Here is a 57,671-nt window from a genome sequence, read left to right on the forward strand (position 1 = left end):
GCAAAGTTAGAAGAACCACTGTACCGCTAAAAGATGTACTTCGTCGTTAGCTTACCGGAGTTCATCAGTGATCTGTTGAAGCTGTGGTGCGAAGAGCATAACATAGAAATCCTGTTCATCCAACCGGGCAAGCCGGTACAAAATGCATTTATCGAACGCAATAATGGGTCAATCAGAAGAGAACTATTAGATGCCTACCATTTCTTCACTTTACAAGAAGTTCGTATCATGGCTGAGGAATGGCGACAGGATTACAATGCTGAAAGGCCGCATGAAACGCTGGGCAACGTTCCACCACTGGAATACGCACAATCCGTTTCCCAATGAATGCTAAAACATTGAAAATTCTAAACCTCAATGGGCCGAAAATAAGGGGAGCTTACAGTCCTCCGTGTAGGAGGTTTTAAATATTTTGTTCTTTGACTTCACTTCAAAGCTTTCAAACAATACTCCAACCATTCTCGTTGTTTGAAAATTGTTTGAAAATTTTCCATAAACAATAAAGGCCGCCTCTCAGCAGCCTTTATAAATTATTGATTTCCAAGTACCCGGGACGGGGGTCGAACCCGTACAGCCATTGCTGGCCACAGGATTTTAAGTCCTGCGTGTCTACCAATTCCACCACCCGGGTGGACCATCAGAATAATTAAAGATAACTAATCTGAAAGAACTTTAAACAAAAATTCCAAACCACTTGCGCAGTTTGGAATCTCCATCTGAGCGGAAGACCGGGCTCGAACCGGCCACCCCGACCTTGGCAAGGTCGTGCTCTACCAAATGAGCTACTTCCGCAGAGTTTTTAAGAACTGTTTTTTTCGTTGGGATTGCAAAGATAGGTATTGTTTTGAATTTGCCAATTTTTATCCTGCATTTTTTTAGAAAATTTCTCTCATCCTCATCACCAAAACCTCCAACTTTTAACCAACCTCCCAACCGCTAACCTCCAACCAACCTCAAACCTCATACAATAAAAAACCCCGGTGATGTTAATTCACCGGGGCCGTCATTAGTATTCCTTAACCTAGTTTTTAACTTATTTTCCAAATCCATAAGCCACTCTCAGGCCCAGGAAATTGCTGGATTTTCCACCGTCACTCATTTTGGTATAGCCCTCAAATTTAACGCCTGCATCCAGGTAGCTGCCATTACCCAGCGGGAATAAATAACCCACCTGCGGTGAATAAGCAAATACCGCAGATTTATCAGCACCTACATCACTCTTGTTACCAAGAAATGCTGCACCAGCCTGACCCTGTACGTAAAAATTAGATACCGGGTAATATTTCAAACCAGCTTTTACGGGAATGACATGAAGGTCATTTGGACTAAAACCAGCAATATCTTTAGCGAAAAAGTTAGTATATCCGGCGTTTAATGTAACATACAGATCCCTTTTCAGGATAGCATATTCACCCTGTACGGAACCGCCGATAGACCAGTCATATGCATCTTTGAAATCGCCTAATGGAAGGTTCGCTTCAGGGCCTACACTGATCAAATAACGGGGCCTTTCTGTAGCAGTGGCAGGTTTGGTGGGAGTGCCATTGTCCATGCTCTGTGCCTGGGTTGTCAGCGCAAAAGCTGTTAAAAGAGCTAATCCTGCAATGCCTTTCTTAATTGTCTTTTTCATCTTCTGTTGTTTTTAATGCTTACGAAACGATTTAATTAGCTTGCCAAAGAACTAAATTTGTTTGCAGCTGCTATTCTTTGTTTGATGAAGCAAAGGTAGACCACATGTTTACACCGGTAAAGGCCAATTTGGAGGATATTAGAACCAATTTTCCGGTGCGCCATATCAGCAACAGGCAACACGCGTATACTCCGACGGGTTGATCCCCGCAAAATGCTTGAAGAACCGGCTGAAATGAGAGCTGGTATCAAAATTCAGCTTATCTGCTACTTCCTTCACACTGAACTGCGATGTGCCCAGCAAATACTGCGCTTCCAGGAATATTCTCCTGTGAATGATCATCAACGCATTCTCCCCCGTTTCCTGCTTTACCTGCTCACTCAGATGCTTCGCCGATACATGCAGCATCTCTGCATACTGCTGCACGGAATGCATCTCCACAAAATGCTCCTCCACCAGTTTCTTGAATTGTGTTACCAGCTGAAACTTACGCCCCGCGGTTTTTACTGGCTGCAGTTGCGCCCTCTCGTGCGAGCGGTTCACTTCAAACAATAATTCTACCAGCAGCAGGCGTACCATCTGCAGGTAGTAAGGATTGGCCTGCCGGTATTCCCGTTCTATCTTCTCAAACAGTTCCTTTATCACGGTAAACTCCTGCTCATCCAGGTGATAAATGGGTGCCAGCTCTCCCGGCTGCTCCAGCAGCGTTTCCAGGATATGCTCCTTGATAAAGCTTTCCGCAATAAATTCTCTCCTGAACAAAGCCATGTACAGCAGCAGGTCGTCAGATGCGTTTTCGAAAGAATGAAAATCCCGGGGAGAGACGATGTGAATAGAATGGGGAACTACTTCAAATGTATGCGGGCCTACGGTTTTTAAACAACTTCCCTGTACACACAGGATAACCGCAAAATGATCCGTTTTGATGGGCGGTCCGTTCTTAAGGCCGCCTTCGTTACTGAGAATGGCAAAGTGATCCTGTTCCAGTAACTCGCCATACTTGTCTATACCGAAATGTTGTGCCGCTTTCGGTGCAGCGGTGGATAGATAATACTTGATCGTATCGGAAATATCCATTCTGATTGCTTCCTTGTTCATATCTGATGATTCCTTAATCCGGTGCAAATTTAAGCAACTTTGAATAAACACTCCCTTCCTAAAAATAGTTACCTTTATTTAGCTAAGTATCTTATTCCCATGCAAACAGTTACAGCAGAGTGGCTCCAGCGTATAGAAGCCCTGAAGGATGTGCCGGCCGGCCAGCTTCAATGGTTAATAGACAATAGCCGTCATTATGAAATGCCAGCCGGTGAAATGCTCTTTGAGCAGGGGGAGCCGATCGCCGGAACACACATCCTCATCAGCGGCAGGGTCAAAGCCTACCAGGTTCAGCAGAAGGAAGCCCGCGAAATAACAGTATGGGGCCCCAAAGCGATTTTCGGCTACCTGCCCTTCTCCCGGGGTAAAATAGCGATCGCCTTCGGCGAGATCCGGGACGATGCACAGGTCATGACTTTACCCATCAGCAAGATAGAAGAACTGATCCGCAACCATTTTGAGCTCACCCAGGCACTGGTACACATCATGACCAACCGTGTCCGCGATTTCACCTCCTTTCAGCTGCAGAACGAAAAAATGGCCGCATTGGGAAAACTGTCTGCCGGGCTCGCGCATGAACTGAACAATCCCGCCGCCGCCGTAGTGCGCGGGGCAGTCTCCTTAAAACAGCACCTCCAGATGATGCCGGGTACCTTCAAAAAGGTAATGGCCATCCGCATGAGCCCCGAAGAAGTGGATATTATCAACGAAAGACTGTTCAACATCCTCAACCAGCCCAAAGGCCCCGCCCTTTCCATGATGCAGCGTTCAGACCGGGAAGAGGAGCTGATGGACTGGCTGGATGATCATAACATAGAAAATGCGGCAGAACTGGCGGAAAACCTGGTAGACTTCGGATTTACTATCGAACTGCTCAACGATTTCAAGAAAGATATTCCCGAAGCAGACCTGTCGCCCGTTTTTAACTGGATCAACAGCAACCTGGTTACGGAAAAAATGGTCACCGATATCGAGGAAGCGTCCAAACGGATCGCTACCCTGGTGGGCTCCATAAAAACTTTCACGCATATGGACCAGGGACGCGACCGCCAGCTGACAGACATCCACAGGGGTATAGAGAACACGCTCAACATCCTTCAGTACCGCCTGCGCAAAGGCAATGTAGAACTGCAGCAGCATTTTGATCAGAGCCTCCCGCAGATCAAAGTATGCATCGGGGAAATGAACCAGGTATGGACAAACCTCATCGATAACGCGCTCGATGCCATGGAACCTGCAAGAAAAGGTGTACTACAGATACGCACAGAACGCGATCATGATTGTGTACTGGTGTCTGTCATAGATAACGGCCCCGGCATCCCGCCGGAAATGATCAGCAGGGTCTTTGACCCCTTCTTCACCACCAAGGAGGTGGGCAAAGGCACCGGGCTTGGCCTCGACATCGTATGCCAGATCGTGAAACAGCACAGGGGAAATGTAAAAGTAACCTCAGAACCGGGTAATACCCGCTTCATGGTTAGCCTGCCCATGCAGGATAATTAAACGGCTTGCCACCTAATATTTGTATATTCAAACTTTATAAACGGGCGGAAATATGTCAACTCAGGCCGCAGAAAATAATATGGATCTACCTTTAATTCTTTGTATTGACGATGATGCACAGGTACTTCGCGCCATCGTTCGTGATCTTAAGACACAATACCGCAACAGTTACAAAATCATCAGCACCACGGTTGTCAACGAAGCGCTGGACAGCCTCCTGGAACTGAAGAATAAAGGTGAGACCATTGCCATGTTCATCTCCGATCAACGCATGCCCGAAATGGAAGGTGTTGACTTCCTGGAAAAGACCAAACAATTCTACCCCGAAGCCAGGCGCGTACTGCTCACCGCCTACTCTGATACCGACGCCGCTATCAGGGCCATTAACACCGTACAGTTAGACTACTACCTGGTAAAGCCCTGGGGCCCGCCGGAAGAGAAACTGTACCCGGTGATAGACGACCTGCTGGACGACTGGCAGCATATCTACCAGCCTGCATTCAAAGGCATCAAAGTGGTGGGATACCAGTTCTCACAACGCTCACATGCCATCAAGGATTTCCTGGCAGGTAACCTCATCCCTTACCAGTGGCTGGATATACAGACCACGGATGAAGCACGGCGCCTCCTGCAGCTGAACGGCCTGGAGCAGAAAGACCTTCCCCTTGTTTTCTTTGAAGATGGCTCCTACCTGGCAGACCCCTCCATTATGGAGATCGCCGGCAGGGTAGGCCTCAACCCGCATACCAAACATGATGTGTACGATGTGGTGATCATCGGCGCTGGTCCCGCAGGCCTCGCAGCCGGCGTGTACGGCGCCTCTGAAGGATTGAAGACCCTGCTGATCGAAAGACGCGCTCCCGGCGGACAGGCAGGCACCAGTTCCCGTATCGAGAACTACCTGGGCTTTCCCACCGGCTTAAGCGGCGCAGAACTTACCCGCCGCGCCATCGCTCAGGCTACCCGCCTGGGAACGGAATTCATTACCCCGCAATCCGTAAAAGAGATCCGCCAGAAAGACGGCTACAAGAAGATCATCCTGGAAGATGATACCGAAGTGAATACCCGCAGCGTGATCATCACCACCGGCGTGGATTACCGCAAGCTGGAAACAAAAGGTGTGGCAGACTTCACCGGGGCCGGTATCTATTACGGCGCCGCCATGACCGAAGCCACCGCCTGCAAGGATAAGGAAGTGTTCATAGTAGGAGGAGGCAACTCCGCCGGACAGGCAGCCATGTACCTTTCCAAGTTTGCCAGGAATGTATATATACTGATCCGGAAGGAAGACCTCACCAGCACCATGTCGGCCTACCTGATAGAGCAGATCAAAGCTACGCCCAACATCCGGGTAAGACCTAAAACCGAGATAGCAGCCGCCCTGGGCACCGATCGCCTGGAACAACTGGTGATCTCCGATCTGGAAACGGATACCACCACTACCGAAACGGCCAACGCCCTCTATATCTTCATCGGCGCCAAACCCTTTACGGAGTGGATACAGCTGGATATTATCCGGGATGATAAAGGATTTATTGAAACCGGCCGCCAGCTGAAAGCCTACGAGCAGTTCGGTAAAATATGGAAACAGGCGCGGGATCCCTACCTGCTGGAAACGAGCTGTCCGGGCGTATTTGCTGCAGGCGATGTTCGTGCAGGCGCCATGAACCGCGTAGCCGCAGCAGTAGGAGAAGGCTCAATGGCCATCAGCTTTGTTCATAAATATCTTGCAGAAGTAAAATAACACACCATGGAAGAGCAATTCTGTAAACATCTCCAGGATATCCGCGAAGTCAAACTACCCGCTGAAGATGAACATGTGTGCGAAGAATGCATAAAACATAACGGCCGATGGGTGCACCTGCGTACCTGTCAGACCTGCGGCGCTACCCTCTGCTGCGACGCTTCACCGGCACGCCACATGACAGCACACTACCACGCTACCGGCCACCCCGTAGTGGCTTCCGCAGAACCCGGGGAACAATGGCTGTGGTGCTACCCCGACCAACAATTCGCCGACTACTGAATACAAAATTCCAAATACCAAATACCAGGTTCCAAATACCAAATTCCCAAAAACCAATACCACATTTCCCCAATACAGTAAGTTACAAGTACATCACCAAAGCCTGGCTGCCAACCTGTTTTGGAATTTGGAATTTGAATTTTGACTTTGGCCTTTTACTTTGCAGCAAACTGGTATTTGTAGCGCACAATCCCAAGCATCTCTTTCTGCTTGTTATAGCATTCTTCTGTTAACGGAAGCCCCTTCTCATCATACTTATATTTCCAGACAGTATAATCGGAGGTCTCCGCATTCACCGTAGTCAGCTGCGATAAACGTTGCTGGGCGTCGTATTCCAGCATATAGTCCGGTAACATGCGTTTGGCGGCTGCATGATAACGGAGTACATCCGTAAGCAGTCCCTGGCTGTTATAGTTGTAATAGATACGGGGGCTGCGTACGTTCTTGCCGTATTCCTGCTCCTCTGTTACGCGGCCTTCTGCGTCGGTCTTGAACAGTACGGTGGTAGAATCTGCGCCCATGCTTTTCCGGTGGATCATGCTGCTCAGATGCCCCCGCTCATCATACCGGTAATCGCGCGATTCCGTGATCCTGAACTTTTGGCCGCTTGCCTGCGACAATGAAACGGTCTGGATATCCGTTATCCGCCCCGCGCTGTCATAACGGTATTGTATGGTGGTAATACTGCTTTCAGTACTGTCTACGGTTTTGGTGAGCTGTCCCTTAGCCGAAAAAGTAGAGGTCATCACAGACAGCCCCGTAGCCAGCGAGCGAGTGATGGAACGCATCTGGCGGTAATTGGGACTTAACACCCGCTGGCATTTAAAATCATTATCCGTTTCCATATTGGCGTCCAGGCTTTGCACCTCCTGTACCCTTACCTCTTTTTCCTTCAGCAGCGCCAGGTTCCGGCTGGCCTGCCGGGCATTCCAGATATCCTGGTAATAATACTGGGCCATAGAACGGCCCGTAAGCAACAACAGGCAGGCGCCCAGCAAACAGTACTTTTTAGTATTCATAATCACTTTCTGAATAGTATAAACGTTGACAAAAATACTAACGTTCCTTTCATCTGAAAATTTTTGATATATATACATTTATTATTACTGGAAAATTGAAGATACTTTTCCTATTTTTAGGGGCCTAACCTTGCAAATTTGAAAACGCAACCACTGAGGCAGGATAAGCACTGCCTGAACTGCGGAACAGAAGTTCCGGAAAGATACTGTACGCACTGCGGCCAGGAAAATGCCGTGCCGCATGAATCTTTTGGCCACCTGGTTAAGCATTTTGTGGGTGATGTGCTGCATTACGATTCCCAGTTCCTGACAACACTAAAGTACCTTTTATTCAGGCCGGGCCGTCTTACCAAAGAGTATATGGCCGGGAAAAGGGTGTCGTATGTAAACCCCATCAAGCTCTATATCTTCATTTCCTTTATGTTCTTCCTGGTTTTTGCCATGGTAACGCATAAGGAACACAGCAGTGCAGGCGAAGCGGATGAAGAAAGGGAAGAAAGAACGGAGCAAACGGAGGATACAATTCCCTCCGCAGCATCCCTGATCCGAATGGTGAAGGATTCCATTGCTGCCGCGAGCAAGCCGGAAGAAGCGCACCTGGACGCAGATACGGCTACGGGGAACGATACCGTATACCGTTACCGCCCGCTCAGAGCGGAGCCGGCTACCGGGATTGCCGTTGCTAAAAAGGATACCCTTCACAAGGATACCACCCGCAAGAAGAAAATTGTTCTGAGTAAGGAGGATACTGACTACCGCTCACTGGCGGATTATGACTCTGCGCAAGCGGCCTTACCGCCCGATCAGCGTGACCAGGGCTTTAGCCGCTGGATTACCCGGAGGGCGCTCGCTATGGGCGGAAGTAGTAAGCAGGACGCATTCGAGGAAGCCCTGAAGCACAACGCCCCTAAAATGATGTTTGTGCTGCTGCCGCTGTTTGCCTTATGGCTGAAGATCCTCTACAGGAAACGGTATTATGCCGATCATGCTATTTTCGCCCTGCATGTGCACTGCTTTGCTTTTGTGGTGTTGCTGATCACGCTGTTGCTGGACAAACTGCTGCATACGGACCGCGTCACAGCCTGGGGCTTGCTGCTGATCGGTATTTATCTCTGGCTGGCGCTCAAGAACACCTACCAGCAGTCGTACCGGCGTTCATTCATGAAAGCAATACTGTTGCTCAGCGGTTATAGCTTCTCATTCCTCTTTGTGTTCGTGTTTTTTGTGGTCTGGCTATTTGCAGTAATTCTGTAAATTTAGTAATGCAACCGGAATTTATAATCATACACCAGCCGGCGCCCCATGTGGCCCACATCCAATTGAACCGCCCCGAAGCTTTGAATGCCCTGAACCTGCAGCTCATGTCGGAATTAAAGGAGGCCCTGCGGGACCTGGACGCCGATGAACAGGTAAGGGCCATCATTATAAGTGGCAATGAAAAAGCGTTTGCAGCCGGAGCTGACATTACGCAGATGGCGGGTAAAAGCGCCGTTGACATGTACAACATTGACCAGTTCAGTACCTGGGATGCCATTAAAAAGACGAAGAAACCCCTGATCGCAGCCGTTAGCGGTTTCGCATTGGGAGGCGGCTGTGAGCTGGCCATGCTCTGCGACATGATCGTAGCCAGTGAAACGGCCCGCTTCGGGCAGCCGGAAATAAAGCTCGGTGTGATGCCCGGCGCCGGCGGCACCCAGCGGCTTACCAGGGCCGTCGGAAAAGCCCTGGCAATGGAAATGGTGCTCACCGGCCGCTTTATCAGCGCCGCAGAAGCCTTACAGGCAGGCCTTATTAACCGGGTAACACCCGTAGAGCTGTACCTGGAAGAAGCGGTAAAGCTGGCCAGAGAACTGTCTGCCATGAGCCCGCTGGCCGTAAAAATGGCCAAGGAAGCGGTACTGAAAGCTTTCGACAGCAGCCTTGATGAAGGCCTGCATTTTGAACGTAAGAACTTTTACCTCCTGTTTGCCTCGGAAGATCAGAAAGAAGGTATGCAGGCGTTTATAGAGAAACGTCCCCCCGCTTTTAAAGGCAAATAGTTGTTAGTGATCCGGCGTTAGTCATTATACGTTAGTATTTGCAGCGAATAGCTTCGCACTGATCATTAACGGCTACCAAATAGTTTTTGTATAATTTGATGATGAGTATTTCAACCATGACTATGAGAAAGCTTCTGCCTTCAGTAATGGCCATATGGGTACAGGTGTGCGCATGTAAAGAGCCCGTTACCCGGAAGCAGAAGCAACAGCCGAGGGAAACATCCACTACCCCTTCCCCGGACACTATGATACCTGGTAATGATACCATTGTCGCTACCGAGATCACCTCCTGGAGCCGTTTTGAAGACTACACCGGCCGCTATGCCGGAGAGGTGGACCTCCTCGATAAAGAACCTTTGAAGCAACGCTTCAGACAACTGCTGGGCAGAGACACCAGTAGCTTCATGAGGCGCTACCAGGTAGCTCCGCCTATAGAAGTGGATGATGGCATTCTCTATAACGATGGCTGCGAACCGCATAACTGTTCTTCAGACGAAGCCTCCCTGGTCATCGATATGAAACGCGATCTTATCTTCGCCGGTATCGCCGTCAACGGCAGGGTGAAGCTTTACGCAGAAAAGAAGGACACTGCCTATCCCCAGCGGCTGCTGGAATGGAAGGAGAAGTTTGAGAAGTAACCACATCCACTGCGGTCCTGTCTCATTCCTGCCCCGTAACTTCCCGGAAATTTTCCACTATGAAAAAACTACAGCCTATTCTGTTCTGTATAGCCATGGTATTGGCTATCACGGCCGCTTTTGCCGCCAAAAGGGTTACGCTTTACATTTACATCGATCCTGAAAGCGATGGCGTATATATCCGCCAGCCCGGCGCCAGTTACAACCTCAGGTATTGCCAGCCCCATCCGGGCACTTTCTGTTTCTATGGCACCAATAACACCCTGCCCACCACGCTCACCCAGGCGCAGATCAACGACTACATTGCCCGCGGCCTGATGAGCGCTCATTATCCTGACAGACGGTATGAGCCGCTGATTGTTATTGAGTAGATAGGATTGAATGATTGCTTAGAGGCGGCAACGGGTCTTCATTCGCCGTGATTGCGAGGCCCGCAGGGCTTTGCGGGTAGCCGGGCCGAAGCAAACTTTTAACCTTGGCTTTCACAAATAGCAAACGGGTCTCCAGACCCGTTTGCCGTTTAAAAAGATTGCTTCGTCGTGCTCCGCGCTAAGCCCTACACACCTCCTCGCAATGACGGGATTGAAGACCCATATGCCGTTTAAAGACTGCGCCTATCAATTCATTTAATTAAACTTCTTCCGCAGCTCCGCCAGTTTCGCCTGGAAATCATTCAGTGGCGCCTGCTGTTTACCAGCCGGTTTACTACCACTACTAGTCTCCCTTCTCTCTCTGCGTTGACCGCCGCCGCTTTGCGCCGGCGCCTCATTATCCTTCATAGATAAGGATATCCGCTTACGCGCCACGTCCACTTCCAGTACCGTTACCGTTACCTTCTGGTTCAGCTTCACCACTTCATTCGGATTGCTTACAAAACGGTTAGACAAATGCGAGATATGCACCAGGCCATCCTGTTTCACGCCGATATCCACAAAGGCCCCAAACGCCGTGATATTTGTTACTACGCCAGGCAGTGTCATACCAGGCTTCACATCTTCCATGGAGTGTATCCCTTCCGCATACTCGAAGATCGCGATCTCATCGCGCGGGTCGCGGCTGGGTTTATCCAGCTCTTTCATGATATCTTCCAGCGTCAGTAAGCCCACTTCTTCGCTTACATAACTCTTCAGGTTGATCTTCTTACGCAGCTCTTCCTTCGCCATCAGGTCCTGTACGGAGCATTGCTGCTGTGCCGCCATCGCCTCTACCAGGGGGTAACGCTCAGGGTGCACCGCAGAATTATCCAGCGGGTTATCGCCGTTCTCTATACGTAAAAAGCCCGCGCACTGTTCAAAAGCCTTCTCGCCCAGGCGGGGCACTTTCTTCAGCGCCGCACGGTTACGGAATGCGCCGTTCTCCTTGCGAAACTTCACAATATTCTCTGCCAGTGAAGGACCCAGCCCCGATACATACGCCAGCAGGTGTTTGGAAGCCGTATTCAGGTTCACGCCTACGTTGTTCACACAGCTTACCACCACGCGGTCCAGGCTCTGTTTCAGCTGCGACTGGTTCACATCATGCTGATATTGTCCCACGCCGATAGACTTCGGATCGATCTTCACCAGCTCTGCCAGCGGATCTATCAAACGGCGGCCAATGGATACGGCGCCGCGCACGGTCACATCATGATCGGGAAACTCTTCCCTTGCCACTTCGGAAGCAGAGTACACAGAAGCGCCGCTTTCATTCACCATGAACACAATGATCTTGGTGCCGAAATCTATTTTCTTAATAAACTCTTCTGTTTCACGTCCGGCAGTACCATTACCCACCGCAATGGCAGCCGTATTATATTTGCGGACCCAGTTCTTCAGCAGGGCCTCCGCATCATCACGTTTATAGTTCTTTTCCAGGGGGAAGATCACATCATTGTCCAGCATATTGCCCTGCTCATCCAGCGCTACCACTTTACAGCCCGTACGGTAACCAGGGTCTACCGCGATCACCGGCTTGGGTCCCAGGGGCGCCGCCAGCAACAGCTGCCGCAGGTTCTCTGCAAACACCTCTATTGCTTCCGCATCCGCCTTTTCTTTGGCCAGCGCACGGAACTCATTTTCCAGCGAAGGACGCAGCAAACGTTTATACGAGTCCGTGATAGCCTTCTGCATATGTCCGCTGCAGGCGCTGCTACCCGTTACAAACTGGTTGCTGATGATCTCCACTGCTTCTTCCTCTTCCGGCTGTATTGACCCATACAGGATTCCCTCTGCTTCCGCGCGGAATACGGCCAGCACCCTGTGAGAGGGGAGGGAGGTCAGCGGCTCCTTAAAATCAAAGTAGTCCTTGTATTTATTGCCTTCTTCTTCCTTGCCCTCTATCACCTTGGAGCTCAGTACCGCGGTATGTGTGAACAGCTTACGCAGCTTATCACGCACTTCCGCATTCTCATTGATCCATTCTGCAATGATATCGCGCGCTCCCTTCAGGGCCTCATCGGCAGAAGCCACTTTATCATTGATATATTGTGCTGCCAGCGCATCCGGCTCGCCTTCTTTCTGCTCGAATATTGCTTTTGCCAGGGGCTCCAGTCCTTTCTCGATCGCCACCGTTGCCCTCGTTTTACGTTTGGGCTTATACGGCAGATAAATGTCTTCCAGCTCCGCCAGGTTCCAGGTACCTTCCAGTTTCTCCAGCAGCTCCGGCGTCATTTTCTCCTGCTCCGTAATGGTCTTGATAATAAAATCCCTCCGGTCATCCACTTCCTGGTAGCGCTTCTTCAGATCCTCTATCCGGGCAATCTGCACTTCATCCAGGCTTCCTGTCACCTCTTTCCGGTAACGGCTGATAAAAGGTACGGTAGCACCTTCTGACAACAAGTTCATGGTATTTTCCGCCTGCCTGGCCGATATACCTAATTCTGTCGAAATGAGTGCAATGTGTTTGGTATTCATGAATTAACTAATAATGAATAATTAATAAGTCGGGCCCTTTCAAAAGCCGGCCGCAAATGTAATTAAATTGGTTTTTACCACAACGGAAAGTTGTCAACAGTTGATAGTCTGGCCGCCACCCGGCCGAGTGCATTAAAACGGGCCTTGCCTGGCGCCACCGGCCCGGCAAAGTCCCATCAAGGAACCTCCCGCCTTCATGCCCTCCCAAAGTTACATCATCCCCCTCAGGCGCAGCCCGTTTTAATACCTCCGGCAAAGCTTCCAGCTCACCCCAAGCACCTCCCAATCCACATTGGTCAGCCTGTCCTGCACCCCGGCCGTCAAAGAAGCCAGCGCGCTCTTCCCCAACTCAAGCTCCCCAAAATATTTTCCCTATTTTTATCGCATGGAAGAAACGCACACCAACACCTCCTTCGATCAGCTGCTCAGAATCATGGACGAACTCCGTGAAAAATGCCCGTGGGACCGCAAACAAACCCTGCAATCCCTCCGCCAGCTCACCATCGAGGAAATGTACGAGCTCACCGACGCCATTACCGACCAGGACTGGACCTCCATCAAAGAAGAACTCGGCGACATCCTGCTGCATATCGTGTTCTACGCCAAGATCGGCGCAGAACAACAGCAATTCACCATCCAGGACGTGATCTCGGGCATCTGCGCCAAACTCATTCACCGCCATCCCCATATCTATGGCGACGTCCAGGTGGAAAATGAAGACCAGGTAAAACAGAACTGGGAAAAGCTCAAGCTCAAAGAAGGCAAAACATCTATATTAAGCGGCGTGCCCCTGTCACTGCCCGCCCTCGTAAAAGCCATGCGCCTCCAGGAAAAGGCCAAACAGGTAGGTTTCGAGTGGGATAACACCCAACAGGTATACAAGAAGGTACAGGAAGAACTGGCAGAACTGGAAGAAGCCGTGCAGGCCAGCAACCAGGACGGGATCGAAGCCGAATTCGGCGACCTGCTCTTTGCCCTCGTAAACTACTCGCGCTTCCTGAAAGTAGACGCCGAAAACGCCCTCGAACGCACCAACAAGAAATTCATCCGCCGTTTTAAACAAATGGAAGACATCGCCCGCGAACAGGGCCGCCAGCTCGCCGAAATGACGCTGACCGAAATGGACGGCCTCTGGAACCAGGTGAAGCAAACAGAAAATAAATAACGGCATACATCTTGCAGCTTGCCGCTGAAGCTGCTGCTTTTTTAATCATTACCCATTGCTCGACATCAAAGAAATACGGCTTTTCTTCCTGCGACACGGATATCTGCTGATCATTGCCGCATGGCTGTTCACCTTCGCCTTCCTGTTCAGTAACTACTGGTCTTACTACTCCTCCCCGCAGGGCGTTAAACGTAACCTGGAAAAGAGCCTGCATAAACGCGAGCTCTCATTTGAACGCCTGGCGCAGGACGAGCAGCTCATGGACCACCTGTTCAACCGCACCTACAATGAAAAGGAGCTGAAATATATTAACGGGCGCGATTACCACGTATTTGCGTACGATAGCAGCGCCATTGGCCGCTGGCTGCTGTTCTGGAGCACCAACGCCGTACAGCCGGACGACCAGGTGGTGTTTAAATTTAAAGGCGGTTCCGGCTTTGTGAAGCTCAAGAACGGGTATTATGAAGTGATCAACCGGATGATAACTGCGCCGGAGGGACATAAACGCTGGCTCGTAGGTCTCATTCCCGTTAAACTGGAATACAGCATCAATAACGATTACCTGGTAGATCACTTTTACGATAAACCGGCCCTGGGCAGGGAGTACGAGATACACCTGCGCCCACCCGGTATACCGGTGCTGAATAATAAGAACATCATCCTCTTCTACCTGCATTACGATCCGGCGCTGAATGTAAGTCCGCCTAACCTGCTCAGCGTGGCGCTGCGGGTACTGGGGGTGATCTGTGTGCTGATCTTCATCAACCTCTTTGCCACCCTGATAGCCCGGCAGAAGAATCCTTTGATAGGCTTCCTTTTCCTGTTCTTCAAGGTGCTCACGCTGCGGATACTCAGCTACATGTACCCGTTCCCGTTCGATCTGCGGGCCCTCAATATCTTTACCCCCTTTATCTATGCCAAGAACGAAATATTCCCTTCGCTGGGCGACCTGCTGCTGAACGTACTGCTCACCTTCTGGATGCTGCTGTTCTTCCGCGAGCACGTAAAAACCATCAACGCCCCCAAGCTGAAACAGGAATGGCAGCGATGGGCGGTGATCGCCTTATCCAGCCTCGTGGTCTATATCGTAGGGCAGTTCCTTTCAGAACTGATCCAAAGCCTGGTGATCGACTCCAGGATCTCTTTTGACGTAACCAACCCTTTCAGCCTGAACGAATACAGCGTGATCGGGTTTATCATACTGGGATTCATTTCCTTCAGCTTCCTGTTCTTTTCGCAGATCATCAACTACCTGCTGAATGAGCTCACCGGCTTCCGCCTCCGTACCAAGTACATCTTCCTGGCCGCAGTGGGCCTGGTATGGCTGCTGTTCCGCCTCAGGAATCCGGAGCTGCCCTATTTTATCGTGATGGTGGTCTGGCTGCTGCTCTACGTAGCGCTGCTGGATATGTTCACCCACCGTTTTGAAGAAAGCCTGGGCTCCGTATCTTTTGTGTTCTGGCTGGTGCTGCTGACCATCACCACCTCCGCCGTACTGGTATACTACAATAACAAGAAGGAGCTGAGCCTCCGCGAACGCCTGGCATCCGACCTGTCCAAACAGCGGGACCCATACCTGGAAATGCTGCTTAACGATGTAAGCAGTAATATGGAAGATGATGAACGCATACAGATCCTTTTCCAGGATATGCGCAGCGCCAGCCAGCTGCCCAAAGAAATGCTGGTGAACGAGCTGCAGCAGAAATATTTCAAGGGATACCTGAGCCGTTTCAACACTACCTTTTACTTCTTTGACGAGAACGGCTACCCGGTTTTCCCTTCGGATACAACCAGCATCTATTCCCTGAACCCGCGCATCCTGCAGCATTCAGACCAGGTGGGTACTGATAATGAACTGTATTACGATGAACGCAGCTTTAACGATTACAGCTACATCGGCAGGAAAGTGTTCATGCAGGACAGTATCATCATCGGTTCCGTGGTATATGAGCTGACGCCCGCCGTCACCAAATCCCAGAAACTCTATCCGGAGCTGCTGGTGGACGGGGAGATTAATGACCCGGAGAAGGAAAGCTCCGCAGCCTATTCCTACGCCATCTATGATAAAGGCATCCTGGTAAGCAATAACAACGATTTTGCTTTTCCTATAAAGCTGTATGCCAGCGATATCCCCGAGACCGACGTATCTGAGAAGAGGGTCAAAGGCCACTCCATGCTCATTTATAAAGCCTCGAAAGATAAGATCGTGATGGTGGTGAAAGAGAGCCGGAGCTTTATAGAGTTCATCACACTGTTTGCCTACATGTTCTGCCTCTTCCTGCTCATTATCGTGATCTATAAACTCCTGGATCTGCTGATAAAGGCGAGGATGCGTATTGGTCCGCTACGTGCACTGGTAGACGTAAGCATCCGTAAAAAGGTACACGGCACCATCATCTTTGTAGTGGTATTTGCCTTCATCATCCTGGGCGTTACCACGGTATTGTTCTTCATCAACCGCTCCGATGCGGAAAACAGGGAACGCCTCAGCAAAACCATGAGCGAGGTGGCCCACGATGTGGAAAAGGAATTTGACTCCCAGCGGATGTTCGACAACCTGGAAGACATCTACGACCCCATTTTCCAGGCCGGGTTACAGTCTTCCATGAGCGACATTGCCGAAGACCGCTCCCTGGATATCAACATCTTTGACCGGGATGGCAACCTGCAGGTCAGCACCCAGCCCCTGATGACGGAAAAGGGACTGTTGTCCCGCAAAATGCAGCCACAGGCCTATTTCCATATGTTCCGCCTGAACGAGATCCAGTATATACAGAAAGAGGAGATAGGCTCGATGAACTATTTTTCCGGTTATGTACCTTTACGGGATAGCAGCGGGGAAGTATTTGCGTACCTGAACGTACCATATTTCGCTACGCAGACAGAACGTAACCAGCAGATCTCTAACTTCCTCGTGGCGCTGATCAATTTCAATGCCTTCATCTTCCTGATTGCCGGTATGCTGGCCCTGCTGATCACCAACTCCATTACCAGGTCTTTCTCCCTGGTAACGGAAAAGCTGCGTAACGTGAGCCTTGGCCAGCGGAACGATGAGATAGAATGGGATAAAGACGATGAGATAGGCGCCCTGGTAAAAGAGTACAACAAAATGGTGCGCAAGCTGGAAGTAAGCGCCGCCAAGCTGGCCAAAAGCGAAAGGGAAGGGGCCTGGCGGGAGATGGCGCGGCAGGTGGCTCATGAGATCAAAAACCCGCTCACCCCCATGAAGCTGAGCATCCAGTATCTGCAGCGGGCCATCGATAATGACAGCCCTAATGTAAAACAGCTTACCAATAACGTGGCCCATACACTGGTAGAGCAGATAGAGCACCTGTCCAACATAGCATCAGACTTTTCCGCCTTTTCACGCATCGGGGAGGCAGTGAACGAAGTTATGCTGCTGAACGAGGTGCTGCATTCACTCAACGGGCTTTACCAGGGACAGCCCGGCTGCGAGATCCTCTACAATGAGCCGGAGCGTCCCTGCTATGTATATGCCGATAAAACCCAGATGAACCGCCTGTTCACCAACCTGCTGCAGAACGCCATACAGGCCATCCCCGAAAGCCGGGCAGGCCGCATTGTAATGCACATGGAGGCTACCACAGACGACAAATGGGTGGTGGTCAGCGTGCAGGATAACGGCGAAGGCATCTCTCCCGAGATCCAGTCCCGTATCTTTGTACCCAACTTTACTACCAAGAACTCCGGTACGGGCCTTGGTCTTGCCATGTGTAAGAACATTGTGGAACAGGCCAGGGGAGAGATCTGGTTCCTTACCCGTCTGAATGTGGGTACCACCTTTTACGTAAAGCTCCCGCTCGTAGTCAAATAAGCCACATCTTAACATTATTCTGCCTGTATTCGCCGGTATTCCGGTGGATGCAGGCGCTTTTCTTAGTGGGTTCCCGTGGATACCTGCTCTTTTCTGTTGGTAGCAGATAGCTTACATCCTGGATTTAATACGATAAAAGGGGAGGGGGTATAAAAACGAAAAGAGGATGTATCGGCTGATACATCCTCTTTTGTGATGATTTTCAATATTTAGTTCTTGGTTGGCAGCTGTTTACGCTTTTCCGTTGAAGCTCTCTTTAATCTTCTCCAGTAGTTTGCTGGCGATCATCTGTTGCGCCAGCAGGATCATATTCTTGAAAGCGATCCCTTTGGATATGCCGTGTCCGATGATCACCGGCTGGGAAACACCTAATACCGGTGTGCCGCCGTAGCTTTCGAAATCAAACTGTTCCAGGTAGCTGTCGTTGATGTTTCGTTTCACTGCTATATCGTGGAAGGACTCTGCCATTTTCAGTATCACGTTCCCTGTAAAGCCTTCGCATACAATCACATCTGCTTTTGTGGAGAAGATGTCCCTACCTTCTACGTTGCCGATAAAATTGATCTGCGGGTGTTCTTTGAGCAGGGGATACGTAGCCTGGGCCAGGAGGTTGCCTTTGCCTTCCTCTTCGCCAATGTTCAGCAGTCCAACGCTGGGATTGTTGTGTCCGAGGATATACTGTGCGTAGAGGGAGCCCAGTACGGCAAATTGAACAAGGTTTTCGGGCTTGCAGTCAGCATTGATGCCCACATCCAGCAACAGGCCATAGGTGCCGTCCTGCCTGGGTACGGGAGTGCTGATAGTGGGCCTTTGCACGCCTTCTATCGCCTTGATGGAATAAAAGGTGCCGACCATCATGGCGCCTGTGTTGCCGGCGCTGATGAAGGCGTCTATTTTACCATTCTGTAAAAGGTGAAAGCCGATGGCAATGGAAGATTGCTGTTTTTCTTTCAGCGCTTTGGTAGGGTGCTCATGCATGCCAATGACCTGGGATGCGTGAACGATGGTATAGGTGGATGGGTCTATCTGCGCATCTGCCAGCAGCGGTTTTACTGCCTGCTCATCACCGATCAGCACCAGCTGCACATCTTTTGGGGCAGACGCCAGGAATAATTGAACTCCGTTTACAGCTTCCTGGGGAGCAAAATCACCCCCCATCATATCAAGCCCAATTCGCATGTAACTTTAATTTGGTCTTAAGGGTAGTATATAGATACGCTGAATGCCTAATGCTAAACGCCTAACGCTCAAAAATTGTAGCAAGCGTTCAGCATTTAGCGTTCAGCGTTCAGCGTAAATCGTCATTTTATGGAAATGACCTGGCTATTTAGCGGCGCCGGATTGTTTTTCCAGCACAACTTTACCTTTGTAGTATAATTTGTTCTCTACCCAATGAGCGCGATGTCTCAGATGCACTTCGCCGGTTGCAGAATCAGTGCTTAAAGTGTCTGCAACTGCCTTGTAATGCGTTCTTCTCTTCGCTGATCTTTGCTGAGAATGTCTGCGTTTAGGATTTGGCATTGTATTGAATTTTTAATTGTCTCGTTATTAATTAATTTTCTCTGAATTTGTCCAGATCTTTCCAGATCGGGTTTTTTTTCTCACCCGCCTGTTGGTTCATCTTGTCCAGCATTTCCAGCACCTTTGGATCACAACCGCTTTTGCCATCGGCATTATCCGGGTGTATCTTCTGCATCGGAATGCTCAGGTTGATGAATTCGTATATCCATTCTGCCACATTCAGGTGCGACTCTGTCTTTGAAATGTAGCTAACTTCCGGATCCTCATCACTTTGCAATTCTTCCGGGTTCTCTACCAGTTTCACCACCTGATCAAAATCGTCCCATAACTGCAATTCAAAAGGTGCGCCGCATCTATCGCAAATTACAGTAACAGTGCCACCTATCTCGAATTTCAGCAGAAAAAAGCTGGCTTTTTTATCAAACTGCAGCTTTACTGTTGCGTTTGTATTGCTGAAATCCTGCGGACCGTAATTTTCAAAAAAACTATCCGTAATTTGGTACTGAAAGGTATGCACTCCGGGCTTCAGTCCTACAAAGGCTATATCAAATTCACGGAGTGGTTTCATCTGTCAATAAATTTTATGTCAATGGTCCGATGGAACTTGCGCAAAGTTATTTACTTTTATAAAGAAAGCACTAAGGCTAGTTTCATACAATTAGTCCTCCACTTTTAGAGGGATGCAAAGGTAACTAAATTATTGTAAATGTAAAAATTTCCTAAATTTGTTGATTACCAATAGAACGTGGAACGCTTAACGCTCAATGCTTAACGCTGAAAAAGCGTCTGGCGTTGAGCGTTTAGCATTCAGCATCTGAAAACCCCGTTCCGTGAAAATACTATCATGAAGGCCAAAGTTAGAATGGGACACCGGAATACGCCATCTGCCAACGCCAATATGCCAATGTCGGATGTGATGGATGTTTTTTCCCTCCCCCTATCCGTACTGTTGCAAAATTCCAACGCCGGCATCTTCGTGACAGATCCCAAGCATCGGTTCATATGGGCTAACCAGGTGATCGTCAGTGCTTTTGATATGGGGCCCGACGCCTGCCGGGTGGTCAACCAACCTTTTGCCACCGTTATAGAGTTTTTCAGGCCCTATGTAAGCGAGCCGGCCGCCTTTGAAGAGAAGATGAAAGAGCTGCGCAGGCGGAAAAAGACCTTTTTCGGCTGGCCGATCCTTTTTACAGACGGGCACGTCCGGGAGGTGAGCTATATGCCGCTGCTTGACAAAGGCCGTTTCAGGGGCGCCATCTGGCAGGTGGTAGACGTCACCAAGCACCGGGCATCCCAACAGGAGCTGGAACGCGCCCGGCAGGAGGCCGAAGAGGCCCAGCGCGCCCAGAAGGATTTCCTGGCCAATATGAGCCATGAGATCCGCACCCCGCTCAACGCCATCATCGGTATGGCCCACCTGCTGGAAGAAACGCAGCTGGATGAGCGGCAGGACGAATATGTAAAAACACTGAAGCATACCTCCGGCATCCTCCTGGGGCTCATTACCGATATCCTGGACCTTTCCCGGATAGAGGCCGGTGAACTGCAGGTGAACCAGCGGGAGTTTAACCTGGGGGAGCTGATACAGTCCCTCAAGCATACTTTTGAGCTTAAAATGGGCCAGCGGCCCGTGAAAATATCCGCTTCGGTAGATAACCGGCTGGAGCACCTCCTGGTGGGCGATGACCTGCTGCTGAACCAGATACTGATGAACCTCCTGGGAAATGCAGATAAATTTACCAGGGAAGGAGAGATCGCCCTCAGCGCAGAGCTGGAAAGCTGGCAGGAAAATACCCTCTGGGTACGCTTCCGGGTGAGTGATACCGGGATCGGTATCCGGAAGGATAAACTGGAACTGGTTTTTCAGAATTATAAGCAGGCAGAAAAAGAAATTCGCGAAATTTACGGCGGCACAGGCTTAGGCCTGGCTATTGTCAAGCAACTGGTGGAGCGGCAGGGAGGCCATATCCTGGTGGAGGAACATCCTGGTTACCGGACCTGCTTTTCATTCAACCTTCCGTTCATTGATACCAACAAACCGGCAGTATCAGGAGGCATGCTGAGTAAAAGACGCCGGCAGATCGATTTTGGCGGGGCCAGGGTACTGATCATCGAAGACAACCCTATGAACCTGCGGTACATTATCAGCCTGCTGGAAAAATACAACATCCATTGCCAGCTGGCCACCAACTCGCCGGATGCCCTGTTCTTCCTGGATTCCCGGCAATTTGAACTGATACTGATGGATATCCGCATACCGGGAATGGACGGGTTTGAGCTCACAAAAAGGATCAGGGCCGATGAAAAACTACCTAATGTAGCCACCCCTATTGTGGCCACCACCGCCGTAGCAATGGAGAGCACCGCCACCATGGCCCGGAACATAGGCATTACGGATATACTGACAAAACCATATACGCCGGATCAATTACTGCAAATCCTTAATAAATACCTGAACGAAGACGAAACTGCGTTACCAATGGAGGAAGAAGAAGACATCAACGGTTACGAGTTCCATGAAGAACTGAATACAAAGTACCTGCGTGCTTTGTACGAGAATAATATTGCCTATGCGGCCGACCTGTTCGAGATCTTCATTAAAACGATACGGGGCGAAGTACGCAAGCTGGAAAATTTTGTTCAACGGAATGACCTCGAAAACCTCAAGATCCAGGTACATAAACTAAAACCTAACTTCGCCATGGTGGGCCTTACCTGGGTCAGCGATAAAATGCAGGAAATGGAAGATGTGCTGAAAGATGAACAGGAAGCCACCTCCGGCAGGATCAGCTCCCTGTACGACGAGATCGCTGCTGATATGAACCGCTATTTCCCCATCGTAGAAGAAGAATTCTCCCGGATGCTCCGCTTCATGAAAGAGCAGGGGGTTAAAAGATAGTGTAAAAGTCTGAGCATTTGAAAATTTGAAGGTGGCTTAAGTCTCAGGCCACCTTCAAACTTTTACACCTTCCAACCTTTCAGCTGTTTTCGCGTAATATCTCCCTCACATTATCTATATAGCTTCCTCCGAATAACAGTACATGCACCAGCAGCGGGTAGAGCTGGCAGATGCCAATGCGTTGCTGCCAGCCGTTGGCCAGCGGGTAGAGGTGCTGGTAGCTGTAATAAAAGCGGGTGTCAAAGCCGCCGAAAAGCCGGGTCATGGCCAGGTCCATCTCGCGGTGACCATAATATACGGCGGGATCATAGATGCAGGCCCTGCCGTCTGGTCCTACCATGAAGTTGCCGGACCACAGGTCGCCATGGAGCAGGGCGGGCTTCTCTTCCGGGAAGATGGCGGGCAGCCGTTTACAAAGGCCCTCCAGCAGCTGCAGGTCGGCCTTTTCTATGAGGTGCCTGTCATAAGCCTGCCGTCCCAGGGGCATCAGGCGGTTAAAAGCATAGAACACCGCCCAGCTGCTATAGGGAGTGTTATATTGTTTTATGGTACCGATATAGTTTGATTCATTAAAGCCGAAATGCGGTTGTGTATGCTGATGCATTTTGCCGATGGCGGCTGCAAAGCTTTCCCAGAAATCGATTACGGCGCCTCCCTTCTGCATAAAGGTGGTCACCAGGTATGCCTGCCCGTTCTTTGCACCAAAACAGATAGGCTCGGGCAGGGTAATGGCAGCTGTTTTACGCAGGGTGGCCAGGCCGTTGAACTCCCTGGCGAACATATCCGGGTAACGGCGTGCATCATTGACTTTCAGGAAAAAAGGACCTTCATTGGTACTGAGTTTATAGGTTTTGTTTATATCTCCGCCTTGCACACTTTCTGCGTGATTAATTGTTATTTTCACTCCTAATTGTGTAGTAAGTGTGGCAGACAGCTCATACAGTAATATGTCATCGGTCATCGTTGTCACCGGTTATTGATCATTATGGAACAAAAAGCTACAATTAAAAGGACAGGGATTCGTATAATCATAACAGTGCTCAGCCTGTTGCTGTTGAATCTGTTATTCGCGGTAAGTGACGGCTTTGCTTCTTTCTACTTTCATAGGTTTTATGTTTCGATAAGTGCTGTCTTCAGGCGATTAACGGGACTGGTGCCTTTTAGTGTCGGGGACCTAATTTATGCCGCCTGGTTTATAACCGCTATAGTTTTTTTGTTAAAACTATGTTATAAAATGATACGGGGGCGCTGGATGGAGGCAGGCGCCCTGTTCCTGAAAGGTGTGGCGGCCCTGCTTTCGGTGTACCTGGTCTTCCTGCTGCTGTGGGGGTACAACTACCGCAGACACTCGCTGGCGGCGGATATGGGCCTGGATGTTAAGTCGTACAACACCGGGCAGCTGTATAAACTGGCGGACACCCTGCTGCTGCAGGTGAACACCCAGAAAGCTGCCCTGGGCGATACCCTTGGCCTGGTGGCCCCGGATCCAGACAGCGCCATGCTGTTCAGCCGGGTAGAATTTGCCTACAAGCAGGCCACTACACAATGGCCTTCCCTTCGTTACCGCAGCCCCTGCATTAAATCGTCCCTGTATGGCAAATGGCTGAACTATATGGGGGTAACCGGCTACCTTAACCCCTTTACCAATGAGGCCCAGGTAAACACCACCACGCCGCAGTTTATGCAGCCTTTTACCACCTGCCATGAAGTGGCCCATCAGCTGGGTTATGCGCCCGAGGAGTCTGCCAATTTTGTAGGCTACCTCGTAGCAGATAATACCGGCGATCCCCGTTTCCGTTATGCCGCCAATTTTGAAATGTTCCTGTACAGCACCAGCCAGCTGTCCCGCCGCGACACTGCCCTGGCCAAAGAGATCTGGAGCCGGGCGGTACCCGGGGTAAAAGCAGACTATAAAGCGATGGTCAATTTCTATAAGGCTTACCGCGGCCCGCTGGATGATTACTCCGGTATGATATACGATCAGTACCTGAAGGCCAACAAACAGGAAAAAGGTATTTACAGCTATAGTGAAGTGGTGGGTTGGTTAATGGCGTATTTCCGTTTGAACCAGCCATAACCGTCAGACGGCTGTTTAGTTCAGCAGCAGCAGGTTCACACTGCGCTGCAGGATGTTGAACGCTATTTCTGCCATCAGGTTTTCACGGTCCAGGGTGGGGTTTACTTCCGTGATCTCAAAACAGCAGATCTTGCGGTGCTGCATAAATTTGGCGATCAGGTCTTCTGCCTCTCTTTCGCGCAGGCCATTGCTTACCGGTGTACCGGTGCCCCGGGATATGGAAGCATCCAGGCTGTCTACATCAAAAGACACATAGATATATTCGCAGTCGCTCAGGTACCTGAACACCGAGCGGGAAATATTTTCCGGTCCCTTACGGCGTACTTCCCCAGTGGTGATCACCTTCATACCATACTTCTTAATGAGATGCTCTTCTTCCTTCTCATAATCCCGCAGAGAAATGAACACAATGTCTTCGGGCAGCACCTTGGGGGCGATCTTACCTATATTTTTCAGTCCGTTCCAGGCCTTTGCCGTGTTCTCATCCACTTCATGCGCTTTATAATCAAGGTTATCTTCTGCAATAGCCGTGGCCAGGGGCATACCATGCATATTGCCCGATGGGGTGGTGTAGGGGGTATGCAGGTCCGCATGCGCATCTATCCATATCACGCCCAGTTTAGACTTGGGGTGCGCCATTTTTAACCCCGCAATGGTGGCGCCGGCGGTACTGTGATCGCCGGATAGTACTACCGGGAACCAGTTGGATTTAACCGTTTCGTATACACTCTTGCTGATACGTTCGTACAGGTTGGTGATACCTTTTATACGTTTGGCAAAGGGCGATTCTATAGGCTCAAATAGCAGCTTGTTTTCCGTTTCGATCACTTCTGAAGGGAAGTGTACAAAGAAATTGCTCATGAAGTCCAGCGCCGCGATCTTAATAGCATCAATGCCAAGACTTGCTCCCCGGGTACCGGCTCCTATTTCTGACTTAACTTCTATCAGTTTAATGTTCTTCATAACACCAAACTACAGGATTTTTAATTGATCAGCGGGGGCATAGCTTTGTTGGGCTTTACAGCAAGCCCCCTGAAAAACTGAACCAATTCCAATAAGGATTGATTCTTATAAGAATTTCTTTAACGTTTATCAGGGAATGATGGATAACGTTGAATTCTGTGAGACTGATTTTTTTACATCCGCATTAATGTTTAATATGCGGCTACGGGGCCTTATCCCTTTGTTAAAACACGTTATTATGGATTTTCAACTGACCGAAGAACATTTAATGATACAAAAAGCTGCCCGTGATTTTGCAGTGAACGAATTGTTACCCGGTGTAATTGAACGCGATGAGCATCAGCAATTTCCTGTAGAACAGATCCGGAAACTGGGAGAACTGGGTTTCCTGGGGATGATGGTAGATCCTAAATATGGTGGCGCGGGCCTGGATACTATTTCATATGTACTGGCCATGGAAGAGATATCGAAGATAGATGCCTCCACCTCGGTATGTATGAGCGTGAATAATTCGCTGGTATGCTGGGGACTTGAAACCTATGGTTCTGAAGAACAGAAACAGAAATACCTGGTGCCCCTGGCGCAGGGACAGGTAATAGGCGCGTTCCTGCTCAGCGAGCCTGAAGCGGGTTCAGACGCTACCTCCCAGCGCACCACGGCAGAGGATAAAGGCGACTATTACCTGCTGAACGGCACCAAGAACTGGATCACCAACGGGAATTCAGCCAGCACCTACCTGGTGATTGCCCAAACCCATCCTGAAAAGGGCAGTAAAGGTATCAACGCGTTTATTGTTGAGAAAAGCTGGGCCGGTGTAACCATTGGCGCCAAAGAGAATAAGCTGGGCATCCGCGGCAGCGATACCCACAGTATTATGTTCCAGGATGTAAAAGTGCCAAAGGAGAACCGTATAGGCGAAGACGGCTTTGGTTTTAAGTTCGCCATGAAAACACTGGCCGGCGGCCGCATCGGCATCGCCTCCCAGGCGCTGGGTATTGCCAGCGGCGCTTATGAACTGGCCCTGAAATATTCAAAGGAAAGAAAAGCTTTTGGTAAAGAGATCAGCCAGCACCAGGCCATCCAGTTCAAGCTGGCCGATATGGCTACCCGGATAGAAGCCGCCCGCCTGCTGTGCCTGAAAGCCGCCTGGGAAAAAGACCAGCACCTGGACTATACGCTGAGCGGCTCTATGGCAAAGGTATTCGCCTCCGAAACGGCCATGTGGGTCACTACAGAAGCCGTACAGGTACATGGCGGTTACGGCTATGTGAAAGAATACCATGTTGAACGCCTGATGCGTGATGCCAAGATCACCCAGATCTATGAAGGCACTTCCGAAGTACAGCGTATTGTTATCAGCAGGACGATATTGGGCTAGCCGCCAGCGGCGGCTGGCAGCCATCGGCTATTGGCTTTAGCTTTTAGCCGTGGCCTGTCAGCTATAAGTCATTAACTATTATTTGGTAAGTAAAAGTGTTGCTGGTAGCTGGCAGCTCTCCTATTCCCTATCTTTGCCCCCATGTCCATCAACTTACCCGCTTATCAAACGATACAAGAGGCGCTGCGTCCATATGGAGCAAGGCTGGTTGCCGTTTCCAAAATCAAGCCAGCAGCAGATATCCTGGAACTTTATCATGCAGGGCAGCGTATTTTCGGCGAGAATTATGTGCAGGAACTGCTGCAAAAACAGCCCGAACTGCCCGGTGATATTGAATGGCATTTCATTGGCCATCTCCAGAGCAATAAAGTAAAATACATTGCTCCTTTTATTACCATGATCCATGCGGTAGACAGCCTCCGTTTGCTGCAGGAAATCAACAAGCAAGCGGCAAAACACAACCGTATTATCCACTGTCTTTTACAGGTACATATTGCTGAAGAAGAAACCAAGTTCGGCCTGGATGAAGCAGAACTGGAAAGCCTGGTGCAGGCATGGCAACAGGCAGCCGGTGCGCATGTTCGCATAGCCGGCCTGATGGGCATGGCTACCAATACAGACAATGCCGCGCAGGTAGAGAAGGAGTTCAGGCATCTGCAACAGCTTTTCAGCCGGGTAAAGTCCCGCTATTTTCCCGCTGACGATGACTTTCGTGAGCTTTCCATGGGGATGAGCGGCGATTACCAGCTGGCGCTGCAATCAGGCAGTACCCTGGTAAGGATCGGCAGCCTCCTGTTTGGGGCACGTATCAAACCATAAACGCGGGGAACCGGTCATCATACAGTTTGCAGGGTTTCAGGAATATGGGCTATATTTGTCTACTAATTTAGTGGTATAATATCGGAAGAAACTATGAAGCAACTCAGACAGACGATAACAATCCTCGCCCTTACCCTATTGTCAACGCTGCAATCTATTGGACAACAGCAATTTACTGATAATCCGAACATATGGCAAACCCGCCTGCACCGCCAGGATGGGGCGGATATTGTCTTCAATACAGCAGTAGATAATTCCCGCATGGTAATGCATATCCTCAATGCAGGCGAACGTTTGCTGGTGGATGATATCCGCATGGAAGGCGATTCTGTGTTTATTAAGATGCCGTTCTTTGATTCTGAGTTTAAAGGTGTGCTGCAGCCCTCCGGAGAGGTGAAAGGATTATGGATACGCCACCTGGCAGACAGGGATGTAAGTATTCCCTTTACCTCTATTCCTGGTGTGAAAGAACGTTTTACCCAGCATCTGCCTGCGAAGGGTAATGTCAGCGGCCGCTGGGCTACTTACTTTACCGCCCCTGATGGTACCGACAGCTCTTTTGCCGTAGGGGAGTTTAAACAGGATGGCAATCACGTAACAGGCACCTTCCTGACGCCTACGGGAGACTACCGCTTCCTGGAAGGGATACTGGATGGCGATACCCTGAAGCTGTCTACTTTTGATGGTTCTCATGCTTATTATTTTACCGCCCGCCTGACAGCCGATAATACGCTGGAACAGGGTGTTTTTTATGCGGGTATCGGTAATGGCAAAGAGCACTGGACCGCCCGTAAAGATCCGAAAGCGGCTTTGCCCGATGAAACCAAGCTGGCTACGGTAAAACCGGGGCAGGCTAAACTGAACTTCAGCTTCCCAGACCTGGATGGCAAACAGGTGAGCATTAATGATGACCGCTTTAAGAACAAAGTAGTAGTGATCACGCTGATGGGTTCCTGGTGCCCTAACTGTATGGACGAAACCGGGTTCCTGAGCGGCTGGTATAAGCAGAACAGGGAGCGTGGGGTAGAGGTGATCGGCCTTGCTTATGAACGCACCACAGACTTCGAAAGATCTAAAAAAGCCCTTTCCGGGTTCCTCAAACGTTTTGATGTAGATTATCCTGTACTGATCACAGGTGTTACTTCTGCAGATCCGAAGAAAGGGGAGAAGACCCTGCCGCAGCTCACTGCCATCAAGGGATTCCCTACCACCATCTTCGTTGATAAAAAAGGGCTGGTGAGAGAAGTGCATACCGGTTTTTCCGGTCCGGGTACCGGTGAGCACTATGAACATTTCAAGCAGGAGTACAATCAACTCATCGATAAATTGTTGAAAGAGTAGTATTATCTTGTTGATATGAACAGGTTACTATTCCTCACAGGCATCTGTTGCTGCCTGGTATATACTACTTTTGCGCAAACAGCTCCCCGGCAATTTTCAGTTGCGCCATCTCCGCAGGCGGCAGGCTTTTCTGCAGCGCGCCTGCAAAAGGTAGACAGCTTTCTGCAGGCCGCCATTGATAAAGGGCTGGCCCCTAATGCGGTTACCTTTGTGGCGCATAAAGGCCAGATCGTACATTACAAGGCTTTCGGGTACCGGAATAGGGAAAGCCGCACGCCTTTAAAGAAAGATGATATTTTCCGCTGGGCTTCGCAGACAAAACTGATCACCACCATCGCGCTGATGATGTTGTATGAGGAGGGACGCTTCTTCCTGGATGATCCCATCAGCAAATACATCCCGGCTTTCAGGGATGCCAAAGTATTGGTGAAATACGACCGGCAGAAGGGTAGCTATGAAACAAGACCTGCAGCTACGCAACCGACCATACGACAACTGCTGTCACATGCAACGGGTATTCCTTATGATCATCCGCTGGATAGCCTGCTGTTCGGGGGCCATGGTCTGTCTGTATTCCCAACGGGTGAACAAATGAGTTTGGAATCGCTGGTGAATAACATTGCCCGGCGTCCGCTGCTGCATGACCCGGGAACGCAATTCACGTATGGCTTTAACACAGATGTAGCGGGCCGCCTGGTGGAGATCCTCTCCGGTCAGACCCTGGCAGATTTTTTCCGCCAGCGCATCCTGCTGCCCCTGGGTATGCAGGACACCTGGTTTTACCTGCCGCCTGAAAAGCAGCCGCGCCTCGTGGAGTTATATGCTTTACCTGCCCTCGATAGCCCTATCAGGGTTTCTTCCCATACTACCGACCGGCATTTTGCTTTAAGCAATACCAGCACCCTTTATATGGGAGGTTCGGGCCTTACGGGGCCAATAGCAGATTATGCAAAGATCTGCCAGCTGATACTCAATGGCGGCACGTTTAACGGCGTTCGCCTTTTAAGCCGCAAAACAGTAGCGCTGATGACCCGCAACCAGATCGGCGATGCAACGGTGTGGGACCGTAACGATAAATTCGGGCTGGGCCTCCAGATCATCACGGCGGATACGCGTTACGGCGATCCCGCATCTCCCGGTTCACTGACCTGGGGCGGCGCTTACTGTTCTGAATACACGATCGATCCCCGGGAAGAACTGATCCTCCTGGTATACACCAACGCAATGCCCTATGCCTACTACGGCGAATTTGTACGGAAGTTCCGCATCCTGGTGTACCAGGCGATGGATTAGCTGTTAGCTGTTAGCTGGACTGCAGTTGACGGAGGTTAAGCGCCGGCGGCTAGCAGCTAATACATGTTGGCCCCAAATTTGGAACTTCCCAAACTATTCCCCCCAACCAACGGCAGTTCTATTTGTTAAACCTTTAAATTGTTACATATGAGCACCACTAAATTCTTATCAGGAGTGCTGGCCGGAGTAGCAGCTGGAATAGTAGTAGGAATGTTATGTGCACCCGACAGCGGGGAAGCCACCAGGAGAAGGATCCGTTATTCAGCGGGCAATGTTCGTTATAGACTCAGCCGCCTGCTGGGCCGTGGCTCAGATAACCTTGCAGAACTGAAGCATGTGTTTGAGCATGAAGTGACCGGATTGAAAGATGATGTGCGGGAACGTGTGTTGCGCCTGATCGATGAAAGCAGGAACTCTTACGATAAATTCAGGAAAGAGGCATTATCACAGAATAGCTGATCGTGGCAGTACGCTGCTTTTTCCTGTGGTCCAATTTTGGTACACATACAGGAAACAGTAGTGTTATGCAAAACAACAGATCCAACACCGGCAAAACAGGCAACAGGGACAGGAACAGTGATGCCGCGGATAAGCGGCGGCAAGAGCAGACAAACCCTGCTGAACACGACGATCCTACCTCTGCACAGGATGATCCCGATCTTCCTGCACAGGACGCCCTGATACCCAGCCAGGCAGACCTGGAGAACAAGGAAAGTGTGGAATATTTTACGCCTTCAGGGGAATTACCCGATCCGGAAACAGCCGGAGAAATGGAACCTGATGAAGAGGACGCCAGTCCGGAGATCATCATGGGAACCGAAGCAGATGTCACTGCAGAAGACCTCGCTAACCTGGGGCCCCGCGACGAAGATATGGATGAGGGAGAAGATGAATCAGTACGTGCCCGTGATCTGCTGGTGAAACAAACAGATGAGGAGTCTGATGAAGAGCCGCCGGAAGAACTGGATGTACCAGGTGCAGCAGCAGATGATGATGCGGAAAGCCGGGGTATGGAAGATGAAGAAAACAATGAATACAGCCTGGGTGGAGATAAAGACTGATCTCCACCCGGATCTGTTATTTTACCAATCCCTTCACTAAACTTTTCCATTGAGGTTTTGAAAATCCAACAGAGGCGCTGATCGCTACCAGGGTATTCCTGATCTTATCCCATAAACCCGACGGCGCCGTGTTCGGTTTTTCATTTCGCCCGTAAACACTTGCTTTGACACATCTGCCGGAGAGTTCTACCACGAAAGAACTGGTGGCCGAGGGATCATAGAAATGCGCCACTTTTCCGTGCCACTGCTGCGGGTTAACAGAGGGCCTTACGCGAATGGCAGCATAAGCTGTTTTTCCTGATGAGGTAGTTTTGTCTTCAATCTGTTCTATTGCCACCCAGTCATAGCCATCGCCGGTTTTATTACCGGGTCCGGGCAGGTTGATACGGATGTGATCACCTTCCTGTGCGGGGTGGTTTAATGCCCTGCCTGCATCATCCGTCAGCAGAAAGTTGGCTGACAGCGGGCCTGCAAAGTCGTGCCAGTGGTTCACATCCAGCAGGCGGGCTTTAGCCTGCTCATAGCGCTCCCTGCTTTCTTTCAGAGAGGGCAGCGTCACAGAAAAGACGGTGTTGGTCGCAGCGCCGGTATATTGCTGCGGAACAGTTTTTTGCGTTGAGGCTACATGATTATTTTTATTGTCCATCTTCAATTATTTAACTTTCTTCTTTTTCATTGTCCACGATCAGTTCCCCGGATTCGAGGTAATCTTTAACGCGGGTGATATCATCTTCGATCATCCGCTCAAATGCTACGTTCAGCAGCCAGGCCAACCCCGAGCCAACATGTCCGGCAGGCGGGCGGTAAGTGATCATAACCTCTACAAAGGTGCCCCCGTTGGCAGCGTCTTCAAACGTTACGCGGCCTGCGGTAGCGATCATAGAGTTGGCTACGGAACGCCATCCCAGTAATCGGCCGGGTTCTTCCTTCATGATCTCAGCTTCCCATTCAATGGTGCCGATGCCGCCGGGGCCACGCGCAATCCAGCGGGAATGGATGCCGTCCTGTTCTTCCACCTTTACCAGGTGGTGCATAAAAAGGGGCAGGTTTCCCAGCTGGCGCCAGAAAGCATACACTTCTTCCCGGGGCCTGGAGATCAGCTGCCTGGTGCGGATATTAATGGCACGTGTATGACGGTTACGCCTCTTCTCAATGGCGGCAGCAACCGGGCAGTTGCCAGACATGCCCCTGTACAGCAGGTAACCGCCTATGGCCAGTTTCAGGAGTCCGCCAATGGGATGCCTGGAAAGCTGTCCCAGTGCGTTGCTGGTAAGCAGCGAACCGGCGAGGATGGAGACCACACGGCCTGGCCGGCTGACATTAAGAATATTGCTGCTATCATACAGCGGACTTGCGCTGGGCCTGCCATGCCCATTTAACAATGCATTAGGATGAGTCATAACTATCTTGATTTTGAAGATATTACCGCTAAAACCTTGCAGTTTTTTGCAACGCAGGTGGAGCCTGCTTAATTGTATGATTTTCAATTGATCTGGCGATTGGCTGGTCAAAGAAGCTGTGGAATAAATAATACGGGACGTAGAAAAGCCGAAACGGGCTTTTTATTTAACTTTAAAGATAAACCCTTCTTTATGGCAACAGATTACAAACCCGATGGATTGCGCGCATTAACGCCTTACCTGCATATTGAGAACTGTGATGCATTCCTTGCTTTCCTGAAAGCTGCTTTCAACGCCGGGCAGGAAAACGTTTACCGCGATGACAGCAATAATGTGGTGCATGCGGAGATCCGTATTGACGATTCCATACTGGAGTTTTCAGAGGCCCGGCCGGAATATCCTTCCATGCCCAGCGCTTTTCATTTATACGTACCTGCTGTAGATGAAACCTACCGGCGCGCACTGAAGGCAGGTGCTGCGTCCATGGCGGAACCCGCCGACCAGTTCTATGGCGAACGCAGCGGCGCTGTAAGGGATGCCTGGGGAAACAACTGGTATATTGCTACCTACACCGGTGTGATGAAAGAAGATCCAAATGCAGTGAAAGACTAACTAACGTGACAGTATATACGGGCAGCTGCCGTCAGAAAGGTATAATTGACAATTAATAATTGTCTTCGTATTTTACTGCTTCAATAATGCCACTATCATGAAAAAACTGCTCTACGGTTGCCTGCTGCTGTTATCTGTATCCGCCTGTGCGCAAAAGTCTGCAAAGACGGCTTCACCCGGTAAATGGATAGAACTTTTTAATGGTAAAGATCTGAAAGACTGGGATATCAAGATCGCCGGTCATGAACTGAACGATAATTTCGGCAACACCTTCCGTGTAGAGGATGGTCTGCTGAAAGTGCGGTATGATCAATACAGCAATTTTGACGAACAATACGGGCATATCTTTTACAAGCAGCCCTTCAGCGCATACCTGCTGGTGGTAGAATACCGTTTTGTGGGAGACCAGGTGGCCGGCGGCCCGGGATGGGCTATCCGTAACAACGGGGCCATGCTGCATTCACAGTCGGCCGCCAGTATGCGTAAAGACCAGGATTTTCCTGTTTCCCTGGAGATGCAATTACTGGGCGGCAACGGGAAAGATCCCCGCACTACTGCCAATCTTTGCACCCCTGGTACCAACGTGGTGATGCATGGTAAACTGATCACGGATCACTGTATTTCCTCTACGTCCAAAACATATGCCGGCGAACAGTGGGTAAGGGCAGCAGCCCTGGTGCTGGGCGATTCCATCGTTCATCATATAGCCGGCGGGGATACCGTACTTACCTATACGAAACCGCAGATAGGCGGAGGTTCCGTATCCAACTATGATCCGGCGGTGAAGAAAGACGGCCAGCTGTTGAAGGAAGGATATATTGCCCTGCAGGGAGAAAGCGCCCCTACTGATTTTCGCAGGGTAGCGGTGTTTGACCTCAGCCCCTACATGAAGGATCCTGTAAAGCTGAATAAAATACTGAAAGAGCTGCAACAGCAATAAGGCAGTTAAAATGTTTGAGGGTTTGAAAGTTTGAAGGCGTCCTGTTATGTGAGACGCCTTCAAACTTTCAAACCCTCAAACGTTAAAACCCTCAAACTAATTTAACATCAGCTGCCGGATGTATTTCACCGGTGTGCTGCCGTAGCTGAGGAATTGTTCGTTAAATGCTTTGAGGTTGTATTTATCCCCCATCTTTTCTTTGTAGGCAGTCCGGAGGTCGATGATCTCCTTATAGCCGGTGTAGTAGCTGGTTAACTGTACGCTGGTAACGCTTACCCGTTTCCATTTACCTGCTGCTTCTGCCTGTTGCTGGAACGCTTCTTGGGTCAGCAGTTTGATGGCGTCTTCTTTGCTCATATTATTCACGTGTACGCTGTAATCCAGAATGGTATTGCAAACAGCGCGCAGGTTCCATTTATACCACATCAGCCACATTTCGGGTTCATTGTTGCCGTAGCCGTTTTCCAGCATCATCTGTTCTGTGTATACGGCCCATCCTTCTATCATCGCGCCATTGCCCAGGATGGATTTGATAAGGCTGGGCGACTGGTTGGCGTAAACCAGCTGTGTATAGTGGCCGGGGATCGCTTCGTGGATGTTCAGTATCTGCAAAATATAGTGGTTGTACTCGCGCAGATAGCTTTCCGCTCTTTCGGGTGTCCATCCTTCCAGGCTGCCTACATTGTAATAGGTATTGCCTTCTTTGTCGTAAGGACCAGGAGCGCTGATGGAGGCTCCGGCTACACCGGCCATATATCCGGGTTCTTTACGCACTTTCAGCGGTTTGGAAGGATCCATGTAAAGCAGGTTTTTTTCCTTGATAAAAGCAGACAGCGTTGGCAGCTGTTGTTCAATGGCCTGCTGGAATTCAGCCGGTTTTACGTGCTGTATGGACAGGGTATCTATCATCCGTTTGATCAGCACCAGCTGGTCATCAGGTACCGGTGTGCTGCCGAAATATTTGGGCCACAGCTGTTTACTGATGCGGGCCATTTCAGTATGGATCCAGTTCTTGCGGGCAATAGCAGAATCGTAGATCTGGGCGGCCGTATAGGCAGACTGTATATCATACTTAAACTTGCTTTCATACAGGTCTCCACCCAGTCTGAAACTGCGGGGATGTTCCACTTTCAGCGCTTTCAGCCAGGCGGCAAAGTCGCGGATAGCGCCTGCCGCTGTTTTGGCGCGGTCCAGCAGCGCTTTTTTCTCTGCTGTGCTTAAACCGCTTTTACTGAGGGAGTCTGCCAGGTCTTTTTCAAAGATGGACAACCCGCCCAGGTGTTGATCCTGCGCCAGGCTTGTAAGCTCCGGTACGGGATCTTTGATCAGCTTTTTGGCGGCGGCATAAAAAGCGGGGATGTTGGCCATCCGGGCGTGAAAGCTGCGCAGCCTTTCGTCCAGCGGGGCATAGTTCTCATTCAGCATAGATGCGAAGGTGCCGATCACGTTGTAGGAAGTAGGCGCCCATTCATAGGTCTTTGCCTTTTCAAGATCCCACTTACGGCCTTCCAGCTGGTTGCGGATCAGGTAGTAGTCTGTGAGCAGGCTTACGCCTAATTTGCTGGTATCATAGCTTTGCAGGGAGTCCTGCTGTTGCTGCAGGAAGGCCAGTTCTGCCTCCATGGCTGCGCTGTCAGGAACGACCAGCACCGTATCATGTTCATGGAAGCCTACCGCGGTAGCCCACTCAGGATAAGTTTTCCATAGGGCGGCCAGGTAATGTGCTTCATATTCGCGGAAAGCCGCATTTTGAGAGGTATCAGCGCCGGTATGACCGGTATTGGTACTGCTGCCGGTATTACAGGCTGCCAGCAATGCGGCAAACCCCAGCGTAAATAGGTGTTTTTGCATGATGAACAGGTAGATTTATCCTGAAAGATACTTTTTGTAGATGACAAATAGTACCGGGATCTGCCTGTGCGCAGGGGAAATTTGTTTCAGGTTAAACTAAACGCTGCATCGCTGTCGCCGGTGTTTTTTGCTTTGCGGCGTTTCTTTTCAAGTATAGCGCTTACAACAGCGAGTATAGTAAAGGTGATATTGAAGACGAGGTGTTGCTGCCAGGACATTTCCTGCAGTATGCCGCCGCAACTGCAGGGCAGTTCCGTACTGAAGCTCAGGATTGCGGCAATATAGACGGTGAACAGCAGCATCAGTACCGAGGAGGCATACAGGCCCCACAAACGCCATGCGGGTATGAATAAGGCGATGGCTACGGCAAATTCCACCAGGGGCAGGGCCCAGGCAACAAAGGGCGCTATGGGGGCCAGGATGGGGGATACGGCTATCTGCTCTTTAAAGACGGTATAGTCCATCAGTTTACTGATACCGGTGTAGAGGAAGAGCACTACCAACAGGAGGGCAACGATACTGGGAATGGTTCTTTTGAGCATATCCGAATGTAGTGAAATGGCGGCATATTGCAGTTATCATTTGGGAGCATTTTTGTGGTCATTTGGGACAAGCAGGGGTAATGTGCAATTGTCCTGTTCCATCAAAATTATAGTCTATCGCGGTAGTATAGCCAATATCTTCCAGCAGGCGTTCCACGGGTTTACGGGCGTTAATAATACCGGTGTAGCAAACGTTGGCCAGTTCATCGCTGTCAATACTGATCCGGATGTTATAGGCGCGTTCAGCCATCCGGCATACTTTTCTTAATGGGGTATTCTCAAAGCGGTACATACCAGACAGCCAGCCGAGCACAGTATCCGGTCTGTAAGCGCTTACCAGCAGTTGGGGGATGTATGTTTCGAGTGTGGCAGTATAACCGGGATTCAGCTTTACTTTTTCTCCTTCGCGGGTGGTGATGGCTACAGCGCCGCTTACCAAGGATACCCGGACGCTGCTGTCATAGGTGCGGACATTGAAGCTGGTACCCAGCACCTCAATATTAGCCAGGCTGCTGTGCACCATGAAAGGCCTTTGAGGATCGGCGCTGACGGTGAAGAAAGCCTCGCCTTCAACATACACTTCACGGCGTTTGCTCCTTTTAAGATCTGCAGGATACCGGATGGTGGTAGCTGCATTCAACCTGATCTCCGTTCCATCATCCAGTTTGATGGTGCTGTTAGCGCCTGGTGGCGCTGCCAGGGTTTTCAGGGGTATATTACCTGGCGCTGTTTCCCTAAAATAAAAATAACCGGCGCCGGTTGCAAGCAACAAGGTGACGCCGGCCGCTATATACAGAGGGAAACGTTTCCTGTGTGGTGGTTCCCAGTTTTCATTCCGGGACGTTTCATGTACTTCATCGAATAGCTCCCTGGCTTCAGCACTTTCGTCCAGCATTTTTTGAATGAATGTATTTTCTTTCCTTGATGTTATTCCTGCCTGCTGCTTTATCAGTAAATGCACAAATGCTTCGTGGTCAAACCTGCCGGGGTTACTCAGCGCATTCCGCGACATCATGATTGTAGTTTTCAAGGTCAATGGGTTTTGTTGGGATCCACTGTATTACTAACGGTGAAAATAAGAAAAGGTACCACATTATTACTTATAGTAATAACCTATCGCCTATAGAGGAGGTCTATATGTGGAGAGATAAGATAACGAATGATGCTGTAACCTTATCGCAGTAGGCAATGTTTTAAAATTAAGCCGGCAGCGCCCTGCAAATTGCGTTTTACTTCTTAACTTACAATCACCTCTTCCCTCAGGAGGATTGAAACCATTAAAGGACCTATTATTTATTCAGGATGAGTAAAACCCTCCTCATCGTCATTATTGTTACCCTGTGCGCGCTGCGGGCGCGGCCCCAGACACAGCCAGCAGTCTGGGTGAAAGGCAGTATAACAGACAAAGACAGCCAGCAGCCGCTGGAAAATGCAACGATAGCCTTGTTAAGCGCACAGGACTCCACAAACGTAGCTACAGGGTTTACAGATGCCAAAGGTGCTTTTTTGCTGAAAGGTGTGCAGGCAGGCAGCTATAAGTTGTATATCACCTACCTGGGTTACCAGCCGGTTTTGCATGCGCTCACCATTACACCTATTGATACGCTGGTAAATCTGGGTGTGATCAGCCTGCAGGGAACGGGCGTAAGTTTAAAGACGGTAGAAATTGTACAGGTAAGAACGCCCATGGTAGTAAAGCGGGATACATTGGAGTTTAATGCAGCTTACTACAAAACGAGAGAAAATGCAGTAATGGAAGAGCTGTTAAGAAAACTGCCCGGCGTTCAGATTGAAAAAGATGGTACGATAAAGGTAAATGGCCAGGTAGTAAAGCGGATACTGGTGAATGGTAAACCCTTCTTCGGTGATGATCCTAAAATGGCCACCCGCAACCTGCCTGCTGATATGATAGATAAGATACAGCTGATCGATAAACGATCAGACCAGTCGCAGTTTTCGGGCGTGGAGGACGGAAACAAGGAGAAGGCGATTAATATTACCATCAGGAAGGATGGGAAAGGGGCATTTGTTGGACAGGCATCAGCAGGTTATGGAACAACAGAACGCTTTGCCGGCAGTGCGCATCTGAGCCGCTTCGGCGATGGTGAACAGTTGACATTATTAGGTAATGGCAACAACATCAACGGCTACCAGGAAGGACAAACAAGGATAATTGCCGGTAGCGGTCTTGCGAGGAACTGGAATGGTGGGGTAAACTATAGTAAGGATATCAGTGAGCAACTAAAAATAAGCGGCAGCTACACGATTGGCGATTACCGCCTGGAAAACGAAAACAATGTGGCCAGGCAGAACCTCTTACCTGACACCACTTATTACTACAACCAGGATAACCATTCATTCGATAACAATACCTATCATAATTTTGATGTACGTACCGAGTATAGACCGGATTCAACGTATACGATAACGCTTAGCGGAAACCTCAGTTACAGCAAAACAAAAAATGCGCTGGAGAACCGGTACGAATCACTAAACAGTGAGAAGACATCAGTAAACAGGGGAACAATGCAAAATGCAGGTAGCGGGAGCACTCCGCTATATAGTGTCAATATCCTTATTGGAAAAACATTTAAGAAAAAGGGCCATAACATAAGTGCTAATTTTGGCTTTTTTGGTAGTGATAATCACCAGGAAAATTTTAACAGATCAGATAATTTATTTTTTCAATCAAATGGTGTAGCCATCGGTGATACGATCAACCAGCGAAAGGATATAGGCAACAAGAACCACATGGGTCGTTTTTCATCGACATATACAGCGCCTGTTCTTAAAGACCGTTTCCTAGATGTGCTTTATGTTTACAGTACCACCGGCATGCATTCCAGTCAGCTTGCCTATGACTACAACTATACAGGTAAAGTGTACGACCGTATTAACGATAGTCTGAGTAATTCATTCCGGAACAATTACTCCTTTCACCTCGCCAGCCTGAGCATTCGCACCAGGAAACAAAAATATGAATACAGCCTTGGCGGATATATACAGTTCAGTAAGCTCAGTAATGACAATATCAGCAGCAATAACCGGATACATCAATCCATGGTCAACGTCTTCCCGATGGCCACATTCAGCTATGCTTTCACCAGCAGCAAAAGGCTGCAGTTCTCCTACCATGGCAGCCCGCAGCAACCCAGCATGACGCAGCTGCAGCCAATACCTGATAACAGTAATCCGCTATATATACAGTTGGGTAACCCGGATCTTAAGCCAGCGCTTATTCACAGTTTCAGCGCCTGGTATAATGCTTTTAACGCCAGTTCCATGAATGGTTTTTCTGCCAGTACAAATCTTGCTTTTTATCCTGATAAGATCATAAATACAAACTGGTTCGATTCTCTTGGCAGACAGGTGAGCAAGCCCCTGAATGTAAGCGGCGCTTACACCTTTAGCATAAATGTGGTGAACAGCCTGCCGCTGAAAAAGCAGGTGTCGTCTGTCAACACAAATACCGCCGTATTTGTTGGCCGTGATATTAATTTCATAAACGGTGTACAAGGATTAATGCGAAATTTCAGTATTACGCAGGAACTTGCTTTTAACTATGCAAAGGATGTACTCAATATTACTGCGCAGGGAAGTGTCATTTGGAATGGTGTAAGGTATACTGTTCAAAAGGATAACAATAGTAATTATTTCAGCTACAATTTATCGTCCATTTTCAGTATCAGCCTGCCGGGTGGAATCAGCTTTGGTGGAAATGCAGATTACCTGCTCAACGCAGGCCGGGCCCAGGCTTATAACCAGCATGCCGTATTGCTGAATGCCTTCATTTCCAAAAGCCTGTTTGCCCATAAGCAGGGAAGCATCAGGCTGCAGGGATTTGACCTGCTTAGCCAGAACCTGAGCATTACCAGGAATGTTGGCGAGAACTATATTGAAGATGTACAGGGAAGGATCTTAAAGCGGTTCTTTCTGCTTAGCTTTACATACTATCTGAAAAAGAAGGAAGCAGGCAAATAACAGCTGTTGCTTAGTGAATATGCAACACCCCCTCCTCATCAAAATCATAATCAATCAACTCCGTAGCCTTTAATCGCTCCAAAGACGCCTGCACTGCCTGGTTCCTGTCAAAAGACCCGGTAAATCGCTGCTTCGCCGCCTGTGGGTTATCAATGATCACTTCAATGCCATACCAGCGGGGAATCACCTGGCAGATCTCTTCCAGGGAAGCGTCTTCAAAACGATAGATCCCCTGTTGCCAGGCCAGCACATCTTCTTTATCAAAAGTTGTGAGTTGTAATCCCTTTTCCGGGGTATAAACCGTTTGCTGCCCGGGCTTCAGTATTTTGGCCTCGCGTTGCGTTTGCATCTTTACCGCTCCTTCGAGCAGCGATACGCTGATCCTGTCCTCGTTATAGGTATTAACATTAAAAGAAGTACCCAGTATCTCTACATGACTGCTGTTGGGCAGGTGCACAATAAAAGGTTTTTGCGGATCAGGAGCTACCTTCAGCCAGGCTTCACCACTAACGGTGATCTCCCTTGTCTTTTCATCAAAGCTGAAGGGGAACCGGAGCTTTGAGGAAGAGTTTAACCACACCTCGGTGCCGTCAGACAGCTGAATTTTATAGTCCTTTCCCGGTGGAACACGTAGTGTTGCCACACCGGCGGGCGCCTTATCTGCTGTATAACTCAGCGTTCGCTCAACATTGTTTAAGGTGATACCTTTCAGCGCTATTTGCTGTTTTTCTTCAGAAAGCGTGATTGTTTTTTCATTGCCGATCTGCAGCTGAACAAACTGCTGTCCGCCGGGGGAGGAAACCAGCTCCGGCTGTGGTTTGTCAGAAAGGAAGTAAGCGTATAAGCCGATGCCCAGGAGGAATAGCATGGCTACGCTGCCTATTGCAATGCCCTGCCGCTTTCTTCTCTTTTTTTTACTGTCAGCAAGAATTTGCGCTGCTGTGAGGTTATAGGCCAGCGCTTCCCTGGCTGCACGTACCTCAAAGCTGTCCAGCTCCTGGTGAAGCTGTGTATAGAGTACCCAGGCCGCTGAACTTTCGGCAATGATCTGCCGCAGATGAGCGGCATCCGGTTCACTGATCGTACCGGCAATCTCTTCGATCACCAGCTGTCGGATATAGTCCTGGTCTGGGTGCATACTACTATTTAATCGTTCATGATGGAAAAAGGTAACACGGATGATCAGGCGCTTTTCAGTTTGCCTCGCAGTACTTTTAAAGCCCGGCTGATCTGGTTCTTAACGGTTTGGACATTGATGCCCATTTCCAGGGCAATTGTTTTATGGCTTTTGCCTTCCTGGTAGAGCAGCTGAAATGCTTTCCGGGATGCGGGCGCAGAAATAGCATTGATAGCGTTGGTAAGCTGTTGGGATAACTCCTTTGTTTCCAGCGGAACCTGGTTGGTGCCGGATTCTTTTGCATACCCGTATTCCCGGATGAAGTGCATTACTGTTTTTGATTTCCGGTGTTTATCGATGCACTTGTTGCGGACGGCGCGGAAAAGGTATTGCCTGAAGGTAATTTCTGCAGGGATGGCGGATCTATGCATCCATATCCAGGTAAAAATATTCTGTACGATATCCTGTGCTTCCTGGTGGTCTTTTAAGCGGTAATATGCTTCCATGTACAAAACGGATCTGTACTTGTTGAATAGTTCCGTGAAGGCTGCTTCATCACCGGCTTTCAATTGGGCCAGCAGATATGCATCGCTTTTAGGTTGCATAAGTTTCTTGCGGTGTTTGCTTACATGACAATTGTTCAATTGTAAGGTGTATATCGGGAGCGCTGAAAAAGCTGGATGAAGGTAGGAAAATCTGCGCAATTTTCCGCTGGCAATAAAGAGAAAGGACCGCTGAAAAGCGGTCCTGTGTTTAAGAATCTATTGGTGATCCGCGTTATTATTTCCAGGTTCGTTCGCCCCGTTTCATCTTCTCCAGGTTTTCCTTCAGCGCGGCATCGGGCAGCATGCTTACCGCCTTTTCCTGCTGGCGTATCGCATCTTCCGTTTTACCCAGCTTATACAGCAGGTTGGCGTAAGTGTCCAGGTAGGCCGGCTGCTCGCCCGCCTTGAGCGATAAGCGGCTCCAGCTTAAAGCAGGTTCCAGCAGGGAAGGGTTCTCTACCTGCTCGAATGCCGTCCATGCATATTGGTTCAGCTCATCTGCGCTCAGGTGCTGACCGTATTTGCCGATGTATTCATTGGCCGCCTGTGCAAAGTTTTCCCATTCCTGTTTGTTCAGGAAATGAATGGTTTTGGCCCGTAACAATATCTCTTCGCCGGGAGCGCCATAGCTGCTTACATTGGCCGCCAGTGTATTCCAGTCTGGCGTGGATTGGGGATTTGATACATATGGATGTATCTCATCCTGGTAGATCAGGTTCATCATCTTTACATCGGCCTGCCGTTTGCCCAGGGTGCGGTTGATCTCTTCGGCATGCTGGCGTATGAGTGCAAAGCCGGCATCCTTTGTGCCCGTTGTTACCTGCATTACATAAGAGAGGTCTTCTGCGGAAAAGGGAGATTGAAGTCCTGCAATATAATCGGCCGCAGCCCTGCGGGCGCCCAACTTATCGCCGGTTTGCTGTGCCGACATCGCCAGCCTGCGCAGGAATGCCGGATCTTTTTTCCCTTCCACGTATTGCTGTAACAACTGGCTGTACAGAATACCGGGGTCGGTAATATCTGCCGCCTTTGCGCTCACTGCCGGAATATTATCGGCAGTTGCCAGCAGCGGGCTGTGTATCCTGCGGAGCTCTTCAAAAGGTATTTTAATAATTTCCCTGTCGTAGGTCATCAGTCCGTTTTGTTCGCCTTCCACGTCAAACGGCTGCGTATAGATAGAGCCGCTGAGGCCTTCTTTCTCCAGCAGTTGCAGGTGCTGATTCATGATGGTGTATTTTCCTTTCAGGGCAGAGGGCGTTACCTGGATGTATCCCCAGGCGTTCATGGGGTTCCACTGGTGATCCGGGATAAACACCCCAATGCCGCCAAATTCGCCCAGGATGCGCGCTTTCCCTGGCAGGGCAGGTGCGTTCATCGGGTCGGGATAGGAGTGAACGTCTGTCATATCCGCGCTTACCCAGGCATTGGGTGAGGGGCTGCGCAGCTTCTCGTTCACGTAGAGTATTTCGCCGGAGTGACCATTAATCAGCCGGGAAGGATCTTTTTGCTTTACCCATTCCGTGAGGCGTTGCTGATCAAAGGCGCCCCATTTTTCGTTGAAGAGCACCCAGGTGGTGATGCAGGGATGGTTATGCAGTTGCTCCATCGTTGCGGCCACTTCTTTTTCAAATGTTTCTTTTGCGCCCTCCGGCATATGGTGCGGGGGATTTACAAAGTCCTGCCAGACCAGCATACCCAGTTTATCGCAGTGATAGTACCAGCGGTCTGGTTCTACTTTGATATGTTTACGGATGGTATTAAAGCCCATGGCCTTAATGGCCCTGATGTCAAAAGCCAGTGCTTCATCAGTGGGCGCGGTGTAGATACCGTCTGGCCAGAAACCCTGATCCAGGGTACCGAGGTTATAAGTGTACTGGTTGTTCAGGAATATGCGGTCAAAGCCAGCTGCATCTTTTTTCACCTCCACTTTACGCATACCGAAGTAGCTCTTCACTTCGTCTGTAGTTTTCCCGTTTTTTACCAGCTGTACTTTCAGGTCATACAGAAAAGGATTGTTGGGGCTCCACAGTTTTGCCTGTTTAACAGGCAGCTCAATATCGGCGCCGGGCGTGCCTTTGGCAGTGCTGACTGTTTTTCCTCCGGCGCTGGCGGTTAGTAACACTTCACAATCTGCGGGCGCTTTTACGTTTACATGCAACACCTGCCGGTCAATATCCGGGCTGAGTTTGATATCCGCAATGGCAGCAGCGGGGATCACTTCCATCCATACGGTCTGCCAGATGCCTGTGCAGGGCGTGTAGTAAATATCCGCGGGGTTGAGCACCTGTTTACCATGCGGGTTAGGTCCCTGGTCTGTAGGATCATACACTTTTATCAGCAGCTCGTTGCTGCCGCTTTGCAGTGCATCGGTAATATCTATCGAGAAGCGCTGGTAACCACCTGCGTGTTCACCCACGGGTTTATTATTCAGGTAAACGGTTGCCTGCCAGTCTACCGCGCCGAAGTTCAGCAGTACACGTTCTCCTGCCTGCCTGGCTGGTGCGGTAATGGTGCGTTTATACCACAGGAGCTGATGTGGGAGCACTGCCTTTTTTACGCCGGACAGCGCAGATTCTATCGGGTAGGGAACCAGTATGCTGCCATCAAATTGTTCCGGGGCGGCTGCATCCCCGGGCGTAATGGCATACTGCCAGAGGCCGTTCAGGTTTTGCCAGTGCGCACGTACCATCTGGGGCCTTGGATATTCCGGCAGCGTTTTATCGGGGCTCACATCTTTGGCCCAGCGTGTCTGGATGCCTACGGGTTGCATTTTCCAGCTGCTTTGCGCGCACACGGTCATTGGCAGGACCACCAGGCACGCGGCCAGTGAAAGCAGGTTCTTGAATTGGCTCATGTTGAACGATTGGTTGATTGGTGATTTACATAGTAATCCCCTGCGGCATTGCCGCCGGATTTACATAACAACGTAGAGAAGGGAAAAAGGTACCATCCGTTTCCACATTTATTTCAGACTTTCGGCTTGCGGCTGTTCCTGAACTCTTCAGGATCCATTTTTACCTGGTTGGGTGTGTAGCCGGTATAGTTCCGGAAGGCCCTGGAGAAGTTGGATACGTCGGTGTATCCCAGCTGTTGCGCAATATCCCTTACCGGACTTACATCCAGCAGCAGCAGCTCCTGTGCTTTCAGCAGGCATTGCTGTTGCACAAAATCGCCCAGGGCTACCTGGCAGTGTTTTTTGAAATGCATTTTCAATGTGGAGGGACTGACATTGAACTGGCGCGACAGGTTCTCGAGGCTGCATTCATGGATATGCGGATAGCTGGTGATAAACTGTTGCACAGCCATAATGATCTTCTCCATTTTGGAACCCTGTATGTTTTCCAGGTCATGGGCTAATGTCAGTTCTTCATCGTATGCACTGAGCAGGCTGTAAATGTGTGCCTTTATTTCAAGATACAGGGAGGGACCGTTCTTTTTACAGTGATATATTTCGTGAATAATATTCTTCACTTTCCCGTTCATTCTTGCGGGCGCCAGCAGCCCGCCGGTTCTGTGCTGCTGGTGCAGCAGCTCCAGCATTTTCTGCAGCTGGGGGTGAGCGCTGAGCAGTTCCTGCAGGAATGCCGGGGAGATCTCTATACGCAATGATTCGCTGAGGCCTTTCTGCGGTTGTGAAATATGTTTACCGGCGGCTACGTGAAAGAGGTTGTACCTGGATGGTTCCAGCATGATCTCTTCAGCGCCGTTTAACCTGGAAAAGATCCTGCCCTGTTTAATATACTGCAGGGCGATAGTAGGCGTATCCCAGGTGGGATGAAGTGTTACGGTACGGTGCATGTTGAATAATGCCACGTGAACCTGGTAGTCGGGAGTGCTCAGTACCTGCCGTACGATCGTGCCGAAATCATAGGATATACACGTTGCATCAGCCCAGGGCGCCAGCAGACCTTTCAGATCCCAGGGTACTGGTACTACAATGCCGCCGCTACCATTAACCTTGTCGGTTTGAACGGATGTATGCATAAGCGTTGATCAAACAAAGAAAAAGGTATTTCATTAGTTTAACATTGATGCCTCCATTGCTTGAGGGTGCAGCGGGGGCACTGAATTGATCCGGTCACTTCTCTGGTTATATGAACCCGAGGCAGCATCGGTGATGTGCCTTTTAACAGGATTGTATTTTCAATGGCTTTCAATGGCCGGGTTGGCTACCGGCTGGGATTACAATACAAATTAGCTAATACTACTGCAATGTTATAACAGGAGCTGAAAACCAGCATATTTTTTTGGGGTTAATGCAGGTGTTGTTACTTCAGATGCACGCGTTTTTCTTCATCCCAGGTCCATTTTACCCGCAATGTTTTGGCAACATTGTCCAGGAATATTTCCACCGGTTCGTGCCTATATACGGCTCCGTTATACTTCTGCTGCGCAATTTCAGGCCTGTCAAATATGATCTCCACATCGTACAAACGCTCAATGGTACTGCATACTTCCTTCAGTGTTTTCTTGCTGAATACATATCTTCCGTTTACCCATCCCGGTACCGTATCATTAATGATGTTATCCATTACCAGTTGTCCGCTCTCCTGATCTTTAAACGCGGCCTGGCCGGGAGATAACTGGATCATCCTGTTCTTTTCCAGCACTACCACAGCGCCTGTCAGTAATGCGGTGCTGAACTGGTTGTCGTAAGTGGTTACATTGAAAGAAGTGCCCAGCGCAACTACATCTGCGTGCCCGGTATGAACCACAAAAGACCGTGCAGGGTCAGGAGCCACTTCAAAATACGCTTCTCCTTCTACTTCCACTTCCCGGCGGCTGTCTTTAAAGACCAGCGGAAACTTAAGACGGGTGGCCGCGTTGATATAAACGGTAGTACTATCCGCCAGTTTAACAGCGTAGGTAAACCCACGGGGTACGATCAGTGTATTAGCCTGCCGGGCATACTGCTCTTCCACACGGATGTCCGGTAAGCTCACAGGGCGTAAGGAGTCTGCGGGTTCATCACTCAGCTGGATGCTGCGGCCATCTGCCAGCTGGAGGATAACGGCTTTTTTATGCGTATCATGAACTGCCTGCTGGCGCTTATGCAGCCGGAGGTAAATACTATCCAGCACAATCACCAGCAGCACGGCTGCCGCTGCTGCCAGCCAGTAGGGCAGGGGGCGTTTCATCCGTTTCACCGGCGTGTGCCCGTGCTGTTTATCTTCGTCCGCGAAGGTGATCAGTACATCCTCCCATAAGCTGCGGGCCCTTGCATTTTCCTTCAGCTGATGTTCAACGTAACGTGTTTCCTTTTTGTTTGCTTCGCCATCATGGTACTTTACCAGTAATTCGATAAATTCGTCAGGATCGAAGTGAACCATATACTGCATGTTTTTTTGAGTACAATGTTCGATGCTTGAATTTATAAGGACATAGCGCAATGTTATTGGCTGTATTTATTTAAAGTCACTTTGATCTTTACATGCGGAACAGTCATCGTGGATATTTTCATAATCAGGTTCATTTAAGATTGTCTTTAAGGTATCCCCGAACGTAATAGTTAGCTTAACGCTGAGAAACGCGGGGTTTATCCATCTGTCAAAAAGTAATCCGGCATTAATGGCCCGTTGCATGGGATGGCCGACAGGCTTTTTCAGAATATAGCAAGGCCGTAATGTTTACGCCCCCCTGCGATTTTGTTTTGGTTGAATATGGTGAATTAAACTGCCAGCTCATGACTCTCAAATAACGATCAGCATTAGGTGAATTGGCCATGCTAAACATGCTCCTTATCAGCAATTAATTTATTTGTTAAAGGTGATAGAAAAGCGATAAACTTAATATTACCTTTCTCACGCAATATCGTTTTAAATACAAAAACGGACTTGTCCATTTTAGCTATTTCCCAACTTTCCTTCCTCATTTGTTAATTTTCAGCACTTACTAAATATTTTAGCATAACTTGCACCCGTTTCGCCTTTGGAATTTGGATTTTGGATTTTGGAATTTGTAACTTCCCCTTATGTCTGCAACACCATACATAAAGCTGTCTGACCTCAGCGCCAGGATCCAGCAGGCAATTGCCAGTGCATTTGCGGGTCAAAGCTATTGGGTGGTTGCCGATGTAACCAACTACTCCTTTTACCAGCAACGGGGTTATCACTACTTTGACCTGGTGGAGAAACAGGATCATGCCGGCGATATCATCGCCAAGGTGGCTGCAGTGGCCTGGGGAACAGGCGCCAATAAAATAAAGGACTTTGAACGCATTACCGGCCAGCTGTTTAAGAATGGTATCAATGTACTGGTGAAAGTAGCCGTTAACTACCATCAGGTCTATGGCCTGCAGATTACGCTGCTGGATATTGACGCCAATTTCACCATCGGACTGCTGGAACAGCAAAAGCAGGAAATCCTGAACAGGCTGCTGGCAGAGAACCCGGACTTCATTACCAGGGTGGGCGACCGCTACCTGACCAGGAACAACCAGCTGCCATTGAAGCCGGTGCTGCAGCAGATAGCAGTGGTGACTTCCAGCAATTCTGCCGGTTACCAGGACTTTATCCATACGCTGCACAACAACCGTTTTGGCTATCGCTTTGTGGTGGATAACTACTTCACCGTGGTGCAGGGAGAGGTCAATGCAGAACAGGTGCAGCAACGCTTCATTGATATTTTCAACAGCGGTAAACCATACGATGCCGTGGTGCTGATCAGGGGAGGCGGGGCGCAGACCGATTTCCTGATCTTTGATACCTACCGCCTGGGCAGAACCGTGGCCCGCTTTCCCATACCGGTGATCACCGGTATCGGTCACCAGAAGAATGAAACCATCGTTGATATGATGGCGCATACGCCAACCAAAACGCCCACCAAGGCGGCGGAGTATATCATTGCCCATAACAAGGCCTTTGAAGACGGTATGGTGGCTATGCAGCAGCTGATCCTGATCAGGTCACAGCAGCTGTTCTCTGCCCATTTCCAGGCCCTGTCTGCCATCCATACCCGGATCGTCAACACATCCAGGGATATGCTGTCCACACAAAAGGATGTACTGGCCTATTATAACCAAAGGATGATCAACACCGCCCGGGAAGTGCTCAGCAACCGGCAGCGCGCACTGATAGGGCTGTCGGGGCAGCTGCTTTCCCGGCCGCAGATACTGGTGGCCAATAAAAGGAATGAGCTGTCCAACCAGGTAGCGAATATCCGTTCCTTCAGCAGGAACTATTTTCAGCATAAACGAATGGGGATTGAGCACCATGACACTGTTTTTAAACTGGTGAGTCCCGCCAACATCCTGAAGCGGGGCTTCGCACTGGTATACCATAAGGGGCATATCACCACGAATGCCGTAAATATTGAGCCGGGCAGCGATATCAGTATATTGCTGTCTGATACTGCATTGAACGCAACCGTAACAGCAAAAAATAAGCGCAATGGAACAGCAGGACCTGACATATGAAGCGGCCTACGAAGAGCTGAGAACAATAGCAGAAGAGATCGGGAACGAATCCGTTCCCGTAGATATATTAGCGGAAAAGGTAAAACGCGCGGCTTTGCTGATAGAGTTCTGCCAGCAAAAGCTGCGGTCTACAGAATCGGAGGTGAATAAGATCATTAAGCAGATGGAGAAGAATGCTTCATCAGGGAAGTAGCGGGTATTCGTTACTGATGCGGTAATCCCCCGGGGATATTATGTACATGTTATGTAGATGTTATGTAGATGTTATGTATCTTAAAGAGACATAACATCTACATAACATCTCTACTATATCTACACTACATCCCTAGAACTCATTCCTCCACATCATACTTTCTACCGGCTTCACGGTGCGGCTGTTATACTTGGCATTGCCTTTTTTGTTGTAGAACGTAGCTACTTCTCCTTCCACCACAAAATAGATCAGCTGTCCGATGGGCATGCCGGCGTAGATCCTTACCGGTTGTGCGCAGGAGATCTCCAGGGTCCAGGTATTGCAGAAGCCAACATCGCCTTTCCCGGCGGTGGCATGAATGTCTATTCCCAGGCGGCCGGTACTGCTCTTGCCTTCCAGGAAAGGTACGTGTGCATGTGTTTCCGTATATTCTTCGGTTACGCCCAGGTATAAGGTGCCGGGTTGCAGCACATAGCCGGCTGCAGGGATCTCGAAATGTTCGATCTCGTTATGTTTACGCGCATCCAGTACCCGGTCTTTGTACGTAGCCAGGTGTTTACCCAGGTGCACGTCGTAAGAATTGGTGCCCAGGTATTTCCGGTCAAAGGGGGAGATGACGATGGTCCCTTTTTCAATTTCTTCCAGGATGCGGGTATCAGATAAGATCATAGCTGATTTTGTATTAATTTGGCAAGATATGCCATTAATACGTACGATACAAATGGATCAGGGCACCCGCCTCGGAGTGTGGAAAATTGGTGAACAAGAGAACGAAAGCTTTTTCAGGTCCCGGGTCAATATCTCGCCCGAAATACATCATCCGCATAAACGTTTACAGCATTTTGCAGGGCGCTACCTCCTGCTGGAGCTATTCCCCGAATTCCCGATACAGGACATCCGCGTGATGAGCAGCCGCAAGCCCGTCCTGGAATATAACAGCTTCCATTTCTCCATCTCCCATTGCCGGGACTATGTAGCGGCCATTGTAAGTAAAAAGAGTTCAGTTGGCATCGATATTGAAGCAATGCAACCTAAAATAGAGAAGGTGGCCCATAAGTTCCTCGGACCGGAAGAGCAGGCTTTTATGGACCCCCTCCACTCCCTGGCGCACAAAACGGTGTGCTGGAGCGCCAAGGAGGCCGTATACAAATGGTACGGGCTTGGAAGCATTGATTTTAAAGAACATATACAGCTGGAACCATTCCTTTTTCAGCCGGCCGGTTTTATCTCCTGTAATTTTAACAGGTTGGATACAATTGCACGGTTATATTTGCAATATTATATTATGGAAGGCGAGGAAGGTATGTGCCTGGCGTGGACCACTACTATCAACTGACAACAACTAACAACAGACATCTTGAAAATCTTTTTAATCGGCTTCATGGGAGCCGGCAAAACATACTGGGGAAAACAGCTGGCCGAGCACTGGAATCTGCCCTATTACGACCTGGACGAGGTGATCGTGGCGGAGGAAGAGATGGCCGTGAGCGATATCTTCGCCACCAAGGGGGAGGATTATTTCCGGGAAAGGGAAAGCGCCATCCTGCGCGGACTGGTGCTGCAGGACAGTTTCCTGATCTCCTGCGGGGGCGGTACGCCCTGCTTCCAGGATAATATGGACTTCATGAATGAGAACGGCATTACCATCTGGCTGAACCCCTCTGTGCCGATCATGGTGGAACGCCTGCAGCGTAAGAAATACAAGCGCCCGCTGATTCAAGACCTCGCTGATGAAGACCTGACCGCTTTTATCGAGAAGAAGATGGCGGAACGCCTGCCTTTTTACCAGCAATCGCAGTATATTATCGATTCGGATCATATTTCCTTGGATACATTTGAAATTGTAAAGAATGCATAAGGGTTTTTTAGTATGGGCAGCCGCATTAGGCGCACTGGCCGTTATCTTAGGGGCATTTGGCGCCCATAAGCTGAAAGAGCTGGTGCCTCCTGAAACCGTTAGTACCTTCCAGACTGGCGTTACCTACCAGTTCTATCATGTATTTGCCCTCCTCGCCGCAGGCATTTTATACGCTTATATACCCGGATCCCAGCTTTTATGGGCGGGCAGGTGTTTCATAGGCGGCATCATACTTTTCTCAGGCTCGCTCTACCTGCTGACAGTGCTCAAAATGACCAGTAATGTGGGGCTTCGCGGTATAGGCATCATTACCCCCATTGGCGGGCTTGTTTTTATTGTGGGATGGATCAACCTCTTACTGGGTGTACTAAAGATGAAGTAAATGATCAAAGTAAAATATCTGCTGGCTATGCTCCTGTGCACATGCCAGGCGGGCACGCTTTGCGCACAGGAAACACATGACATTTCCGGTACCTGGTACGGTATATTCAGCAACTATATGGGCGAAAAACAACGCCTGCTGATCGTACTGGAAAAAAATAAGCGCGGCTACAAAGGCCGGCTGGAAAGTCCGGACAATACCAATGTGCCCCTGCCCATGGATAGTGTGGATTATACCGCCGGCGAGCTTCGTTTCCGGATCAACGAGATCGGCCTCAGCTATAAAGGCGGCTGGGATTTTGCCAACCACCGCTTTAACGGCTTTCTGCAGCAAGGCGGCCGCCAGCTCCCGCTCAATATCTCCCGGGACGAGATCCGGAAGGAAAACCTTTACCGCCGGCCGCAAGACCCCCAGCCGCCGTTCGGCTACCGCCAGGAAGAGGTGATCTTCAGCGGCCAGGACGCTGACATTGCCCTGGCAGGGGCCTTTTCACGCCCATCAGACAGCGCCCGGCGCTACCCGGCGGTGATCCTGGTCAGCGATGCAGGCCCGCAGGACAGGAACGAGGAAATGGTGGGACATAAGCCTTTTGCGGTGATGGCAGACTATCTTACAAAGAACGGACTGGCAGTATTAAGATATGACGACCGCGGTGCAGGCCGCAGCAGCGGCGACTATAACAGCGCTACCCTGGAAGACCAGGCAGCAGACCTCCAGGCGGCAATAGCGTATCTCCGTACCCGTAAGGACGTTGATACGCAGCAGATTGGCCTCATTGGCCATGGTGAAGGCGCTGCCATTGCCATGATGGCCGCCGCAGGCAACCGGGAGCTGGCCTTTGTGGTATCTATGGCGGGGCCCGGACTCACCGGCCGCCAGCAGCAGGAAGCGCAGCTGGCGCAGGTACTGCAGCAGCTGAAATCGCTGGAAGGCCCGAACCCGGACTCCGTGCTCCGCGGGGTCATGGAGTATGCCCGGCCCTGGTTCAACCTGCTGGCTACGGAAACAGACAGCGCCGTGATCCGCGCAAAAGGTGCAGGCTACCTGAAAGCAATGTACCGCCGTATTCCCAACAGGTACGTTTTTGCCAGCGAAGAGGGGTTTGTGGAATCCTCCCTGGCCCGTAATACGCCGTATGCCCTTTCTGCCGTTCGCTTTAACCCGGCAGATTACCTGCCAAAGATCAGCTGCCCGGTATTGGCGGTGAATGGCAGTATGGACCTCCAGGTAGAAGCCGGGAGCAACCTCCGGCTAATCGAGGAGGGATTGCTCAAAGGAGGCAACCAGCGGGTAACCGCACGCAGCCTGGAGGGCCTGAACCACCTCTTCCAGCGTTGCAACACCTGCCGGGTGGAAGAATATAGTTCGCTTGACCAGACAATAGACCCGGTGGCTTTGGAGTTTATTACCAAATGGATATTGGGCGTGAGTAGTTTATAAAAAGCTGTTAGCTGTTAGCAATTAGCTGTTAGCGGGTTAAATACGCTTATTTGCTGATAGCGGGCAGCTAAAAACTGACAGCTAACATAAACTTTCCTATTTTTGGCCCTGAATTAATCTATGTCGAAGAATAAATTAAAATCAGAAAAACCGGATACCAAGAAGCCACGCAGTAATGACACCGATGCAAACGTGCTGAAAAAGGATAGGGAAGCGGAAGTAAAGGTAAAGGAACTGGTCAGGGACGAGCGTACGCATAAGGTATTGGGGATGGTGTGCCTGCTGTTGTCGGTTTACTTCTTCATTGCTTTTACCTCCTACCTGTTCACCTGGCAGGAAGACCAGGATAAGGTTTTCCGTTATTCCGGCCGTATCCTGTTCAATACAGACATCAAGGTGGATAACCTGCTGGGCCGCCTCGGCGCCTTTGTTTCCCACTGGTTCTTTTACAGCGGTTTTGGTATAGCCTCTTACTTTTTCTGTTACCTCTGTTTTATACTGGGCATTAATTTTATTGTAGGCCGCCGCGTATTCCGCATCTGGCGCAATATCAAGCATATTTTATTCGGCTTGCTGTTCATCAGTGCCGCCATGTCATTTATTGCCATCCATGATGGTTTTGCCTGGGGAGGCGCCCTGGGCGACGCCATTATCAAATGGACCAGCGGCTTCATAGGCAAAACAGGTACCGCCCTGCTGCTGCTGGTGTGCGGGATGTCCTGGCTGATATGGAAATTCAATTTTGACTTTAAATGGCCGGAGCGTAAGCCCCGTGCACCGAAACCCGTTCCGGAACCTGTTCCCGTTGCGGCCACCGTTGCTGATAAAGCCGCCGCTACGGCGAAACGCAGGAACGGCCTGAAAAATAATGATACCGGCGTGGTAGTGATTCCCCCCGCTGCCAGCACAGAAGTGGAAGAGGAGGAAATGCAGCTGGTAGAACGCGACGAAACGCCCGGTGTTACCATGATACCGCCCCCTGTGACAGCGCCTCCCTTTGTGGCGGAAGCCGCAAAACTGCAGGAAGAGCCGGAAAAAACGGAAGACGAAGAGAACGTGGAGCCGCTGCTGTATATAGAGGAAACGATAGAAGCCGCTACCAGAAAGAAACGGAATGTGCCGCCGGAAGAAGTGGCTTTTGAAATAAAAAGCATGCCGGAGGAAGAACCGGAAGATATAGAGGAAGATATCCAGCTGGTAAGGGAACCGGTGCACACGGACCCCTACGATCCTATGCTGGACCTGCGGGACTACCAGTACCCCGGTCTGGACCTGCTGGATACCCATAATACCGAAAAGATCATACAGGATGCCGCTGAGCTGGACAAGAACAAGAACCAGATCATCGACACGCTCAAGAATTACGATATTTCCATACAGAAGATCAGCGCTACCGTAGGCCCTACCGTTACCCTGTACGAAATTGTGCCTGCCGCCGGCGTAAGGATCTCCCGTATCAAGAACCTGGAAGACGATATCGCGCTGAGCCTCTCAGCCCTGGGTATCCGCATCATTGCGCCGATCCCGGGTAAGGGCACCATCGGTATAGAAGTGCCGAATGTCAAGAAAAGCATCGTTTCGCTAAGGGCCCTGCTGGCTTCTGAAAAGTTCCAGCATAATAATATGGACCTGCCCATCGCCATCGGTAAGAAGATTGATAACGAGAACTTTATTGCCGACCTGGCCAAAATGCCCCACCTCCTGATGGCGGGTGCTACCGGTCAGGGTAAATCGGTGGGTATCAACACCTTGCTGGTATCCCTGCTGTACAAGAAACATCCTTCCCAGCTGAAATTTGTGCTGGTAGACCCGAAAAAAGTGGAGCTGAGCCTCTATAAGCTGATAGAAAAGCATTTCCTGGCCAAGCTGCCCGGGGAGGAAGACGCCATCATCACCGATACCAAGAAGGTGATCCATACCCTCAATGCCCTGTGTATTGAGATGGACGTGCGTTATGATCTCCTGAAGGAAGCCGGCACCCGTAATATCCGGGAGTATAATGCGAAGTTCATCCAGCGCAGGCTGAACCCGCAGCGGGGGCACCGTTACCTGCCATTTATAGTACTGGTAATAGACGAGTTTGCCGATCTGATCATGACGGCGGGCAAGGAAGTGGAAATGCCGATTGCGCGCCTGGCCCAGTTGGCCCGTGCCGTTGGTATCCACCTGATCATTGCCACCCAGCGGCCTTCTGTAAATATCATTACCGGTACCATCAAAGCCAACTTCCCGGCCCGTATCGCCTTTAAAGTATCATCCAAAATAGACTCCCGCACCATCCTGGACATTGGCGGCGCAGAGCAGCTGATAGGCCAGGGGGATATGCTGGTGTCTTTCAACGGTGAACTGGTGCGCCTGCAGTGCGCATTCGTGGATACACCGGAAGTGGAAAAAGTGGCAGAATTCATTGGTGACCAGCGGGGGTACCCGGAAGCCTTCCTGCTGCCTGAATATGTGGACGAAAAGGAGATGGAAGGAAAAGAGATCAGCCTGCAGGACCGCGATCCGCTGTTCGAGGAAGCCGCCCGTATCATTGTACAGAACCAGCAGGGCTCTACCTCGCTGCTGCAGCGCCGTATGAAGCTGGGATACAACCGGGCGGGCCGTTTAATGGACCAGCTGGAGCAGGCGGGTATTGTAGGTCCAAATATGGGCAGTAAGGCCCGGGATGTCATCGTGAAATCTGAATCTGATCTGGAAGAAATTCTTAATGATTTGTTATAAATGAGCTACCTGCTGTCAGCTATTAACAGCTGGCTATAATTTGCACACTTATTGCTTATAACTAAGTATACAGCGCTTACTGACAGTCAATTACTGACGGGCAGGAGCTTTTAAAACCAAAATGTCTTAATGATGAAGAAAATTGTATTAATGGGAATGTTGATGGGGAGCTTGGTATTCAGTGGGACGGCTCAGTCCAAAGCAGGCCAGAATGATCCGAAAGCTAAGACCGTACTGGATAATATGAGCAAGAAGTTTCAGTCACTCAAATCTGCTATGGCCAGTTTTGTGCTGAAAGTGCAGGGCGGGAACAACAGCGTGAACGACTCCAAGAAAGGTACCGTTTACCTGAAGGGAAACAAATATAAAGTGACGATGGACGGGCAGGAGATCATCAGCGATAACAAAACCTCCTGGACCTACTCCAAAGATGTGAACGAGGTAACTATCAATAATGTAGATCCGAACGCAACTGCCATTACACCGGCCAAGCTGTTCACCAATTTCTATGACAAGGACTTCCTTTACCGCCTGAACCCGGAAACCACCGAAAAGGGTAAAGTGCTGCAGAACATAGAAATGACGCCTACCGATAAATCGAAGACCGTGTTCAAAGTACTGCTGTCTGTTGATAAAAAGAACCAGAACATTGCCCGGATGAAGATCTTCGAGAAGAATGGCAACCAGTACACGTATGAGATCACTAATTTTACGCCCAACGCCAATGTGACAGATGCCACATTCACTTTTGATCCGAAGAAGTATCCCGGCGTGGAAGTGGTGGATTTACGATAAACGTTGAACGCAAAGTGTTGAACGCATAATGCTGAACGCTGAAAGCTCAATGCCCGGTGCAAACCGCAGGAGCGTTCAGCGTTTTTGCTTTCAGCGTCCTGCCTTAGCCTTCTGCTTTTATTCCTTAAAGCATTCAGCTTTTTTATTACCTTTGGCAAGTTTTTAATTAAAATCAAGCATTATGGCATACGACGTAATCGTAATTGGTAGCGGCCCCGGCGGATATGTGGCTGCTATCCGGGCTGCTCAGCTGGGATTTAAGACAGCCGTTGTAGAGCGGGAAAGCTTAGGCGGTATCTGTTTAAACTGGGGCTGTATCCCCACCAAGGCTTTACTGAAATCGGCACAGGTATACGAAAACATACAACACTCCAAAGATTACGGCTTCACTGTAGGCGATGTTAAAGTGGATTTTGACGGCGTGATCAAGCGTAGCCGCGGCGCTGCAGATAAAATGAGCAAGGGCGTTCAGTTCCTGATGAAGAAGAACAAGATCGATGTGCTCATGGGCTCCGGCAAGGTGAAAGGCAAGGGCCAGGTGGAAGTGACCGACAAAGACGGTAAAGCTGCTGTGCACGATGCAAAACATATCATTCTGGCAACAGGCGCCCGCTCCCGCGAGCTGCCCAACCTGAAAATAGACGGCAAGAAAGTAATTGGCTACCGCGAGGCCATGGTGCT

Annotated in this window: 50 protein-coding genes and 2 tRNA genes (1 of these 52 running past the window's edge); 30 read left to right on the plus strand and 22 right to left on the minus strand. The window is 49.8% G+C overall.

Annotated features, from left to right (window positions below):
- The first annotated feature begins 33 nt into the window (after nucleotides 1-33).
- Nucleotides 34-327: an integrase core domain-containing protein gene (locus tag Q0577_RS18430; protein WP_298738832.1), complete on the plus strand. Its 294-nt coding sequence runs from the start codon at nucleotides 34-36 to the stop codon at nucleotides 325-327.
- A gap of 218 nt (nucleotides 328-545) precedes the next feature.
- Here the strand turns inward: Q0577_RS18430 and Q0577_RS18435 are convergent.
- The 4 genes from Q0577_RS18435 to Q0577_RS18450 form a co-directional block, all read right to left on the minus strand.
- Nucleotides 546-631 (minus strand) — tRNA-Leu (locus Q0577_RS18435).
- Between the two features lie 88 nt (nucleotides 632-719).
- Nucleotides 720-792: transfer RNA gene (locus tag Q0577_RS18440), tRNA-Gly, on the minus strand.
- 241 nt (nucleotides 793-1,033) lie between these two features.
- Nucleotides 1,034-1,630 (minus strand): transporter, encoded by a 597-nt coding sequence (locus tag Q0577_RS18445; RefSeq protein ID WP_298738833.1) that lies wholly within the window; start codon nucleotides 1,628-1,630, stop codon nucleotides 1,034-1,036.
- Nucleotides 1,631-1,795: 165 nt separating this feature from the next.
- Entirely contained in the window at nucleotides 1,796-2,728 is a 933-nt protein-coding gene (locus tag Q0577_RS18450; protein WP_298738835.1) for a helix-turn-helix domain-containing protein, read from the minus strand.
- Nucleotides 2,729-2,827: 99 nt separating this feature from the next.
- Between Q0577_RS18450 and Q0577_RS18455 the strand changes: the two genes are divergently transcribed.
- From Q0577_RS18455 to Q0577_RS18465, 3 genes are all read left to right on the plus strand, one after another.
- The gene (locus tag Q0577_RS18455; protein WP_298738837.1) at nucleotides 2,828-4,231 is read left to right on the plus strand and encodes an ATP-binding protein; all 1,404 of its coding nucleotides are present in this window, start codon (nucleotides 2,828-2,830) and stop codon (nucleotides 4,229-4,231) included.
- A gap of 79 nt (nucleotides 4,232-4,310) precedes the next feature.
- Nucleotides 4,311-5,975 (plus strand): FAD-dependent oxidoreductase, encoded by a 1,665-nt coding sequence (locus Q0577_RS18460; protein WP_298738838.1) that lies wholly within the window; start codon nucleotides 4,311-4,313, stop codon nucleotides 5,973-5,975.
- A 6-nt stretch (nucleotides 5,976-5,981) separates the two neighbouring features.
- Complete coding sequence (locus Q0577_RS18465) at nucleotides 5,982-6,257, plus strand: UBP-type zinc finger domain-containing protein (protein WP_298738839.1); 276 nt, start codon at nucleotides 5,982-5,984, stop codon at nucleotides 6,255-6,257.
- Between the two features lie 155 nt (nucleotides 6,258-6,412).
- Here the strand turns inward: Q0577_RS18465 and Q0577_RS18470 are convergent, their stop codons facing one another.
- A complete protein-coding gene (locus Q0577_RS18470) occupies nucleotides 6,413-7,276 on the minus strand; it encodes a hypothetical protein (protein ID WP_298738841.1) in 864 nt (287 codons plus the stop codon).
- A gap of 138 nt (nucleotides 7,277-7,414) precedes the next feature.
- Here Q0577_RS18470 and Q0577_RS18475 point away from each other — a divergent pair, with 138 nt between their 5' ends.
- From Q0577_RS18475 to Q0577_RS18490, 4 genes are all read left to right on the plus strand, one after another.
- Nucleotides 7,415-8,530: a DUF3667 domain-containing protein gene (locus tag Q0577_RS18475; RefSeq protein ID WP_298738843.1), complete on the plus strand. Its 1,116-nt coding sequence runs from the start codon at nucleotides 7,415-7,417 to the stop codon at nucleotides 8,528-8,530.
- An 8-nt stretch (nucleotides 8,531-8,538) separates the two neighbouring features.
- On the plus strand, nucleotides 8,539-9,315 hold the full coding sequence (locus Q0577_RS18480; RefSeq protein ID WP_298738845.1) for an enoyl-CoA hydratase-related protein: 777 nt from the start codon (nucleotides 8,539-8,541) through the stop codon (nucleotides 9,313-9,315).
- 122 nt (nucleotides 9,316-9,437) lie between these two features.
- Nucleotides 9,438-9,953 carry a hypothetical protein gene (locus Q0577_RS18485; RefSeq protein ID WP_298738847.1) on the plus strand — a complete coding sequence of 172 codons (516 nt, stop codon included), beginning with the start codon at nucleotides 9,438-9,440 and terminating at the stop codon, nucleotides 9,951-9,953.
- Nucleotides 9,954-10,012: 59 nt separating this feature from the next.
- A complete protein-coding gene (locus Q0577_RS18490) occupies nucleotides 10,013-10,324 on the plus strand; it encodes a hypothetical protein (RefSeq protein ID WP_298738849.1) in 312 nt (103 codons plus the stop codon).
- Between the two features lie 255 nt (nucleotides 10,325-10,579).
- Here Q0577_RS18490 and Q0577_RS18495 read toward each other — a convergent pair whose 3' ends face one another.
- The gene (locus Q0577_RS18495) at nucleotides 10,580-12,844 is read right to left on the minus strand and encodes a Tex family protein (protein ID WP_298738851.1); all 2,265 of its coding nucleotides are present in this window, start codon (nucleotides 12,842-12,844) and stop codon (nucleotides 10,580-10,582) included.
- Nucleotides 12,845-13,229: 385 nt separating this feature from the next.
- On the opposite strand from Q0577_RS18495, the gene mazG reads away from it, so the two are divergent.
- On the plus strand, nucleotides 13,230-14,009 hold the full coding sequence (gene mazG, locus Q0577_RS18500; RefSeq protein ID WP_298738854.1) for a nucleoside triphosphate pyrophosphohydrolase: 780 nt from the start codon (nucleotides 13,230-13,232) through the stop codon (nucleotides 14,007-14,009).
- Between the two features lie 55 nt (nucleotides 14,010-14,064).
- Nucleotides 14,065-17,844, plus strand: coding sequence for a HAMP domain-containing sensor histidine kinase (locus tag Q0577_RS18505; protein ID WP_298738855.1), 3,780 nt, complete (start codon nucleotides 14,065-14,067; stop codon nucleotides 17,842-17,844).
- Between the two features lie 231 nt (nucleotides 17,845-18,075).
- Here Q0577_RS18505 and plsX read toward each other — a convergent pair whose 3' ends face one another.
- The 3 genes from plsX to Q0577_RS18520 all read right to left on the minus strand — a co-directional run bounded on the left by plsX (nucleotide 18,076) and on the right by Q0577_RS18520 (nucleotide 19,933).
- Nucleotides 18,076-19,023 (minus strand): phosphate acyltransferase PlsX, encoded by a 948-nt coding sequence (plsX, locus tag Q0577_RS18510; protein ID WP_298738856.1) that lies wholly within the window; start codon nucleotides 19,021-19,023, stop codon nucleotides 18,076-18,078.
- Nucleotides 19,024-19,167: 144 nt separating this feature from the next.
- Nucleotides 19,168-19,365, minus strand: a complete 198-nt coding sequence (rpmF, locus tag Q0577_RS18515) for a 50S ribosomal protein L32 (RefSeq protein ID WP_298738858.1) — start codon at nucleotides 19,363-19,365, stop codon at nucleotides 19,168-19,170.
- Between the two features lie 31 nt (nucleotides 19,366-19,396).
- On the minus strand, nucleotides 19,397-19,933 hold the full coding sequence (locus tag Q0577_RS18520; protein WP_298738859.1) for a DUF177 domain-containing protein: 537 nt from the start codon (nucleotides 19,931-19,933) through the stop codon (nucleotides 19,397-19,399).
- 276 nt (nucleotides 19,934-20,209) lie between these two features.
- On the opposite strand from Q0577_RS18520, the gene Q0577_RS18525 reads away from it, so the two are divergent.
- Nucleotides 20,210-22,264 (plus strand): response regulator, encoded by a 2,055-nt coding sequence (locus Q0577_RS18525; RefSeq protein WP_298738861.1) that lies wholly within the window; start codon nucleotides 20,210-20,212, stop codon nucleotides 22,262-22,264.
- A 79-nt stretch (nucleotides 22,265-22,343) separates the two neighbouring features.
- On the opposite strand, the gene Q0577_RS18530 is transcribed toward Q0577_RS18525, so the two are convergent.
- Complete coding sequence (locus Q0577_RS18530) at nucleotides 22,344-23,225, minus strand: fructosamine kinase family protein (protein WP_298738862.1); 882 nt, start codon at nucleotides 23,223-23,225, stop codon at nucleotides 22,344-22,346.
- A gap of 24 nt (nucleotides 23,226-23,249) precedes the next feature.
- Between Q0577_RS18530 and Q0577_RS18535 the strand changes: the two genes are divergently transcribed.
- Nucleotides 23,250-24,341 carry a DUF3810 domain-containing protein gene (locus tag Q0577_RS18535; protein ID WP_298738864.1) on the plus strand — a complete coding sequence of 364 codons (1,092 nt, stop codon included), beginning with the start codon at nucleotides 23,250-23,252 and terminating at the stop codon, nucleotides 24,339-24,341.
- Between the two features lie 15 nt (nucleotides 24,342-24,356).
- Here Q0577_RS18535 and Q0577_RS18540 read toward each other — a convergent pair whose 3' ends face one another.
- Nucleotides 24,357-25,304, minus strand: a complete 948-nt coding sequence (locus tag Q0577_RS18540; protein WP_298738866.1) for an arginase — start codon at nucleotides 25,302-25,304, stop codon at nucleotides 24,357-24,359.
- Nucleotides 25,305-25,542: 238 nt separating this feature from the next.
- On the opposite strand from Q0577_RS18540, the gene Q0577_RS18545 reads away from it, so the two are divergent.
- The 6 genes from Q0577_RS18545 to Q0577_RS18570 all read left to right on the plus strand — a co-directional run bounded on the left by Q0577_RS18545 (nucleotide 25,543) and on the right by Q0577_RS18570 (nucleotide 31,196).
- Nucleotides 25,543-26,682: an acyl-CoA dehydrogenase gene (locus tag Q0577_RS18545; RefSeq protein ID WP_298738867.1), complete on the plus strand. Its 1,140-nt coding sequence runs from the start codon at nucleotides 25,543-25,545 to the stop codon at nucleotides 26,680-26,682.
- Nucleotides 26,683-26,823: 141 nt separating this feature from the next.
- Nucleotides 26,824-27,501 carry a YggS family pyridoxal phosphate-dependent enzyme gene (locus Q0577_RS18550; RefSeq protein ID WP_298738868.1) on the plus strand — a complete coding sequence of 226 codons (678 nt, stop codon included), beginning with the start codon at nucleotides 26,824-26,826 and terminating at the stop codon, nucleotides 27,499-27,501.
- A 93-nt stretch (nucleotides 27,502-27,594) separates the two neighbouring features.
- A complete protein-coding gene (locus tag Q0577_RS18555) occupies nucleotides 27,595-28,842 on the plus strand; it encodes a TlpA disulfide reductase family protein (RefSeq protein WP_298738871.1) in 1,248 nt (415 codons plus the stop codon).
- Nucleotides 28,843-28,857: 15 nt separating this feature from the next.
- Entirely contained in the window at nucleotides 28,858-30,135 is a 1,278-nt protein-coding gene (locus tag Q0577_RS18560) for a serine hydrolase domain-containing protein (protein ID WP_298738873.1), read from the plus strand.
- Between the two features lie 147 nt (nucleotides 30,136-30,282).
- Entirely contained in the window at nucleotides 30,283-30,594 is a 312-nt protein-coding gene (locus Q0577_RS18565) for a YtxH domain-containing protein (protein ID WP_298738875.1), read from the plus strand.
- A 65-nt stretch (nucleotides 30,595-30,659) separates the two neighbouring features.
- On the plus strand, nucleotides 30,660-31,196 hold the full coding sequence (locus Q0577_RS18570; RefSeq protein ID WP_298738877.1) for a hypothetical protein: 537 nt from the start codon (nucleotides 30,660-30,662) through the stop codon (nucleotides 31,194-31,196).
- A 16-nt stretch (nucleotides 31,197-31,212) separates the two neighbouring features.
- Here Q0577_RS18570 and Q0577_RS18575 read toward each other — a convergent pair whose 3' ends face one another.
- Nucleotides 31,213-31,842 carry a hypothetical protein gene (locus tag Q0577_RS18575; protein WP_298738879.1) on the minus strand — a complete coding sequence of 210 codons (630 nt, stop codon included), beginning with the start codon at nucleotides 31,840-31,842 and terminating at the stop codon, nucleotides 31,213-31,215.
- A gap of 10 nt (nucleotides 31,843-31,852) precedes the next feature.
- Nucleotides 31,853-32,596: an SRPBCC family protein gene (locus Q0577_RS18580; RefSeq protein WP_298738882.1), complete on the minus strand. Its 744-nt coding sequence runs from the start codon at nucleotides 32,594-32,596 to the stop codon at nucleotides 31,853-31,855.
- A 192-nt stretch (nucleotides 32,597-32,788) separates the two neighbouring features.
- On the opposite strand from Q0577_RS18580, the gene Q0577_RS18585 reads away from it, so the two are divergent.
- Both Q0577_RS18585 and Q0577_RS18590 read left to right on the plus strand, forming a co-directional pair.
- Nucleotides 32,789-33,208, plus strand: coding sequence for a VOC family protein (locus Q0577_RS18585; RefSeq protein WP_298738883.1), 420 nt, complete (start codon nucleotides 32,789-32,791; stop codon nucleotides 33,206-33,208).
- Nucleotides 33,209-33,305: 97 nt separating this feature from the next.
- Nucleotides 33,306-34,148 carry a DUF1080 domain-containing protein gene (locus Q0577_RS18590; protein WP_298738884.1) on the plus strand — a complete coding sequence of 281 codons (843 nt, stop codon included), beginning with the start codon at nucleotides 33,306-33,308 and terminating at the stop codon, nucleotides 34,146-34,148.
- 96 nt (nucleotides 34,149-34,244) lie between these two features.
- Here the strand turns inward: Q0577_RS18590 and Q0577_RS18595 are convergent, their stop codons facing one another.
- From Q0577_RS18595 to Q0577_RS18605, 3 genes are all read right to left on the minus strand, one after another.
- A complete protein-coding gene (locus Q0577_RS18595) occupies nucleotides 34,245-35,999 on the minus strand; it encodes a DUF885 domain-containing protein (protein WP_298738886.1) in 1,755 nt (584 codons plus the stop codon).
- Nucleotides 36,000-36,085: 86 nt separating this feature from the next.
- Nucleotides 36,086-36,541, minus strand: a complete 456-nt coding sequence (locus tag Q0577_RS18600) for a MauE/DoxX family redox-associated membrane protein (RefSeq protein ID WP_298738888.1) — start codon at nucleotides 36,539-36,541, stop codon at nucleotides 36,086-36,088.
- Between the two features lie 58 nt (nucleotides 36,542-36,599).
- Nucleotides 36,600-37,571, minus strand: a complete 972-nt coding sequence (locus Q0577_RS18605; protein WP_298738890.1) for a FecR domain-containing protein — start codon at nucleotides 37,569-37,571, stop codon at nucleotides 36,600-36,602.
- A gap of 272 nt (nucleotides 37,572-37,843) precedes the next feature.
- On the opposite strand from Q0577_RS18605, the gene Q0577_RS18610 reads away from it, so the two are divergent.
- Nucleotides 37,844-40,522, plus strand: coding sequence for a TonB-dependent receptor (locus Q0577_RS18610; RefSeq protein WP_298738892.1), 2,679 nt, complete (start codon nucleotides 37,844-37,846; stop codon nucleotides 40,520-40,522).
- A gap of 10 nt (nucleotides 40,523-40,532) precedes the next feature.
- On the opposite strand, the gene Q0577_RS18615 is transcribed toward Q0577_RS18610, so the two are convergent.
- From Q0577_RS18615 to Q0577_RS18635, 5 genes are all read right to left on the minus strand, one after another.
- A complete protein-coding gene (locus Q0577_RS18615; RefSeq protein ID WP_298738895.1) occupies nucleotides 40,533-41,660 on the minus strand; it encodes a FecR domain-containing protein in 1,128 nt (375 codons plus the stop codon).
- A 44-nt stretch (nucleotides 41,661-41,704) separates the two neighbouring features.
- Nucleotides 41,705-42,244 carry a sigma-70 family RNA polymerase sigma factor gene (locus Q0577_RS18620; protein WP_298738898.1) on the minus strand — a complete coding sequence of 180 codons (540 nt, stop codon included), beginning with the start codon at nucleotides 42,242-42,244 and terminating at the stop codon, nucleotides 41,705-41,707.
- Nucleotides 42,245-42,419: 175 nt separating this feature from the next.
- Complete coding sequence (locus Q0577_RS18625; protein ID WP_298738901.1) at nucleotides 42,420-45,038, minus strand: sugar-binding domain-containing protein; 2,619 nt, start codon at nucleotides 45,036-45,038, stop codon at nucleotides 42,420-42,422.
- Between the two features lie 113 nt (nucleotides 45,039-45,151).
- A complete protein-coding gene (locus Q0577_RS18630) occupies nucleotides 45,152-46,168 on the minus strand; it encodes an AraC family transcriptional regulator (RefSeq protein ID WP_298738904.1) in 1,017 nt (338 codons plus the stop codon).
- A 284-nt stretch (nucleotides 46,169-46,452) separates the two neighbouring features.
- On the minus strand, nucleotides 46,453-47,514 hold the full coding sequence (locus tag Q0577_RS18635) for a FecR domain-containing protein (RefSeq protein ID WP_298738906.1): 1,062 nt from the start codon (nucleotides 47,512-47,514) through the stop codon (nucleotides 46,453-46,455).
- Between the two features lie 641 nt (nucleotides 47,515-48,155).
- On the opposite strand from Q0577_RS18635, the gene xseA reads away from it, so the two are divergent.
- On the plus strand, nucleotides 48,156-49,598 hold the full coding sequence (gene xseA, locus Q0577_RS18640) for an exodeoxyribonuclease VII large subunit (protein WP_298738909.1): 1,443 nt from the start codon (nucleotides 48,156-48,158) through the stop codon (nucleotides 49,596-49,598).
- The gene (xseB, locus tag Q0577_RS18645; RefSeq protein WP_298738912.1) at nucleotides 49,573-49,791 is read left to right on the plus strand and encodes an exodeoxyribonuclease VII small subunit; all 219 of its coding nucleotides are present in this window, start codon (nucleotides 49,573-49,575) and stop codon (nucleotides 49,789-49,791) included. The genes xseA and xseB overlap by 26 nt, the downstream gene beginning before the upstream one ends.
- A 132-nt stretch (nucleotides 49,792-49,923) precedes the next feature.
- On the opposite strand, the gene dcd is transcribed toward xseB, so the two are convergent.
- The gene (dcd, locus tag Q0577_RS18650; RefSeq protein ID WP_298738915.1) at nucleotides 49,924-50,460 is read right to left on the minus strand and encodes a dCTP deaminase; all 537 of its coding nucleotides are present in this window, start codon (nucleotides 50,458-50,460) and stop codon (nucleotides 49,924-49,926) included.
- Between the two features lie 28 nt (nucleotides 50,461-50,488).
- Here dcd and Q0577_RS18655 point away from each other — a divergent pair, with 28 nt between their 5' ends.
- The 7 genes from Q0577_RS18655 to lpdA form a co-directional block, all read left to right on the plus strand.
- Nucleotides 50,489-51,127, plus strand: a complete 639-nt coding sequence (locus Q0577_RS18655) for a 4'-phosphopantetheinyl transferase superfamily protein (RefSeq protein ID WP_298738918.1) — start codon at nucleotides 50,489-50,491, stop codon at nucleotides 51,125-51,127.
- A 21-nt stretch (nucleotides 51,128-51,148) separates the two neighbouring features.
- Complete coding sequence (locus tag Q0577_RS18660) at nucleotides 51,149-51,649, plus strand: shikimate kinase (protein WP_298738921.1); 501 nt, start codon at nucleotides 51,149-51,151, stop codon at nucleotides 51,647-51,649.
- A complete protein-coding gene (locus Q0577_RS18665) occupies nucleotides 51,642-52,031 on the plus strand; it encodes a DUF423 domain-containing protein (RefSeq protein ID WP_298738924.1) in 390 nt (129 codons plus the stop codon). Before Q0577_RS18660 ends, Q0577_RS18665 begins: the two co-directional genes overlap by 8 nt.
- Nucleotides 52,032-53,471 (plus strand): alpha/beta hydrolase, encoded by a 1,440-nt coding sequence (locus tag Q0577_RS18670; protein WP_298738927.1) that lies wholly within the window; start codon nucleotides 52,032-52,034, stop codon nucleotides 53,469-53,471.
- A gap of 120 nt (nucleotides 53,472-53,591) precedes the next feature.
- Entirely contained in the window at nucleotides 53,592-56,195 is a 2,604-nt protein-coding gene (locus tag Q0577_RS18675) for a DNA translocase FtsK (protein WP_298738931.1), read from the plus strand.
- Nucleotides 56,196-56,324: 129 nt separating this feature from the next.
- The gene (locus Q0577_RS18680) at nucleotides 56,325-56,990 is read left to right on the plus strand and encodes an outer membrane lipoprotein carrier protein LolA (RefSeq protein ID WP_298738933.1); all 666 of its coding nucleotides are present in this window, start codon (nucleotides 56,325-56,327) and stop codon (nucleotides 56,988-56,990) included.
- A gap of 181 nt (nucleotides 56,991-57,171) precedes the next feature.
- Nucleotides 57,172-57,671: the beginning of a dihydrolipoyl dehydrogenase gene (gene lpdA, locus Q0577_RS18685; protein WP_298738936.1), read on the plus strand. It continues 907 nt past the right edge of the window; the window shows 500 of its 1,407 coding nt (coding positions 1-500); the start codon lies at nucleotides 57,172-57,174; its stop codon lies off the right edge, out of view.

This window comes from uncultured Chitinophaga sp. (genome assembly GCF_937898475.1).
Lineage (GTDB): Bacteria > Bacteroidota > Bacteroidia > Chitinophagales > Chitinophagaceae > Chitinophaga.

Bases quoted from the DNA above. Each gene is read 5' to 3' on its own strand.
- Q0577_RS18430 (WP_298738832.1), top strand. From the start codon at position 34: ATGTACTTCGTCGTTAGCTTACCGGAGTTCATCAGTGATCTGTTGAAG.
- Q0577_RS18445 (WP_298738833.1), bottom strand. From the start codon at position 1,630: ATGAAAAAGACAATTAAGAAAGGCATTGCAGGATTAGCTCTTTTAACA.
- Q0577_RS18450 (WP_298738835.1), bottom strand. From the start codon at position 2,728: ATGAACAAGGAAGCAATCAGAATGGATATTTCCGATACGATCAAGTAT.
- Q0577_RS18455 (WP_298738837.1), top strand. From the start codon at position 2,828: ATGCAAACAGTTACAGCAGAGTGGCTCCAGCGTATAGAAGCCCTGAAG.
- Q0577_RS18460 (WP_298738838.1), top strand. From the start codon at position 4,311: ATGGATCTACCTTTAATTCTTTGTATTGACGATGATGCACAGGTACTT.
- Q0577_RS18465 (WP_298738839.1), top strand. From the start codon at position 5,982: ATGGAAGAGCAATTCTGTAAACATCTCCAGGATATCCGCGAAGTCAAA.
- Q0577_RS18470 (WP_298738841.1), bottom strand. From the start codon at position 7,276: ATGAATACTAAAAAGTACTGTTTGCTGGGCGCCTGCCTGTTGTTGCTT.
- Q0577_RS18480 (WP_298738845.1), top strand. From the start codon at position 8,539: ATGCAACCGGAATTTATAATCATACACCAGCCGGCGCCCCATGTGGCC.
- Q0577_RS18485 (WP_298738847.1), top strand. From the start codon at position 9,438: ATGAGAAAGCTTCTGCCTTCAGTAATGGCCATATGGGTACAGGTGTGC.
- Q0577_RS18490 (WP_298738849.1), top strand. From the start codon at position 10,013: ATGAAAAAACTACAGCCTATTCTGTTCTGTATAGCCATGGTATTGGCT.
- Q0577_RS18495 (WP_298738851.1), bottom strand. From the start codon at position 12,844: ATGAATACCAAACACATTGCACTCATTTCGACAGAATTAGGTATATCG.
- mazG (WP_298738854.1), top strand. From the start codon at position 13,230: ATGGAAGAAACGCACACCAACACCTCCTTCGATCAGCTGCTCAGAATC.
- plsX (WP_298738856.1), bottom strand. From the start codon at position 19,023: ATGCGAATTGGGCTTGATATGATGGGGGGTGATTTTGCTCCCCAGGAA.
- rpmF (WP_298738858.1), bottom strand. From the start codon at position 19,365: ATGCCAAATCCTAAACGCAGACATTCTCAGCAAAGATCAGCGAAGAGA.
- Q0577_RS18520 (WP_298738859.1), bottom strand. From the start codon at position 19,933: ATGAAACCACTCCGTGAATTTGATATAGCCTTTGTAGGACTGAAGCCC.
- Q0577_RS18525 (WP_298738861.1), top strand. From the start codon at position 20,210: ATGAAGGCCAAAGTTAGAATGGGACACCGGAATACGCCATCTGCCAAC.
- Q0577_RS18530 (WP_298738862.1), bottom strand. From the start codon at position 23,225: ATGACCGATGACATATTACTGTATGAGCTGTCTGCCACACTTACTACA.
- Q0577_RS18535 (WP_298738864.1), top strand. From the start codon at position 23,250: ATGGAACAAAAAGCTACAATTAAAAGGACAGGGATTCGTATAATCATA.
- Q0577_RS18540 (WP_298738866.1), bottom strand. From the start codon at position 25,304: ATGAAGAACATTAAACTGATAGAAGTTAAGTCAGAAATAGGAGCCGGT.
- Q0577_RS18545 (WP_298738867.1), top strand. From the start codon at position 25,543: ATGGATTTTCAACTGACCGAAGAACATTTAATGATACAAAAAGCTGCC.
- Q0577_RS18550 (WP_298738868.1), top strand. From the start codon at position 26,824: ATGTCCATCAACTTACCCGCTTATCAAACGATACAAGAGGCGCTGCGT.
- Q0577_RS18555 (WP_298738871.1), top strand. From the start codon at position 27,595: ATGAAGCAACTCAGACAGACGATAACAATCCTCGCCCTTACCCTATTG.
- Q0577_RS18560 (WP_298738873.1), top strand. From the start codon at position 28,858: ATGAACAGGTTACTATTCCTCACAGGCATCTGTTGCTGCCTGGTATAT.
- Q0577_RS18565 (WP_298738875.1), top strand. From the start codon at position 30,283: ATGAGCACCACTAAATTCTTATCAGGAGTGCTGGCCGGAGTAGCAGCT.
- Q0577_RS18570 (WP_298738877.1), top strand. From the start codon at position 30,660: ATGCAAAACAACAGATCCAACACCGGCAAAACAGGCAACAGGGACAGG.
- Q0577_RS18575 (WP_298738879.1), bottom strand. From the start codon at position 31,842: ATGGACAATAAAAATAATCATGTAGCCTCAACGCAAAAAACTGTTCCG.
- Q0577_RS18580 (WP_298738882.1), bottom strand. From the start codon at position 32,596: ATGACTCATCCTAATGCATTGTTAAATGGGCATGGCAGGCCCAGCGCA.
- Q0577_RS18585 (WP_298738883.1), top strand. From the start codon at position 32,789: ATGGCAACAGATTACAAACCCGATGGATTGCGCGCATTAACGCCTTAC.
- Q0577_RS18590 (WP_298738884.1), top strand. From the start codon at position 33,306: ATGAAAAAACTGCTCTACGGTTGCCTGCTGCTGTTATCTGTATCCGCC.
- Q0577_RS18595 (WP_298738886.1), bottom strand. From the start codon at position 35,999: ATGCAAAAACACCTATTTACGCTGGGGTTTGCCGCATTGCTGGCAGCC.
- Q0577_RS18600 (WP_298738888.1), bottom strand. From the start codon at position 36,541: ATGCTCAAAAGAACCATTCCCAGTATCGTTGCCCTCCTGTTGGTAGTG.
- Q0577_RS18610 (WP_298738892.1), top strand. From the start codon at position 37,844: ATGAGTAAAACCCTCCTCATCGTCATTATTGTTACCCTGTGCGCGCTG.
- Q0577_RS18615 (WP_298738895.1), bottom strand. From the start codon at position 41,660: ATGCACCCAGACCAGGACTATATCCGACAGCTGGTGATCGAAGAGATT.
- Q0577_RS18620 (WP_298738898.1), bottom strand. From the start codon at position 42,244: ATGCAACCTAAAAGCGATGCATATCTGCTGGCCCAATTGAAAGCCGGT.
- Q0577_RS18625 (WP_298738901.1), bottom strand. From the start codon at position 45,038: ATGAGCCAATTCAAGAACCTGCTTTCACTGGCCGCGTGCCTGGTGGTC.
- Q0577_RS18630 (WP_298738904.1), bottom strand. From the start codon at position 46,168: ATGCATACATCCGTTCAAACCGACAAGGTTAATGGTAGCGGCGGCATT.
- Q0577_RS18635 (WP_298738906.1), bottom strand. From the start codon at position 47,514: ATGGTTCACTTCGATCCTGACGAATTTATCGAATTACTGGTAAAGTAC.
- xseA (WP_298738909.1), top strand. From the start codon at position 48,156: ATGTCTGCAACACCATACATAAAGCTGTCTGACCTCAGCGCCAGGATC.
- xseB (WP_298738912.1), top strand. From the start codon at position 49,573: ATGGAACAGCAGGACCTGACATATGAAGCGGCCTACGAAGAGCTGAGA.
- dcd (WP_298738915.1), bottom strand. From the start codon at position 50,460: ATGATCTTATCTGATACCCGCATCCTGGAAGAAATTGAAAAAGGGACC.
- Q0577_RS18655 (WP_298738918.1), top strand. From the start codon at position 50,489: ATGCCATTAATACGTACGATACAAATGGATCAGGGCACCCGCCTCGGA.
- Q0577_RS18665 (WP_298738924.1), top strand. From the start codon at position 51,642: ATGCATAAGGGTTTTTTAGTATGGGCAGCCGCATTAGGCGCACTGGCC.
- Q0577_RS18670 (WP_298738927.1), top strand. From the start codon at position 52,032: ATGATCAAAGTAAAATATCTGCTGGCTATGCTCCTGTGCACATGCCAG.
- Q0577_RS18675 (WP_298738931.1), top strand. From the start codon at position 53,592: ATGTCGAAGAATAAATTAAAATCAGAAAAACCGGATACCAAGAAGCCA.
- Q0577_RS18680 (WP_298738933.1), top strand. From the start codon at position 56,325: ATGATGAAGAAAATTGTATTAATGGGAATGTTGATGGGGAGCTTGGTA.